This is a genomic window from Stenotrophomonas acidaminiphila (genome assembly GCF_014109845.1).
Taxonomy (GTDB): Bacteria; Pseudomonadota; Gammaproteobacteria; order Xanthomonadales; family Xanthomonadaceae; genus Stenotrophomonas; species Stenotrophomonas acidaminiphila.
The window spans coordinates 2,206,297-2,261,550 of the sequence record NZ_CP043567.1 but is presented as its reverse complement, the minus strand read 5'-3'; the positions used below and the strand labels follow the sequence as shown (position 1 = coordinate 2,261,550).

Here is a 55,254-nt window from a genome sequence, read left to right as displayed (position 1 = left end):
TCTCGCTCAGGGTGCCGATCTGGTTGACCTTGATCAGGATGGCGTTGGCGGTGCCCGACTCGATGCCTTCGGCGAAGATCTTCGGGTTGGTGACGAACAGGTCGTCGCCGACCAGCTGCACCTTGCCGCCGATGCGCTGGGTCAGCAGCTTCCAGCCGGCCCAGTCGTTCTCGGCCAGGCCGTCCTCGATGGTGATGATCGGGTACTGCGTGGTCCAGTCGGCCAGGAAATCGACGAACTGCTCGGAGGTCAGGCGCTTGTTCTCGCCGACCAGGTTGTACTTGCCGTTCTCGTAGAACTCGCTGGAGGCCACGTCCAGGCCCAGCAGGATGTCCTCGCCGGCGGTGTAGCCGGCCTTGCCGATGGCCTCCAGGATGGTGTCCAGCGCCTCGACGTTGCTGCGGAAGTCCGGCGCGAAGCCGCCTTCGTCGCCCACCGCCGTGCTCAGGCCGTGGCCCTTGAGCACCGACTTGAGCGCATGGAAGATCTCGGTGCCGGCGCGCAGCGATTCGCCGAACGAGCCGAAGCCGACCGGCAGCACCATGAATTCCTGGAAATCGACGTTGTTGTCGGCGTGCGCGCCGCCGTTGATGATGTTCATCATCGGCACCGGCAGCGACGGCGTGGCGCCGGTCTTGCCGGCCAGGTACTGCCACAGCGCCTGCTTGTTCGAAGCGGCGGCGGCGTGCGCGGCGGCCATGGAAACGCCCAGCAGCGCGTTGGCGCCCAGGCGGCCCTTGTTCTCGGTGCCGTCCAGGTCGATCAGGCGGCGGTCGAGCCCGGTCTGGTCCTGCGCATCGAAATCCTTCAGCGCCGCGGCGATCGGGCCGTTGACGTTGGCCACCGCGTCGCGCACGCCCTTGCCCAGGTAGCGGGTCTTGTCGCCATCGCGCAGTTCCACCGCTTCCTTGGTGCCGGTCGATGCGCCCGAGGGCACGGCGGCGCGACCAAACGAGCCGTCGGCCAGGGTGACTTCGGCTTCCAGCGTGGGGTTGCCACGGCTGTCGAGGATTTCACGGGCGTGGATCTTTGCGATGTTGGTCATGGTTGATTGGGGTCGGGATGGGTAAGTGAGGATTCCACGGCGGCCAGCTGGGCGGCGGCGCTGGGGGTCTTGTCCAGGCGAAAGGTACCATTCATCGGCACGATCCGGTCGCCCCGCGCCTGTGGTTTCATCGCAAACAAAACATAGTCCCCACCTTGCTGCAGCGCGACCTCGCAGCTGGTGGGGCCGTTGCGGATCAGTGCATCGACCGGAACCTCTCCCTTCAGCAGGCGGTTCACGGTGAAGCGCACGGAAGGCGCGGGCGGCACGAAGAACCCGCCATCGGCCGTGGTAAACATGCGATCCGTCTCAGCCCGCTCCCTGGCGGTCAGGCGCGCGACATGATCCACGTGGATGACGGCGACGATGTCTGCGGCGCGCGCGGCGTCGGCAGGCGCGGGCGTGGTCATCGGCGGGTCGGTGGCACATGCGCCGGCATTGCCCGCCATCGCCACAAGCACGCCGGCAACGGCAAGAGCGGCCCGTTTCACGCGGGTCGCTCCTGCGCGGACTCGCCGCTATCGGCCATCAGAGCGCGCTCTCCAGGAACCCGTTCTTCTTGGTGATCGAATCCAGCGCCAGCAGCGTTTCCAGCAGCGCTTCCATCTTGTCCAGCGGCCACGCATTGGGGCCGTCGGACAGCGCCTTGGACGGATCGGGATGGGTCTCGGCGAACAGGCCGGCCACGCCGACCGCCACCGCCGCGCGCGCCAGCACCGGCACGAACTCGCGCTGGCCGCCGGAACTGCTGCCCTGCCCGCCCGGCAACTGCACCGAATGGGTGGCATCGAACACCACCGGGCAGCCGGTGTCGCGCATCACGCTCAACGAGCGCATGTCGCTGACCAGGTTGTTGTAGCCGAAGCTGGCGCCACGCTCGCAGACCATGATGTCGTGGTTGCCGGTGGAGCGCGCCTTCTCAACGACCGGCTTCATGTCCCACGGCGACAGGAACTGGCCCTTCTTGATGTTCACCGGCCGCCCGGCACTGCACACCTTCTTGATGAAGTCGGTCTGGCGCACCAGGAACGCCGGGGTCTGCAGCACGTCGACGACCGAGGCCACCTCGTCCATCGGCGTGTATTCGTGCACGTCGGTCAGCACCGGCACGCCGATCTGCTTCTTCACTTCGGCCAGCACCTTCAGGCCCTCTTCCAGCCCCGGGCCGCGGAAGCTGGTGCCGGAGGTGCGGTTGGCCTTGTCGAAGCTGGACTTGAAGATGAAGTTCATCCCCAGCTTGCCGGTGATTTCCTTGAGCTTGCCGGCGGTATCGAGCTGCAACTGCATCGACTCGATCACGCACGGGCCGGCGATCAGGAACAGGGGGTGGTCCAGGCCGACTTCGAATCCGCAGAGCTTCATTCAACTACCTCGTGTTTGAAGCCCCTCTCCCGGCGGGAAAGGGGTTGGATGAGGGGCCGGGGCCAGGCCCTTGCGGAACCGGGAACCCAGGCCTTCGCCGGCCTCCCGTCCGCCGCTACGGTGCACCTTCCCCCGCGGGAGAAGGCGGAAACGAGCGTCAGGCCCGCGCTTCCTTCAACAGCTTGCCGCCGGCCTTCTTCTCGCGCGCGGCGCGGATGAAACCAATGAACAGCGGGTGCCCTCCGCGCGGCGTAGACAGGAACTCCGGGTGCGCCTGGCAGGCCAGGAACCACGGATGCACGTCGCGCGGCAGCTCCACCACTTCCACCAGGGTGTCGTCCATCGACTTGCCGGAAATCACCAGCCCGGCGTCCTCCAGCTGGGTGCGGTAGCGGTTGTTGAACTCGTAGCGGTGGCGATGGCGCTCGGCCACCACGTCCTTGCCGTACAGCTCGCGCGCCAGCGTGCCCGGCTTCAGCCGCTGCTCCTGCAGGCCCAGGCGCATGGTGCCGCCCAGGTCGGACTTCTCGTCGCGCTTCTCGACCTCGCCGCTGGCGGTGCGCCACTCGGTGATCAGGCCGATCACCGGGTTCGGCGTCTGGCGATCGTTCTCGGTGCTGTTGGCGCCTTCCAGCCCGGCCACGTGGCGGGCATAGTCGACCACCGCCGCCTGCATGCCGTAGCAGATGCCGAAGTACGGCAGCTTGTGCTCGCGGGCATATCTGGAAGTCAGCACCTTGCCCTCGAAGCCGCGGTCGCCGAAGCCGCCGGGCACCAGGATGCCGTCCACGCCCTCGAGCGCGGCCATGCCGCCTTCTTCCAGGTCCTGCGCTTCCAGCCACTTGAGGTTGACCCGGGTGCGCTGGCGCAGGCCGCCGTGCTTGAGCGCCTCGCCGACCGACTTGTAGGCGTCCTGGTGGTCCACGTACTTGCCGACCACGGCGATGGTCACCTCGTCCAGCGGGTGCAGGGCCGCATCCAGCACCGCCTCCCACTCGGACAGGTCGGCCGGACCGGCCTTGTCGGCGAGCTTGAGCTGGTTGACCACGATTTCGTCCAGGCCCTGCGCATGCAGGCCCATCGGTACGCGGTACAGCACGTCCACGTCCGGCACGCTGATCACCGCGCGTTCGGAGACGTTGGTGAACAGCGAGATCTTGCGCCGCTCCGAATCGGGGATGGCCTGCTCGGAGCGGCACAGCAGCACGTCGGGCTGGATGCCGATCGAACGCAGTTCCTTGACCGAATGCTGGGTCGGCTTGGTCTTCAGCTCGCCGGCGGCGCCGATGTACGGCACCAGCGTCAGGTGCATGAACAGCGCCTTCTCCGGGCCGCGCTCGGTGCGCACCTGGCGGATCGCCTCCAGGAACGGCAGCGACTCGATGTCGCCGACGGTGCCGCCGATTTCCACCAGCGCCACGTCGTAGCCCTCGGTGGCCTCGTCGATGCAGCGGCGGATCTCGTCGGTGATGTGCGGGATCACCTGCACGGTCGCGCCGAGGTAGTCGCCACGGCGCTCCTTGCGGATCACGTTCTCGTAGATGCGCCCGGTGGTCACCGAGTTCTTGCGGCTCAGCCGGGTGTGGACGAAGCGCTCGTAGTGGCCCAGGTCCAGGTCGGTCTCGGCACCGTCATCGGTGACGTAGACCTCGCCGTGCTGGAAGGGACTCATGGTGCCCGGATCGACGTTGATGTACGGATCCAGCTTCATCATCGTGACCTTCAGGCCACGCGCCTCGAGGATGGAGGCCAGCGACGCGGCGGCAATGCCCTTGCCAAGCGAGGACACCACACCGCCGGTAACGAAAATAAGGGGGGTCATGGCTCACTTGCCTCCCGGAAAGCCCTAGTTTAAAGGTTGTCGCGCGAACACCCAAGCACCGGATGCGGCGACCTCGGAAAATCCTGCCCGCGGCGCGCCGGCCCTGCGGCCCGGCCGCCACGGGGCCGTAACAAAAAAAGACGCCCCGGCCTGCGCCGGGGCGTCCACGTACACCGGGAAACCCGCATCAGCGACGCTTGCGGGCTTCCTCTTCTTCCTCTTCGCGCGGGGCCGGCTGCTCGCCCCTGGCCTTATCCTGGGCGGCGGCGGCGGCGCGGCGCTTGGCCTTCTGCTCGGCCTCGCTCTGCGCCTTGTCGGCGGCGGCATTCTGGGCGGCCTCGCCCGTCCTGGCCTTGTCCGCGCTCTGTGCCATTACCAGCGGCACCGCCACGACGGCGGCGGCGGCCACGGCCAGAACCAGCAATTTCGACGATTTCATAGTCATCCTCCGGAGTTCTCGCCGGCACATGGGGCGCCGGCTGCGCACTTTCCAGCGCCCACAGGATACCCCTGCCCGCCCCTCCCGGCACTGAACACCGGCGTGCAAATTTCCCCGGCAGACCGCAAACTTGCCCGTCGCATCAGCGCCTTATCGAGATACATGAACGCCCGCTACAACGCCGCCGACATCGAAGTCCTCTCCGGCCTGGACCCGGTCAAACGCCGCCCAGGCATGTACACCGACACCGCGCGCCCGAACCATCTGGCGCAGGAAGTCATCGACAACTCGGTGGACGAGGCGCTGGCCGGGCACGCGAAAACGGTCGAGGTCGTGCTGTTCAAGGACGGCAGCTGCGAGGTCAGCGACGACGGCCGCGGCATGCCGGTGGACATCCACCCGGAGGAGAAGATCCCCGGCGTCGAGCTGATCCTGACCCGGCTGCACGCCGGCGGCAAGTTCAGCAACCGCAACTACACCTTCTCCGGCGGCCTGCACGGCGTGGGCGTTTCCGTGGTCAACGCGCTGTCCACGCTGGTGGAGATCCACATCAAGCGCGAAGGCAGCGAGCACCGCATCAGCTTCCGCGACGGCGACCGCGCCAGCCCGCTGGAAGTGGTCGGCTCCGTCGGCCGCAGGAACACCGGCACCCGGTTGCGCTTCTGGCCGGACCCGAAGTATTTCGACACCCCCAAGTTCAACGTGCGCGCCCTGCGCCACCTGCTGCGCGCCAAGGCGGTGCTGTGCCCGGGCCTGACCGTCCGGCTGACCGACGAGGCGACCGGCGAGACCGAGACCTGGTATTACGAGGACGGCCTGCGCGATTACCTGAAGACCGAGCTGGGCGAACGCGAAATGCTGCCGGCCGACCTGTTCGTGGGCGTCCTGAAGAAGGAGACCGAGGCGGTGGACTGGGCCGTGGCCTGGCTGCCGGAAGGCGAACTGGTGCAGGAAAGCTACGTCAACCTGATTCCCACCGCCCAGCACGGTACCCATGTCAACGGCCTGCGCACCGGCCTGACCGAGGCGCTGCGCGAGTTCTGCGATTTCCGCAACCTGCTGCCGCGCGGCGTCAAGCTGGCGCCGGAAGACGTATGGGACCGGGTGTCGTTCGTGCTCTCGCTGAAGATGACCGACCCGCAGTTCAGCGGCCAGACCAAGGAACGCCTGTCCTCGCGCCAGGCCGCCGGTTTCGTCGAGGGCGCCGCCCACGATGCCTTCAGCCTGGCCCTGAACCAGAACGTGGAAGTCGGCGAGAAGATCGCGCAGATCGCCATCGAGCGCGCCAGCGCGCGCCTGAAGACCGAGAAACTGGTCGTCCGCAAGAAGGTCACCCAGGGCCCCGCCCTGCCCGGCAAGCTGGCCGACTGCATCAGCCAGGACCTGTCGCGCACCGAGCTGTTCCTGGTGGAAGGCGACTCGGCCGGCGGCAGTGCCAAGCAGGCCCGCGACAAGGATTTCCAGGCGATCCTGCCGCTGCGCGGCAAGATCCTCAACACCTGGGAAGTGGCCTCGGGCAGCGTGCTGGCCTCGGAGGAAGTGCACAACCTGGCCGTGGCCATCGGCTGCGACCCGGGCAAGGACGACCTGTCGGGCCTGCGCTACGGCAAGGTGGTCATCCTGGCCGACGCCGACTCCGACGGCCTGCACATCGCCACCCTGCTGGCTGCGCTGTTCCTGAAGCATTTCCCGGCGCTGGTCGCCGCCGGCCACGTGTTCGTGGCGATGCCACCGCTGTTCCGCGTGGACGTGGGCAAGCAGGTGTTCTACGCGCTGGACGAGGAAGAAAAGCGCTCGCTGCTGGAAAAGGTCGAGCGCGAGAAGATCCGCGGCCAGGTCAGCGTCACCCGCTTCAAGGGCCTGGGCGAGATGAACCCGCAGCAGCTGCGCGAATCCACCATCCACCCCGATACCCGTCGCCTGGTGCAGTTGACCGTGGACGACGACGAGCAGACCCACTCGCTGATGGACATGCTGCTGGCCAAGAAGCGGGCCAGCGACCGGAAGGGGTGGCTCGAGAGCAAGGGCGACCTGGCCTCGCTGGAAGTCTGATCCCGGCCCGGGTGGCGGCTGTCGTGGCGACGGCGCAGGCGCCCTGACGCGGCCGCCGTCATGCCCGGCCCAGCGCTGGAGATCGCCCGCCGGCCCCGCCTCGCGCCCGGGATTGCACCCTTGGGCCGGCCCTGCATGGCTTTGGGCACATTTGCCGCTCCCGTCACGGGCCTAGGATCGTCCGCTCCCCGATCCTGTGGTCATCCGCATGAAACACCTGCTGTACGTGGCCGCGCTCGGCGCCGGCCTGCTGTTCGCCGCGCCCGCCCCGGCCAGACCCGCCGCCGACGCCGGTGAAGACAAGGCCGCTGCGGCCGCTCCCGCGGCGCTGCCGGCCGATGCCTCGGTCCGCCAGAGCATGCGCCTGGAAGGCCGCACCCTGGACTACACCGCCACCGTCGGCTCGCTGCCGGTGCGCGATGCGCAGGGCAAGGCCATCGGCGATGTGGTGTTCACCGCCTACACCATGCCCGGCAAGGACCGCCCGGTCACCTTCGCGCTCAATGGCGGCCCCGGCGCCTCGTCGGTGTACCTGAACCTCGGCGCGGTGGGCCCGAAGGTGGTGGCCTTCGGCAGCGAGGGCGACAGCGCCTCGGCGCCGGCCACGCTGCGCGACAACCCCGGCACCTGGCTGGACTTCACCGACCTGGTGTTCATCGACCCGATCGGCACCGGTTTCAGCCGTTCGCGCATTCCCGACGAGGAGGCGAAGAAACGCTTCTTCAATCCCACCGCCGACATCGAGTACCTGTCGCGGGCGGTCTACGACTGGCTGCTCAAAAACCAGCGCATGACCTCGCGCAAGTACCTGGCCGGCGAGAGCTACGGCGGCTACCGCGGCCCGCGCATCACCCATTACCTGCAGACCCGGCTGGGCGTGGCGATGAACGGCCTGGTGCTGGTCTCGCCGTACCTGAGCCCGACCCTGGAGGACAACAGCGACGTCTCGCCGATGGCCTGGATCCAGACCCTGCCCTCGATCGCCGCCGCGCACCTGGAGCGCCAGGGCCGGCTCACCGATGCGGCGATGCGCGAGGTGGTCGAGTACACCCGCGGCGACTACGCCACCGCGCTGATGAAGGGGCGCTCAGACCCGCAGGCGACCGAGGCGATGCTGCGCCGGGTCACCGAGCTGACCGGCCTGGACCCGGCATTCGTGCGCCGCGCCGGCGGCCGCCTGGAAACCCAGGCCTACCTGCGCGAGGTGTTCCGCGACAAGGGCACGCTGGGCAGCCGCTACGACTCCAACGTCACCGCCTTCGACCCGTTCCCCACCGACCCCGGGCAGCGGGCCAACGACCCGTTGCTGGACAGCATCATCGCCCCGACCACCACCGCCATGGTGGACTTCGTCACCCGCGTGGTCGGCTGGAAGGTCGACGCCCGCTACAACGCGCTGAGCTACGAGGTGAACCGCCAGTGGGACCGCAATGGCGACCTGCGCGCCGGCGCGGTCACCCAGCTGCGCCAGGCCGTGGCCATCGACCCGCGCCTGCAGGTGCTGATCGTGCATGGCTGGAACGACCTGTCGTGCCCGTTCATGGGCTCGATCCTGACCGTGGACCAGATGCCGGCCATGGGCAGCGACCCGCAGCGGGTGCAGGTGCGCAGCTACCCGGGCGGACACATGTTCTACAGCCGCGCCGACAGCCAGGCCGCGTTCCGCCGCGACGTGCGCGCCATGTACCAGCGCAACTGAAGCCGCCGCTGGCGCACAAACGAAAGGCCCGCCGGGAAGGCGGGCCTTTGCGCATGCGTCGGCCGGCATGCCGGCAATCGCGTCGACCGCTCAGTTCCAGCCGGCCAGCTCGAACACTTTCAGGATCAGGTAGGCGCAGCCGCCGGCCGCCGGGATGGTCAGGATCCAGGCCCAGATGATGCGCTCGATCACCCCGATGCGCAGCGACTTCGGGTTCTTGGCGAAGCCAACGCCCATGATCGCGGTGGAGATGCTGTGGGTGGTCGAGACCGGCATGCCGAAGTGCGCGGCCAGGGTCAGGATGGTGGCCGAGCTGGTCTCCGCGGCGAAGCCGTGGATCGGGTGCAGCTTGACCATCTTGTGGCCCAGGGTCTTGATGATCTTCCAGCCGCCCGAAGCGGTACCGGCGGCCATCACCACCGCGCAGGTCAGCACGATCCACATGGCGATGCCGTCACCGGCATGCGCGTCCGGGTGCATGAACGCCAGCCACGACGGCAGGTCGTTCAGGGCGCCGGTGGCCTCCGCGCCGATCAGGGTCATGGCGATGATGCCCATGGTCTTCTGCGCGTCGTTGTGGCCGTGGGCGAAGCCCATGTAGGCGGCCGAGACGATCTGCGCCTTGCCGAAGAACGCATTGACCCAGCGCGGGCGCGCCAGCCGGCGCAGCACGCCACCGGCCCGCGCCATGCCGGCGATGATCGCCCACAGCAGGCACATCACCACGATGCCGAGCAGGAAGCCGGCGATCGGCGAGGTGATCATCGGCACGAACACCTTCCACAGCAGGCCCTTGTTCTGCGCCCAGTTGCCGAGGTTCTGCGACCAGATCAGCGCGTCCCAGTTGTTGTGCGCGGCGGCCAGGCCGGCACCGCACAGGCCGCCGATCAGCGCGTGCGAGGACGAGGACGGCAGCCCTTTCCACCAGGTGATCAGGTTCCAGACGATGCCGCCGAGCAGCGCGCACAGGATCACCTGCGGGGTGACCTCGACCACGCTGGTGTTGAGCAGGCCGTTGGCGATGGTCAGTGCCACCGCGGTGCCGGTCAGCGCGCCGATCAGGTTCATGCCCGCAGCCAGCATCACCGCCCAGCCGGGCGAGAGCACCTTGGTCGCCACCACGGTGGCAATGGAGTTGGCGGTGTCGTGGAAGCCGTTGATGAACTCGAAGACGAGCGCCGCCAGGATCACTACGAGGACAAGGGTCAGCATCGCAGCTGCCCCCTTGGGTCAAGCGAGCAGTCCTGCCGCGCCGCGGCGGGACGGGGAACGTGGAAGCGCGGCTCGCGGGCATCGGCACGGCCGATGCCCCCGCTTCCGAAGCCGGAAATGCACGGGATCCGCATCATGGCAATCACGAGTTCTTCAACACGATCTGGTAGACCACCACCCCCGCCTCGCGGCAGCGGTCGATGGCCTTCTCCAGGATCTCGAAGAATTCCTTGAGCAGGAACATCTGCAGGTTGTCCAGGCGCCCGGAATAGATTTCCCGGTACAGCTCGAGCATCAGCCGGTCGGCCTCGTTCTCCAGCGCGCGCAGCTTCTCGTTCATCGCCGTCATGCGGTCGATGTTCATATGGCGCAGGTCCTTGACCATGTCCACCACAACGCCGGCGGCCTGCTCCAGCATCGCCGCGCGCGGGGCGAAGTCGATGTGCGCAAGGTGCTGGGTGGCCAGCGCATAGCGGTCGGCGAACTTCTCGATCTGCTTGGGAATCTTGTACAGCGCCGAGCCCAGCGCCTCGATGTCCTCGCGCTCGATCGGGGTCATGAAGCTGTCGACCAGCGCCTGGCTGATCTTGTCCGAGGCCGCGCGCTCGCGCAGGCGCGCCAGCTTGAATGCATCCAGGGCGGGCTCGCGGTCGGCTTCGCGCATCATCGCGTGCAGCGCCTTGGCGCTGTCGGCGGCGGCCTGGGCGGCCTCGTCGAGATAGGTGTAGAACTGCTTGCCGGAGCCGAAAATGGTCTGCAATGAAAACATTGGAAATGCCTGTCCGCCGTCGCGGAAGGGACGGCACCGGGGCGAATTATGACGGCTGGATGACTTCTCGGGTATTCCCGGCCCATTCCCGCCCGCGAAAATGAACAGGCGGTTGCAGCTACCGCATGCCGGTTTGCTAAGATGCGCCGGCGCCCTCCGCGGGCGCACCCTATGGACGACGACCCTTACCCCCCGCCGCAGCGCCCGGGCACGCCCCTGAGCCCCTGCCGCCACCGCAAGCACCCTCCCTCCCTGCCAACAACCCGGGGGAGCGACCCGTGTTTGAACTGATCCTCATCGTTTTCGCCCTGATCCTGCTCAACGGCTTCTTCGCCATGTCCGAGATGTCGGTCATGACCTCGCGCAAGAGCCGGCTCAAGCAGATGTCCGCCACCAGCAAGCGCGCCGAGCGCGCCCTGGCACTGGCCGAGAAGCCCGAGAACTTCCTGTCCACCGTGCAGATCGGCATCACCGTGATCGGCGTGCTGACCGGCTTCCTCGGCGGTGAAGCGCTGGGCGAAGCCATCGCCGCCTGGATCCAGGGCCTGATGCCGGGCTTCGCCTATGCCGGCGCGGTCGGCAAGGCGCTGGCGGTGACCCTGATCACCTTCGTCACGCTGATCTTCGGCGAACTGGTGCCCAAGCGGCTGGCACTGACCCGTTCGGAGGACATCGCCGGGCTGGTCGCGGTGCCGATGGGCTGGCTGGCCACGCTGGCTTTCCCGTTCGTGTGGCTGCTGTCGCGGACCACCCGGCTGGTGCTGCGCCTGCTGGGGCTGGGCAACACCGACTCGGCATCGGTGACCGAAGAGGAAATCCGCATGCTGGTGGCCGAAAGCCACGAGGCCGGGGTGATCGACATCCACGAGCGCGACATGATGAACCGGGTCATGCGCCTGGGCGACCGCACCGCCGACAGCCTGATGACCCCGCGCAACCGCATCGCCTGGCTGGATACCAACGCCGACCTCGAGAAGAACCTGGAGACCATGCACGAGCATGCGTTCTCGCGTTACCCGGTATACCGCGGCAACGACCAGGACATCGCCGGCATCCTCGAGGTCAAGTCGCTGGTCACGCGCCGCCTGCAGGGCGACACCCATGCGCTGTTCGAGAACCTGCGCGAGACGTTGTATGTCTCCGAGTCCACCCATGCGATGAAGCTGCTGGAGATCTTCCGCGAGGAACACCAGTCGATGGCGCTGGTGGTGGACGAGTACGGCGAGATCCAGGGCCTGGTGACCATCAGCGACCTGATGGGCGCGGTGGTCGGCCGCCTGCAGGCGCCGGAGAACACCGACGAGGACGCGCTGGTGGTCACCCGCGAGGACGGTTCGCTGCTGGTGGACGGCTCGCTGCCGGTGGACGACCTGCGCGAACTGATGGGCGGGGTCGAGCTGCCCGATGCCGAGGAAGGCGACTACTACACGCTGGCTGGCATGTGCATGCACTTCTTCGGCCGCATCCCGCACGCCAGCGAGTACTTCGACTGGGCGGGCTGGCGCATCGAGATCGTCGACCTGGACGGTGCCCGCATCGACAAGCTGCTGCTGCGCCGGCTGCCGGAAGAAGACGAAGATGACACCACCGGCTGAGCCGCAGGACGGCGGTCCGGAAGGCGGCTGCGGCCCGGCGCCGGGCGCCTACCGCAACGAGGGCATCCGCACCCTGCTGTCGATGTTCGAGCACGGCGACCCGGAGGAACAGCAGCCGCTGGGCAGGATCCTGCAGGGGCTCCAGGAAAGCGCGTTCGGCGTATTCCTGTTCATCGCCATCCTGCCGGCGTTCATTCCCGTGCCCGGCATCGGCGGCGCGGTCAGCGGCCCGCTGGTGCTGCTGATCGGCCTGCAGATGATGGCCGGCCTGTCGCGGCCCTGGGTACCGGGGTTCATCGCCCGGCGCGGGCCCAGGCGCGGCACCATGCACCGCTTCCTCGGCCGGATCGACCGGCCGCTGCGGCGCCTGGACCGGATGCTCAAGCCGCGCCTGTCGGCCCTGGTATGGCCACTGCCGGCGCGGGTGTTCACGGGGCTGCTGCTGGTCATGACCGGGGTCCTGCTGTCGCTGCCGATTCCGCTGACCAACTATCTGTTCGGCTTCCAGCTGCTGCTGTTCGCGCTGGCGTTGATCGAGCGCGATGGCGCGCTGATGCTGTTCAACTGGATCGCGGCACTCGCCGCCTGCCTGTTCTTCGGGCTCGGCTCCGGGCAACTGGTCAGCCACAGCATCGACCTGTTCCAGCACTGGACCAGCTGAGCCGCGGCCATCAGGCGGCCGCCCCCGCTGCCCGCGATCGCCACGGCCGGCCCTGCGTGCCGGCGCCGCCACGCTCCGGGCGCAGGGCGCAGGGCGCAGGGCTCAGTACCGTGCCTGCCAGGCCTGCATCGCCAGTTCGAACGAGCGCAGCCGCGCGGCATGGTCGAAGATGTTGGCGGTGAGCATCATTTCGTCCGGCCGGTGGCGCGCGGCAAAGGCCGCCAGCCCCTCGCCCACCTGCTCCGGGTCGCCCAGCACGGTGCAGGCCAGCACCCGCTCCACCCCGGCCTTCTCGTGCGGTTCCCAGAACGCCTCGATGTCGTCGACCGGCGGCGGAATCCGCCCCGGGCGGCCACGCCGCAGGTTGACGAAGGCCTGCTGCTGGGTGGTGAACAGGCGTCGCGACTGCGCCTCCGACTCGCTGGCCACCACGTTCAGCGCCAGGATCGCCCACGGCGTGCGCAACCGTGCCGACGGCCTGAAATCGCGGCGGTAGAGCGCCAGGGCCTCGTCCATCGCGTCCGGGGCGAAATGCGAGGCGAACGCGAATGGCAGGCCCATCGCCGCCGACAGCCGTGCGCTGAACAGGCTGGAGCCCAGCAGCCACACCGGCACCTCGATGCCGGCGCCCGGCACCGCCTGCACCGCCTGGCCCGGCTGCACCGGTTCGAAGTAGCGCAGCAGCTCGCTCACGTCCTGCGGGAACTGGTCGGCGCTGTCGAAGTAGCGGCGCAGCGCGCGGGCGGTGGCGTGGTCGGTACCCGGCGCGCGGCCCAGTCCCAGGTCGATGCGTCCCGGATACAGCGACGCCAGCGTGCCGAACTGCTCAGCCACCTGCAGCGGCGAGTGGTTGGGCAGCATGATGCCGCCGGCGCCGACGCGGATGCGCGAGGTACCGCCGGCGACATGGCCGATCAGCACCGAGGTGGCCGCGCTGGCGATGCCCGGCATGTTGTGGTGCTCGGCCAGCCAGTAGCGGTGGTAGCCCCAGCGCTCGGCATGGCGCGCGAGATCGAGCATGTCGGCGAACGCCTGGCCGGGCGTCGCGCCTTCGCAGACGGGGGCCAGGTCGAGAACGGAAAGGGGAATCATGCGGCGGCTTCCGGCAGGGGATGGGCAGGACATGGGGCGGGCAGCGCGGTTTCCCATCCCCGCGTGTGGCCCCGGCGGCCGAACACTGTTTTCCAGCGTCCCTGCTGCGGGGGCTCAGGCCGCCGCGTCGTCCACCAGCGGCTGCAACTGCGGGTCCAGGGCCACGCGCTCGTCGAATACGAAGCAGCGGCCATCGTAGCCCTCGCCGCCGACCTCCTCGAAGTAACCGAGGATGCCGCCCTCCAGCTGCAGCACGTTGTCCATGCCGTCGTTGCGCATCCACAGCGCGGCCTTCTCGCAGCGGATGCCGCCGGTGCAGAAACTCACCACGGTGGCGTCGGCCAGCGCGGCGCGGTGCGGCTCCAGTGCCGCCGGCAGGTCGGTGAAGCGGGCGATGGGCAGGGTCAGGGCGCCAGCGAAGGTGCCATGGGCGAACTCCTGCGCGTTGCGGGTGTCCAGCATCACCACGCGCCTGCCATCGTCGTCATGGCCCTGCCGCAACCAGCGCGCCAGCGTGGCCGGCTCCACCGAGGGCGCGCGCGGGTAGTCCAGCGGCTGGCCGTCGTCGCGGCGGAAGCTGATGATCTCCTGCTTCACCTTGGCCTTGAGCCGGGCGAACGGCTGCATGCGGCTGTAGCTGTATTTGACGCGCATGGCGGCAAAGCGCGCATCGGCCTTCAGTTCGGCGTAGAAACCATCGATGCCGTCGCGGCTGCCGGCCAGGAACAGGTTGATGCCCTCGTCCGCCACCAGCACGGTGCCGCGCAGCGCGTGCGCCTGCGCCCGCTCCAGCAGACGGGTGGCCAGCGCGTCGGCATCGGTGACGGGGACGAAGTGGTAAGCGGCGGTGTTGACGATCATGGGTATATTTTACGGCGCGCGCAGGCGTCAGCCACGCAGCAGCATGAACGGCAGCAGCACCAGCGCCGCCGCGGCCAGCATGCCCAGCAGCACCGCGATCACGTACAGCGGCCGCCGCCGCAGCAGCGCGCCGAACGTCTCGGCGGTGCCGTCGCGCAGCGCGGCCTCGCGTTCGGCGCGCACGCGCTGCCCGCGCTCGGCCTGGTAGCCATCCATCAGGGCCCGCGCGCGCGCATGGTCCTGGCGATCACGCAGCCACAGGCCGCCACTGGAAATGCCCCAGGGGCTGGGCTCGGTGCGGTACCAGGCGATGCCGTGACGGTCGAGCAGTTCGCAGACCTCGCGGCTTTCGTCTTCACCGACATTACGCAGATTGAGCAGCAGTTTCGCCATCGCGCCATGATACCCGCTGGCGATGCGCTACCCTTGCGCGCCGTGGCCGTGACTCCCCCAAGCAGTACGCGCCTGCGCGTGCGCGGGGGCCGGCTCGCCGCCCCTCCCCTGGCCTGCCCCGCATCCCGCGCGGCCGCCTTCAACCTGGAGCCCATCATGCGTCGCCTGTTCGTGCCGTTGCTGTTGTCCCTGCTTGCCGCCGGCTGCACCCCGCCCGGTCCGCCCCCGGGGGGCAGCATCGCCGCCTTCGAGCGCATCGACACGGTGCCGGGCAGCGGCGCCGAAGCGGTACCCGGCACCCGGGTCACCGTGCACTACACCGGCTGGATCTACGACGAGCGACGCGCCGACAAGCATGGCGAGAAGTTCGACAGCTCGCTCGATCGTGGCGAGCCGTTCACCTTCGATCTCGGCGAGAAGCAGGTCATCCGCGGCTGGGACGAAGGCGTGGCCGGGATGAAGGTCGGTGGCAAGTGCACGTTGATGATCCCGGCCGACTACGGCTACGGCAACCGCCGCGCCGGCCCGATCGCGCCGGGTTCCTCGCTGGTGTTCGACGTCGAACTGCTCGATGTCCAGCCCCGCTGAACCCGGGCGCGCCGGCACGCGCGTGGCGGTGGTCGGCGGCGGCCCGGCCGGGCTGTTCGCCGCCGAGCGCCTGCGCGCGTCGGGCATGTCGGTCGACCTGTACGAGGCCAAGGGCTCGCCCGGGCGCAAGTTCCTGATCGCCGGCAAGGGCGGGCTCAACCTCACCCATTCCGAACCACGCCCGCAATTCGACCAGCGCTACTGCGAACGCGAGGCCGAAGTCGCCGGCTGGCTGGATGGCTTCGACGCCGATGCCCTGCGCGACTGGGCGCGCGGCCTGGGCGTGGACACCTATGTCGGCAGTTCCGGTCGGGTGTTCCCGCTGGACCGCAAGGCCGCGCCGCTGCTGCGTGGCTGGGTGCGGCGACTGAAGGAACAGGGCGTGCGCTTCCACGTCCAGCATCGCTGGCTGGGCTGGAACGACGACGGCTCGCTGCGCATGCAGCGCAGCGAGGGCGAAATCGCCGTGACCGCCGACGCCACCCTACTGGCGCTGGGCGGCGGCAGCTGGCCTGAGCTCGGCTCGGACGGCGCCTGGGTGCAGGCGCTGCACGCGCGCGGCGTGGACATTGCGCCGCTGCAGCCGGCCAACTGCGGCTTCGACCTCGACTGGAGCGGGCATTTCCGCCAGCGCCATGCCGGCAGCCCGCTGAAGCCGGTCGTCGCGCACTGGCGCGACCTGCATGGCCAGCCGCAGCAGCTACAGGGCGAATGCGTGGCCAGCGAGTACGGCATCGAAGGCAGCCTGGTCTACGCCATCGCCGCCGACCTGCGCGAAACCATCAATCGCGACGGCCATGCGCTGCTGGAACTGGACCTGGTGCCCGGCCGCGACGCGGCACGCCTGCGTGCCGACCTGTCGCGCCCGCGCAAGGGACGCAGCTTCGGCGAGCACCTGCGGCGCGCTGCGGGCATCGACGCGGTCAAGGCCGCGCTGGTGTTCGAACGGCTGGGCAAGGATGCCGGCCACGACCCCGATGCCGTGGCGCGCACGCTCAAGCGCCTGCCGCTGCGCCTGCTGCGACCGCGACCGATGGCCGAGACCATCAGCACCGCCGGCGGCGTGCGCCTGGAGGCGATGAATGCGGGGTTGATGCTGCAGGCCCTGCCCGGCGTGTTCTGCGCGGGCGAGATGCTGGATTGGGAAGCGCCGACCGGGGGCTACCTGCTCACCGCCTGCTATGCCAGTGCGCTGCGCGCGGCCGAGGGCGTGGTCGACTGGCTGCGCTGAGCGTACCGTGGCGGCCGTGCCGCCACGGCGGGGTGCCGTACTTCCAACAGTCGCCCAGCCTGCCACGCCCTCCCGCCGCCCCGGGATGGCCCCGGCTTCAGTGCAGCTTGGTACCACGCAGCGCCGCGATGCGTGCCGGCGGCTGGAACGAATCGCTGCGCGCGTCCGCCCAGTACTCGCGGAACACCGCGTGGCCCGGCACCCGGTCGAGCAGTTCGCCCGGCGCCAGGTAGCGGTACAACGTCGCCATCGAGCGGATCTCGATCGGCGACACCCGCCGCAGGATGTGCTCCGGGCCCAGTTCCGACGGATCGTTCAGGCCGGCCGCGCCCAGCAGGTCGCGCAGCGCGCGCAGGGTGTTCTCATGGAAATTGCGTACCCGCTCGGCCTTGTCGGTCGGGTCGAGGTGGCGCCAGCGGCTGGGGTCCTGGGTAGCGATGCCGGTCGGGCACTTGTCGTTGTGGCAGCTCAATGACTGGATGCAGCCCAGCGCGAACATGAAGCCACGCCCGGCGTTGCACCAGTCCGCCCCCAGCGCGATGGTCCGCGCGATGTCGAAGGCGCTGGTCACCTTGCCGGCGGCGCCGATGCGGATCCGCTCGCGCAGGTTCAGCCCCACCAGCGTGTTGTGCACCAGGATCAGGGCTTCGTTCATCGGCACGCCGACGTGGTCGATGAACTCGGCCGGCGATGCGCCGGTGCCGCCCTCGGCGCCATCGACCACGATGAAGTCGGGCAACAGCCCGGTCTCGTGCATGGCCTTGGCGATGCCGAACCATTCCCACGGATGGCCGATGGCCAGCTTGAAGCCGGTTGGCTTGCCGCCGGACAGCTCGCGCAGGCGCGCGACGAACTGCAGCAGTTCCACCGGCGTGGAGAACGCCGAGTGGCGCGACGGCGACACGCAGTCCACGCCCATCGGCACCCCACGGGTGACCGAAATCTCCGCGCTGACCTTGGCCGCGGGCAACACCCCGCCATGGCCGGGCTTGGCGCCCTGCGACAGCTTGATCTCGATCATCTTGACCTGGTCGTGGTTGGCGTTCTCGACGAAGCGCTCCTCGCTGAAACGCCCCTGCTCGTCACGGCAACCGAAGTAGCCCGAACCGATCTCCCACACCAGGTCGCCGCCGTTCTCGCGGTGGTAGGGCGAAATCGAGCCTTCGCCGGTGTCATGGTAGAAGCCGCCCATCTTCGCGCCCTTGTTCAGCGCGCGGATGGCGTTGGCCGACAGCGAACCGAAGCTCATCGCCGAAATGTTGAACACACTGGCCGAATAGGGCCGTGCGCAGCCGGCGCCGATGACCACGCGGAAATCGTGGTGCGGGATGCTGGTCGGCGCCATCGAATGGTTGATCCACTCGTAGTCCACCGCGTAGGTACTGCGCAGCGTGCCGAACGGCACCACGTCCATCACGTTGCGCGCACGCTGGTAGACCAGTTGGCGCTGCTGGCGCGAGAACGGCACGTCCTCCAGGTCGCTCTGCACGAAGTACTGGCGGATTTCCGGACCGATGGATTCGAAGCCGTAGCGGAAGTGCGCCAGCACCGGATAATTGCGCCGCAGCACGCTGCGCCGCTGCAGCATGTCCCAGGTACCGATCAACGCCATCGCGGCGAACAGGCCGACGCCCCAGTACCAGGCGGGCCAGCGCACCGCCAGCGCAAGCGATACCGGCAACAGGACCAGTGCCAGTACATAGACCAGATAACGATGCATTGCCGTCCTCGTGACCGGGGATGGCGGATTCTACAACCGGTCGTCCACCGCGTGCCGCGGCCACACCGATTTGACGTCGTAGACCACCATGTCCGGCACACCCAGCGCGCGTATGCGCTCGGCGTCGAGCTCGCGGAACTGGCGGTGCGCGACCGCCAGCACCACCGCGTCGTAGTGTCCCTGCGCGGGCGCATCGACCAGGCGCATGCCCGATTCGCGCTCGGCCTCGGCCGCATCCGCCCATGGATCGAAGGCATCCACCTGCGCGCCCTGCCCGGCCAGCAGGCGCGCCAGGTCCAGCGCACGGCTGTTGCGCAGGTCCGGGCAGTCCTCCTTGAAGGTCACGCCCAGCACCAGCACCCGGGCACCGCGCAGCGGCTTGCCCTTGCCGGCCAGCAGTGCGTCCACCCGCGCCACCACGTGCGCGACCACCCGGTTGTTGACCTGGCGCGCGGTGTGGATCAGGTCGGGGTGGTAGCCCACGCTCTCGGACTTGTGCAACAGGTAGTACGGATCCACGCCGATACAGTGGCCGCCGACCATGCCCGGGCGGAACGGCAGGAAGTTCCACTTGGTGCCGGCCGCCTCGAGCACGTCCAGGGTATCGATGCCGAGCCGGTCGAAGATCAGCGCCAGTTCGTTGACCAGGGCGATGTTGACGTCGCGCTGGATGTTCTCCACCACCTTGGCCGCTTCGGCCACGCGCAGCGACGGTGCGCGCCAGGTACCGGCGGCGATGATCCGGCGGTACAACGCGTCCACCACTTCGGCCGCTTCCGGCGTGGATCCGGAAGTGATCTTGCGGATGTCCGGCAGGCGCCGCTGGCGGTCGCCGGGATTGATCCGCTCGGGGCTGTAGCCGCACCAGAAATCCTGGTTGAAGCGCAGGCCCGAGCCCTGCTCCAGCAGCGGCACGCAGACTTCCTCGGTGGTACCGGGATAGACGGTGGATTCGTAGATCACCAGGTCACCGCGCTTGAGCACCCCGGCGATCAGCTGGCTGGCCGCGCGCAAAGGCTCCAGGTCCGGCTGCTCCCAGGCATCGATCGGCGTGGGCACGGTGACGACGAACACGTTGCACCGGGCCAGTTCCGCCACGTCGGCGCAATAGCGCAGGCAGGTGGCCGCCGCCAGTTCGGCGGCCTCCAGCTCCAGCGTGCGGTCGTGGCCCTGGCGCAGCTCGGCCACGCGCGTGGCATCGATGTCGTAGCCGAGCGTGTCCAGCGTCCGCCCGAACTCGACCGCCAGCGGCAGGCCCACATAGCCCAGGCCGACGACGGCGATGCGCGGCGCGCTGGCTGCGGAAATGTCGGCGCTCATCCCATCCCTCGAGGTTGCATGCTGGTGCCCGGAGCCGGAATCGAACCGGCATGGGGTTGCCCCCGGCGGATTTTAAGTCCGATGCGTCTACCAGTTTCGCCATCCGGGCATCGCGATAGCCTGCCTGATCGGCACGCGCTTGTGAATCCGACGATGCCGCGCGGGCGCGCCCCGCCATCGCGGCAGGGGTTCCGGGGCCGATCCCGTGGCGGGCGTGGCCGTCGCACGCCAGCCACGCGCCGCGGCGGCGTTCAGATCGCCCGCGAGTAGCGCGCCGGCTGCTGCGGGGCCTGCAGGTAACGGTCGAAGCACATGGCGATCAGGCGCAGCAGCGGCCGCCCCTGCCGGGTCGCGGCGACGACGCCGTCGTGGTACCGGGCCAGCCCGTCGTCGGCCAGGCGCTGCAGCGCCGCCAGTTCGACGGCGAAGTACTGCTCGAAATCGATGCCGTGGCGCGCCGCCAGGGCGTGGCCGTCCACGCGGCCGTGGCACATCAGCTGCTGGATCAGCTCGGCGCGCAGCACGTCGTCGGCATCCAGCTCCAGCCCGCGCCATACCGGCAGGCCGCCGGCGTCGATCCGCGCCTCCCAGTCCTTCAGGTCGCGCGGGTTCTGGCTGTAGCTGTTGTCGATCCGGCTGATGGCGCTTACGCCCAGCCCCAGCAGGTCGCTGTCGGCATGGGTGGTGTAGCCCATGAAGTTGCGGTGCAGGCTGCCGGCGCGCTGCGCACGCGACAGGTCTTCTTCCGGCAACGCGAAATGATCCATGCCGATGTACTGGTACCCCGCCGCCGACAGCCGCTCCACCGCCAGCCCGAGCAGCGCCAGCTTGCGTTCGGCATCAGGCAGCTCCGCATCGACGATCTGCCGCTGCGCCTTGAACAGGTGCGGCATGTGCGCGTAGCCGTAGATCGCAAGCCGGTCCGGACGCACCGCCAGCACGGTTTCCAGCGTGCGTGCGAAGCCTTCCAGGGTCTGCCTGGGCAGGCCGTAGATCAGGTCGACATTGACCGAGCGCAGGCCATGGCGGCGGCAGGCGTCGATGATCGCCAGCGTCTCGTCCACGCCCTGCACGCGGTTGATCGCCTGCTGCACCGCAGGGTCGAAATCCTGCACACCGAGGCTGGCGCGGTTGAAGCCCAGCTGCGCCAGCACGGCGATATCGTCCGGACTGACCGAGCGCGGGTCCAGTTCGATGGAGAAATCGCGGCCGGTATCGCCGCTGAAGCAGAAACGCTGGCGCAGTCCCTCGACCAGGCGCGACAACTGTTCCGGCTCTAGGAAGTTGGGCGTGCCGCCGCCGAAGTGCAGCTGGGTGACCTCGCGCCCGGGTGCGAACAGCGGCGCCACCCGGTCCGCTTCGGCAAGCACGCGGTCCACGTACGGCGCCCCCTTGTCACGGTCGCGGCTGATGACCCGGTTGCAGCCGCAGTAGAAGCAGGGACTGGTGCAGTACGGCACGTGCACGTACAGCGACAGTGGCCGCGCCGATGCATTGCTGCGCGCGATGGCCTCGCGGAACTGCCCGGCGCCGTAGCCATCGTGGAAATGCGGCGCGGTGGGGTAGGACGTGTAGCGCGGTCCCGGCCGGTCATGGCGGCGCAGGATATCCGGATCGAAGGTCCAGCCCAGGGGATCGGGAAATGCAAGGGGAGTGTCCATGCGCGCAGACTGCCCGATGCCGCGCACGGCCGCCTTGAGCCAGATCAATGGAGCCGCGGCATGCCCCGGCCCGGACCGTGGCCGGCCCTAGGGGCCCAGCACCGGCAGCGTGGGCCAGCGCGACATCTGGAACCGGCGCCAGAAATTGCCGGCGATGCGCTCGGCGGCATCATCGGCCAGCCGCTGCATCGGCACGTTGCCCAGTTCGGCCGTGGTCTGCCGGAACAGCTGCAGCCAGCGCTCGAACAGCTCCTCGCGCAGTTCGTCGATCACCATGTGCTTCTGCATCGGCGCGCCCTGGAACCGGCGGGTGCCGCGCAGCAGCGCCGACCAGAAATCGACCAGGTGCCGCATGTGCGCCTCCCAGTCGTCGACATGCGCCTCGAATACCGGCCCCAGCAGTTCGTCCGTGCGCACGCGCCCATAGAAGCGCCGCACCAGACGGTCGATCTCCTCCTCGCTGCACAGGTCCGCCGCCGGTTGCGGCAGGCGTTCATCGTTCATCGCTGCAAAGCTCCTCGCCTGGCGGCCATTGTGCTGAACGGCTTCCGGGCATGGCTTGATCCAGATCAAGGCTGCCCGGCCCGGGGCTGCCTAGGCTGAAGGCAAGTCCGCCCTTGCCTTCACCGCCGCTTCGGCGAAGCGGCAAGCTCCGATTGTACGCCCGCCAGGCCCCGCGTCCGATGTCACCATGATCGACCCCGACACCTCGTCCCCCACGCCCCCCTCCCCGGTACAGAAGCTGGGCGCGGTGCTGTGGCCGAGCTTCTTCGTCGCGGTGGTCGCGTCGGTACTGTTCTTCGCCTTCTTCGACCCGCTGGACCTGCAGCGCATCGGCTTCCCGCAACACGCGATCAGCCGCGGCCTCGGCTATACCGCCGGCTTCTTCCTGGCGTGGCTGGGCACGTTCTGCGCCTGCAGCGTGACCGCCCTGCTGCTGCGCGCGCCCGGTGGCGACGAAGAGCCGCCGCTGGAATGAGCAGCATCCAGCGCCCCGGCTATTCCGCGACCGCGCACCCGGCCGCACCCGCGCACCGGGCACCGGTGCAGCGGCGCCATGTCGTGCAATGGCTGGTGCTGGCGCTGATGCTGGGCCTGTTCTACGGCATGCCATGGCTGCGCTGGCATGATGCCCCCTTGCTGTTGTTCGACATCGAGGCACGCCGCATCCACTTCTTCGGCCTTGGCCTGCGCACCGATGCGATCGTGCCATTGCTGTGGCTGGCGCTGGCAGGACTGGCCGCGCTGTGCCTGGTCACCAGCCTGTACGGCCGGCTGTGGTGCGCCTATGCCTGCCCGCAGACCGTACTGACCCGCCTGCACCGCGCAGTGCGTCCCCTCACCACGCTCAACGGGCGGGCCGGCGGGCGCACCGAGCCGGTCCTGCGGCACGCGCTGTGGGCCGCGGTATCGCTGTGGACCGGCATCACCTTCGTGGGTTATTTCTCACCGATCGGCGGCCTGGTCGGCGGCTTGCCCGCCTTCGAGCTCGGGGGCTGGAAAGTATTCTGGATCGCCTTCTATGCCCTGGCCACCTGGGCCAACGTGCTGTTCCTGCACGAGCAGGTCTGCACCTACCTGTGCCCGTACGGCCGCGTGCAGCCATGGCTGACCGACGCCTTCACCCCGTCCATCCACTATGACGCGCGGCGCGGCGAGCCACGCGGCGCACGCGCGGCCGGCGGCGGCAGCGTGATGCAGCGTGCGCGCGGCCTGCTGGATCCGGTGACCGCGCGCGACTATGTGTTCCGTGCCGCGCATCCGGCCAGCGCCGGCCCGCGCCCGACCTTCAGTGACGCCCATCTTGGCGACTGCACCGATTGCGACGCCTGCGTCCGCGCCTGCCCGATCGGCCTGGACATCCGCAACGGCCGCAACGACTCGTGCATCGAATGCAATGCCTGCACGGATGCCTGCGACGACACCATGGCCCGCAACGGCTTCCCTGCGGGGCTCATCCTGCGCACCAGCATCGCCCGCATCGAGCAGCGGCCCGCCGCCAGCTTCCGCGCCCGGCCGCTGCTGTTCGGCGCGCTGACCGTGCTGTTCCTGGCCCTGGCGATCACAGGGCTGCTGGCGGCCAGCTGACGCCGCGCCGGTTCAGGGCGCTTCCACCGCATAGCCACGCGCCTGCAGCCGGGCCAGATAGCCATCGGCAGCCAGCAGGCCGTCGACCGGCAACATCGCGAACGTCTCGCGGTTCCGGCCCAGCGCCTCCTCGGCGATCGTCATCCAGTGCCGGTAGCCGCGCTCGCGCAGGTCGCCATAGCCGCGGTTGCGTGCAAAGCCGGAATCGGCAACGGCACGCAGGCAGGCCCCGTCGGCGTCTTCCAGGCGCAACTGGCGCAATGCCTCGACGTCACCGACGGCCCAGGCATTGGCACGCTCCACCAGCCGCGGCAGGTCGCGCTCGACCGACGCCAGCTTGTGCTCGAAGCAGGCCACGTCATCGAAGCCGCCGGCACGGAACTCGCGGATCGCCGCCTTCGGGTCGTCGATCTCGAACTTCAGCGTCGTCGAGGTCGGCTTGATCCCGGCAGCCTTGGCCGCCTTCTGCACCACCGGCCAGACCACCGGCTTCTGCCCCAGCCCGGCCGACTTGATCGCCGCCGCGTACAGTTCGCTGGCGGCGATCATCGGCCGCTTGCGCTCGACCCCACCGTCGCGCCCCAGGTACTGGCGCTTCTGCGCCTGCCAGCGCGCATACAGCGCCGGTGGCAGCACATCCTCCAGCTTCGCGCCATCCTCGTTGCGCATCGCTTTCCACGCAGCCGGCGCCAACGCCAGCATGCCGAAGAAGCCGACGTCGGCATTGAACGACAAGGACGGCGGCAGCAGTACCTGCTGCGAGCGTGCGACGATCGCTTCCACCTCGCCCGACTGCCACTGGATCCGATCGGGCAGCGGCGACGCCGTCCCCAGGATCCACAACACGTGGTCGTCCTTGCTGACCTTCCACAACCCCGGGCCGGGCTGCACGCCATGCACCACCAGGGTTTCCAGATTGCGGATCGGCGCCGGGTCCGGCGTGCTCGCGGGTTCGGCCGGCGGCGCAGCCGCATGCAACTGCGAGAGCGAAACCAACCACAACCCTACCAGCACACTCCATCGGGCAACGCGCATGTCCGTTCCTGACATCCGGGAAAGGCGCGAATCTAGCCGGTTCCACGCCCCTGCGCGTTAAGGTGGCGGGGTTTGCCGACGACGCCCGCCCTCAGCAGTGGCAGCGCGCACGGCGCAACGAAAAACGGCCTGCACCATGAAGTGCAAGCCGTTGATCAGCAAACAGTAATTGGTCGGGACGGCCGGATTCGAACCGACGACCCTCTGCCCCCCAGGCAGATGCGCTACCAGGCTGCGCTACGCCCCGATCGTTACTGCATGCCGCCACCGTGGTGGCGAGCCGGCGATTATACGCGTATTGCCGTGGAAGCGGTCAACGCCGCAGCAACTGCAGCACTTCCTCCAGCTCCATGCGCACCTGCCTGATGATCTGGTTGCTCAGCGCCGACTCCTGCCGCGCGCCCTCGCCTTCAAGACGCAGGCGGGCACCGCCGATGGTGTAGCCCTGTTCGTACAGCAGGCCACGGATCTGCCGCACCATCAGCACGTCGTGGCGCTGGTAGTAGCGGCGGTTGCCGCGGCGCTTGGCCGGCTCCAGGCTGGGAAACTCGGTTTCCCAGTAACGCAGCACGTGCGGCTTGACGTCGCACAGCTCGCTGACCTCACCGATGGTGAAGTAACGCTTGGCCGGAATCGGCGGAAGTTCGCGGTTACTGCCCGGATCCAGCATATGCCTCCACCCGCTCCTTGAGCTTCTGGCCCGGACGGAAGGTGACCACCGTGCGGGCGGAAATCGGAATCTCCTCCCCGGTCTTGGGATTGCGGCCCGGGCGCTGGTTCTTGCGCCGCAGGTCGAAATTGCCGAAGCCGGACAGCTTCACCTGACGTCCCTGTTCCAATGCATCGCGCAGCACGTCGAAGAACGCATCGACGAACTCCTTGGCCTCGCGCTTGTTCAAGCCGACCTCGTCGAACAACCGGTCGGCCATCTCCGCCTTGGTCAATGCCATGCCTGTTCCCTGTTACCTGCGCTTCAACCCCGGATCCTGGCGCCGTGTTCATGCTCGACGGCGGCCACCACGGAGGCGACCACGGCGTCCACGTCGCGGTCCGTCAGAGTGCGCGAGGTGTCCTGCAAAATCAAGCCCATAGCCAGACTCTTGAATCCGGGTTCGACGCCCTGGCCGACGTAGCGGTCGAACAGTACGACCTCGCGCAGCAGGCTGCCCGCGGCCTGGCGGATGGTCGCCGACAGCGCCGCCCACTCGACCGCCTCGGCCGCCACCACGGCCAGGTCGCGGCGCACCGCCGGGAACCGCGACAGCTCGCCGGCGCGTGGCAGCGCACGCGCGGCCAGCGGCTCCAGGTCCAGCTCGAACGCCAGCACTTCCACGTCGATCTCCATCGCCGCGGCCAGGCGCGGGTGCAGCTGGCCGATCCAGCCGATGCGCTGGCCGTCGCGCCAGACGTCGGCCGACCGTGCCGGGTGCGCGAACGGGTGCTGCGCGACACGGAACTCCAGCTGCGCCCCGGCGGCGGCGGCCAGCGACTGCAGGTCGCCCTTGAGGTCATGGAAATCGACCTTGCGCGCCTTCTCGCCCCATTGCAGCGCAGCGGCATCGCCACAGACCGCCGCGGCGACGCGCACGGTTTCACGCGGCGCCTGCCCGGCTTCGCCAGCCTGCTGCGCGAACACGCGCCCCAGTTCGAACAGGCGTACGCGGCCGGCCTGGCGCGCGACATTGCGGCCCAGCGTGGCCACCAGGCCCGGCAGCAGCATCGGCCGCATCACCGCCAGCTCCGCCGACAGCGGATTGGCCAGCGCCACGCGACCGTCCAGCAGCGACCAGTTGTCCAGCAGCTGCGCATCGACGAAGGCGTAGTTGATGGTTTCCAGCATGTCGCGCGCCACCAGCTGGCGGCGCACGCTCAGCTCGTCCAGGCGGGTTTCGCTGGGCATGGCGATGCGTGCCGCACCCGCGGGCAGCGTGGTCGGGATCTGCTCGTAGCCGTGGATGCGCGCGAGCTCCTCGATCAGGTCCTCTTCGATGGCGATATCGAAGCGCCGGCTCGGCGCGGTGACATTCCAGCCTTCGGCCGCCGGCGCCACCTCCATGCCCAGCGCGCGCAGGATGCGCTCGACCTCGGCATCGTCGATGGCGATGCCGAGCACGCGCGCGATGCGTGCGCGGCGCAGCAGGATCGTGGCCGCCACGGGCAGGTCGGCCTCGCGCACGGCCTCCGTGACCGGCGCCGGCACGCCGCCGGCCAGGTCCAGCACTAGGCGGGTGGCGTATTCGATCGCGGTGCGCGGCAACTGCGGATCGACGCCGCGCTCGAAACGGTGGCCGGCATCGGTGTGCAGGCCCAGCTTGCGGCCGCGGCCCATGATCGCGGCCGGCGCGAAATGCGCCGCCTCGAGGAACACGTTGCTGGTGGCGTCGGTGACCCGGGTATCGAAGCCCCCCATCATCCCGGCCAGGCCGACCGGGCGGTCGGCATCGGTGATCACCAGGAAGCTGTCGTCCAGGGTCGCATCACGGCCATCGAGCAGCTTCAGGGTTTCGCCGGCGCGCGAGCGGCGCACACCGATACCGCCCTTGAGCGCGTCCAGGTCGTAGGCATGCATCGGCTGGCCCAGCTCCAGCATCACGTACTGGGTGATGTCCACCAGCAGCGACACCGGGCGCACGCCACTGCGGCGCAGGCGCTCGGCCATCCACGAAGGCGTGGCCGCACGCGCATCGACGCCTTCGATCACGCGGCCCAGGTAGCGCGGCGCCTCGGCGCCGGCCTGCAGCGTGATGGCCAGCTCGCGCGCCCCCTGCGCCGGGACCGCATCGGCGGCGAACGGCTTGACCTGGCTGCGGGTGGCGGCGGCGACGTCGAAGGCGATGCCGCGCACGCTGAAGCAGTCGGCGCGGTTCGGGGTGAGCTTGATCTCGATGCTGGCGTCGGGCAGGCCGAGGTACTCGACCAGCGCCGTGCCCACCGGCGCGTCATCCGGCAGCTCCAGCAGGCCGGAGGCGTCGCTGTCCAGGCCCAGTTCCCTGGCCGAGCACAGCATGCCGTTGGATTCCACGCCACGCAGCCTGGCCGGCTTGATCTTGAGCTCGCCGATCTGCGCGCCGACCAGGGCCAGCGGCGCCACCAGGCCCGGGCGCGCGTTCGGCGCACCGCAGACGATCTGCAGCAGTTCGCCGCGGCCCGCATCGACCTTGCACACCTGCAGGCGGTCGGCCTCGGGATGGCGCACGGCCTCGACGATGCGCGCCACCACCACGTGGTCCAGGCCCTGGCCCAACGCCGTCACGTCCTCGACCTCCAGGCCGATGGCGGTCAGCACCGCGCTCAGCGCGTCGCGCGAGGCGTCGGTGGGGACATGGCTGCGCAGCCAGTTTTCGGAGAATTTCATCGTTGCTCGATCCGTTGTGCGGGCCATCGCCCGCCGTGTATGCCTGTGGGAACCTGCTGCCGCGCCTCAGGCGAACTGGCGCAGGAAACGCACGTCGTTGTCGAAGAACGCGCGCAGGTCGTTCACGCCATAGCGCAGCATCGCGAAGCGCTCCACGCCCAGCCCGAAGGCGAAGCCGGTGTAGCGCTCCGGATCGATGCCGCAGTTGCGCAGCACGTTCGGGTGCACCATGCCGCAGCCCAGCACCTCCAGCCAGCGGGTGCTGCCGTCGGGCTGCTGCCAGGCGATGTCCACCTCCGCACCCGGCTCCACGAACGGGAAATAGCTCGGGCGGAAGCGCATCTCGAAATCGCGCTCGAAGAAGGCGCGCACGAACTCGCTCAGCGTGCCCTTGAGATCGGCGAAGGTGGAGTGCTCGTCCACCAGCAGGCCCTCGACCTGGTGGAACATCGGCGAGTGGGTCTGGTCGCTGTCGCTGCGGTAGACCTTGCCGGCGGCGATCATGCGCAGCGGCGGGCGGTGGTCGCCCATGTAGCGCACCTGCACCCCGGAGGTATGCGTGCGCAGCAGGCGGCCATCGCCGAAGTAGAAGGTGTCGTGCATGGCGCGCGCCGGGTGGTGCGGCGGGAAGTTCAGCGCCTCGAAGTTGTGCCAGTCGTCCTCGATCTCCGGGCCTTCGGAGAGTTCGTAGCCGAGCCGGCCGAAGATCTCGGTGATGCGCTCCAGGGTGCGCGTGACCGGGTGCAGGCCGCCGCGCCCGCCATCGCGCCCCGGCAAGGTGACATCGATGCGCTCGGATGCCAGGCGCGCGTCCAGGGCCGCGTTCTCCAGCAGCGCCTTGCGCTCGCCCAGCGCCGCGGACACCGCGTCGCGCGCACGGTTGATGGCCTCGCCCGCCGCCTTGCGTTCGTCGGCCGGCAATGCGCCCAGCTGCTTGAGCTGCGCGGTGATGCTGCCGCTCTTGCCCAGCAGGGCCACGCGCAGGTTTTCCAGCGTTTCCGGATTCTGCGCCGCGGCCACGTCGGCCAGCGCCTGGGCGGTCAGGGATTGGATGTCACTCATGGATCGACGGATCTCGGATGGGTCGCCTCACACGTTCCGCGCCGGGCGATATCCCGGAGCTCCCAGTCCCCTTCCGGCGGAAGAAGATCGGGGTGAGGGCACGAGCGAATCCTAGCGTAGTCGGATTGCGCGGACGCCGATGCACTGATTGTTTTCCAATCCGGTGCGTGGCGACGCGTTCAACCCCGCTACTGCCGCGGGCTCCTGCGGCGCGCCCTCATCCGCCCCCTCGGGGCGCCTCCTCCCGAGGGAGGAGGGAACGGCCAAGCTGGAAAAAGAAATGGGGAAGGACTTGCGCCCTTCCCCATGCATTGTCTCATTCACCACCGTCGCGGGTGAACCGCGCCGGCAGGAGAAGGACTTATGCCGCCAGCGCGCTCTTGGCCTTCTCGGCCAGCGCGGCAAAACCCGCCGCGTCGTGCACGGCAATGTCCGCCAGCACCTTGCGGTCCAGGGTGATGCCAGCCTTGAGCAGGCCGTTCATGAAACGGCTGTAGCTCATGCCGTTGATGCGGGCAGCCGCATTGATGCGGGTGATCCACAGCGAACGGAAATTGCGCTTCTTCTGCTTGCGGCCGATATAGGCGTACTGCTGCGCCTTGATGACCGCCTGCTTGGCGACGCGGAAAACCTTGCGGCGGGCATTGTAGTAGCCCTTCGCCTGGCTGATGATCTTCTTGTGGCGGCGGCGCGCCTGCACACCACGCTTAACTCGTGCCATGGTTCAGTTCCTCAGAGGTAGGGCAGCATGCGGTCCAGACGGCCTGCGTCTTCTGCGCGGACGTGGTTCGTCTGACGCAGGTTACGCTTCCGCTTGGTCGCCTTCTTGGTGAGGATGTGGCTACGGTTGGCGTGGCCAGCCTTGTACTTGCCGGAAGCGGTCTTGCGGAAACGCTTGGCCGCCGCCCGGTTGGTCTTGATCTTGGGCATTGCTATGTCCTTGATGGTCTCTTTTTACTGGCCGGGCGGTGGCTCGCGCCACGCTTTCCATCCTTGCCCTTGCCTGCTTGAAGCCCGCACTCCCGATGGAGGCAGGCAGGTCCTGTTGGATGTTGCAAACAGCAAACCCGGCGAACCGGGCCGCCCATTATGCCCGGGCCCCGGCGCACTTGCAAACGCAGGCGGCAGCGGGGCCAGGCACATGAATACGGGACGGGAAGCCGGCGCCAGGCCCCTCCCCGTCCGCGGGTACGGCTGCGGCCCGGGCCGCGGCGCCGTTACTTCTTCTTCGGCGCGATCATCATGACCATCTGCCGGCCTTCCAGGCGCGGGCGCGATTCGATCACGATGTCCTCGCCCAGGTCCGCCTCGATGCGACCGGCCATCTCGCGACCCAGCTCCTGGTGGCTCATCTCACGGCCACGGAAGCGGATGTTGACCTTGACCTTGTCGCCCTCTTCGAGGAAACCACGCATCTTGCGCAGCTTGATCTGGTAGTCGCCCTCGTCCGTGACCGGACGGAACTTGACTTCCTTGATCTCGACCTGACGGCTCTTCTTCTTGGCCTCGTTGGCCTTCTTCTGCTGTTCGAACTTGAACTTGCCGAAGTCCATGATCTTGCAGACCGGCGGATCGGCCTGCGGCTGGATCTCGACCAGGTCCAGGCCCTCATCCTCGGCCATCGACAGCGCTTCGTCGCGCGTCAACACGCCGATCATTTCACCGTCGCTGCCGATCACGCGCACGCGCGGCACGCGGATTTCATGATTGCGACGATTCTGCTTGTTGTCAGGGGTACTGATATTGCAATCTCCGGATGGAATCGAACCGGCCCCGGCGGAGCGTCCGCGGGGACCGGGGCTGGATGCTTACTGCCTGTGTTCCGCCTGCAGGCGTTCGATGAAGGCCTGGAGCGACATGCTGCCCAGATCCTCACCCGAACGGGTGCGTACCGCCACCGCGCCGTTCTCCTTCTCGCGGTCTCCGATGACCAGCAGATACGGCACACGCTGCAGCGTATGCTCGCGAATCTTATAGCCGATCTTCTCGTTCCGCAAATCGGCGGTGACCCGGAACCCTTGCTCCGCAAGGGTTTTGCGAACCTGCTGAACGTATTCAGCCTGGGCATCGGTGATATTGGCCACCACCACCTGTACCGGCGCCAGCCAGGTGGGGAACGCGCCGGCATGGTGCTCGATGAGGATGCCGATGAAGCGCTCCATCGAGCCCACGATGGCCCGGTGCAGCATCACCGGGTGCCGTTTCTGGCTGTTTTCGTCGACGTACTCGGCGCCGAGGCGGCCCGGCATCATGAAGTCCACCTGCATGGTGCCCAGCTGCCAGGTCCGGCCGATGGCGTCCTTCAGGTGATACTCGATCTTCGGGCCATAGAAGGCACCCTCGCCCGGCAGTTCCTGCCATTCCACGCCACAGCTGGACAGCGCCGAACGCAGGGCGTCTTCGGCCTTGTCCCAGGTGGCGTCGTCACCCAGGCGCGATTCCGGGCGCAGCGCGATCTTGATCTGGATGTCCTCGAAGCCGAAATCGGCATAGACCTTCAGCGCCTGGGCGTGGAACGCGCGGACCTCGGACTCCACCTGCTCCTCGGTGCAGAACACGTGGCCGTCGTCCTGGGTGAAACCGCGCACGCGCAGGATGCCGTGCAGCGCGCCGGACGGCTCGTTGCGGTGGCAGGCGCCGAACTCGCCATAGCGGATCGGCAGGTCGCGGTAGCTGTGCAGGCCCTGGTTGAACACCTGGATATGGCCCGGGCAGTTCATCGGCTTGACCGCGTAGGTGCGCTTCTCCGACTCGGTGAAGAACATGTTGTCCTGGTAGTTGTCCCAGTGGCCGGACTTCTTCCACAGGCTCACGTCCAGGATCTGCGGGCAGCGCACCTCGCCGTAGCCGCTGCTGCGATAGACGCGGCGCACGTACTGCTCGACCACCTGCCACAGCGCCCAGCCCTTGGGGTGCCAGAACACCAGGCCCGGCGCCTCTTCCTGCAGGTGGAACAGCTCCTGCTGCTTGCCGATGCGGCGGTGGTCGCGCATCTCGGCTTCCTCGATGCGCTTGATGTAGGCCTCGAGCTGCTTCTTGTCGGCCCATGCGGTGCCGTAGATGCGCTGCAGCTGCTCGTTCTTGGCATCGCCGCGCCAATAGGCGCCGGAAATACGGGTCAGCTTGAAGGCCTTGAGGAAACGGGTATTCGGCACGTGCGGGCCACGGCACATGTCCACGTATTCCTGGTGGTAGTACATGCCCATGGCCTGGATGTCATCGGACATGTCCTCGATCAGGCGCAGCTTGTAGTCCTCGCCGCGGGCCCTGAAGATCTCGACCACCTCGGCGCGCGGCGTCATCTTCTTGATGACGTCGTAGTCCTGCGCGATGAGCTCGCCCATGCGCTTCTCGATCGCGGCCATGTCATCCGGCGTGAACGGGCGCTCGGAGTAGATGTCGTAGTAGAAGCCCTCGGCGATGACCGGGCCGATCACCATCTTCACGTCCGGGTACAACTGCTTGACCGCATGGCCGACCAGGTGGGCGCACGAGTGGCGGATGATCTCCACGCCCTCCTCGTCCTTGGCGGTGATGATGCGCAGCGTGGCGTCGTGGTCGATGACGTCGCCGGCATCGACCAGCACGCCATCGACCGCGCCGGCGATGGTGGCCTTGGCCAGGCCGGCGCCGATGGACTGGGCCACGTCCATGACGCTGACCGGGTTTTCGAACTGACGGACACTGCCGTCGGGGAGAGTGATGTTGATCATGGCTTCACCTGGGGGATGGCCCGCCGGTCGCGGCGGATCGCGGAACACGCGATGCGGGAATGCGCCTGCGGAAAATCGGGGCAATAAAAAAGCGCCACGAAGGCGCCTGCTGCAGGGCCGTGGCGGAATCTGGCGTCAGGAGTGGGTAGTGCTCATGTCGCACGCTCGGCCGGCGTTTCCGCGGGCCACCTTTTCCGGAAGGAGGTCGGGCACGATGGTAAACCAATCGCGGCCATTCCGCCTCCATCGCGCGTGCGCCGGCCTTGCCCGCCCGGCCGGCAACCGCACCGCGCGCCAGCGCGACGGGCCACGGGAAACCGGGGCAAAGCAGGCCTGGACGACACATTCCGGCGGGGCGCGCGGCCCGGATCGACGGCCACAAAAAACCCGGCATCTGCCGGGTCATTGATCCACTCCTCACCGGAGTGGTGGGCGGTACAGGGTTCGAACCTGTGACCCCTACCATGTCAAGGTAGTGCTCTACCGCTGAGCTAACCGCCCTTTTCGCCGCAACAAATTGCTTGCTGCGAGGGCGCGTATCTTATGCCAGCGATCCGGCAAGAGCAACAGGTTTCCGGAAAAATTTTCACATCGCCCTTCATGCGCCCCGCCCCACCCGCGGGCAAGGCACCGGCAAGCCGCGCGAGTCAGCCCAGGCTTGCTTCCTTCATGCGGCGGATCTGGTCGCGCACCCGCGCCGCGTCCTCGAACTCCAGGTCGCGCGCATGCTGGTACATCCGCTGTTCCAGCTCCTTGATGCGGGCCGCCAGCCTGGCCGGCTCCAGCGACAGATAGTCGGCCTCGGGCTCTGCCACCCGCCGCCCCTTGCCCTTGGCGCCGGATTTGGCCGATCCCTCCTCGTGCGCACCCTCGAGGATGTCGATGATCGGCCGCGCCACCGACTTGGGCACGATGCCGTGCGCCTCGTTGTGCTCCACCTGCTTCTGGCGGCGGCGGTCGGTCTCGTCGATGGCCGCCTGCATCGAGCGGGTGATCCTGTCGGCATAGAGGATCGCCTTGCCGCGCAGGTTGCGGGCGGCGCGGCCGATGGTCTGGATCAGCGAGCCGGTCGAACGCAGGAAGCCCTCCTTGTCCGCGTCCAGGATCGCCACCAGCGAGACTTCCGGCATGTCCAGGCCTTCGCGCAGCAGGTTGATGCCGACCAGAACGTCGAACTTGCCCAGGCGCAGGTCGCGGATGATCTCCACGCGCTCGACCGTATCCACGTCCGAATGCAGGTAGCGCACGCGGATGCCATGCTCGCCGAGGTACTCGGTGAGGTTCTCGGCCATGCGCTTGGTCAGGGTGGTGACCAGCACGCGGTCGCCCATGCTGATGCGCGCATGGCACTCGGACATCAGGTCGTCGACCTGGGTGGCCACCGGCCGGATCTCGACCTGCGGGTCGACCAGCCCGGTCGGGCGCACCACCAGCTCGGTGATCTCGTCGCCCGACTCGCGCAGCTCATAGGGCCCGGGGGTGGCCGATACGTAGATGCTGCGCGGCGAGCGCGCCTCCCATTCCTCGAAACGCAGCGGGCGGTTGTCCAGCGCCGATGGCAGGCGGAAGCCGAACTCCACCAGCGTCTCCTTGCGCGAGCGGTCGCCCTTGTACATCGCGCCGATCTGCGGGATGGTCACGTGCGATTCGTCGATCACCAGCAACGCATCCGGCGGCAGGTAGTCGAACAGGGTCGGCGGCGGCTCGCCGGCGGCCTTGCCGGTCAGGTGCCGCGAGTAATTCTCGATGCCACTGCAGTAGCCGACCTCGGCCATCATCTCCAGGTCGAACTGGGTACGCTGGGCCAGGCGCTGCGCCTCGACCAGCTTGTTCTGCGCGTACAGCTGCTCCAGGCGCTCCTTGAGCTCGACCTTGATGGTCTCGATCGCCGCCAGCACCCGTTCGCGGGTGGTGGCGTAGTGGGTCTTGGGGTAGATCGTGTAGCGCTGCATCCTGCGCAGGCTCTCGCCGGTGAGCGGGTCGAACATGCCCAGCTGCTCGACTTCGCCATCGAACAGCTCGATGCGCACCGCCTCGCTGTCCGATTCGGCGGGAAACACGTCGATGACCTCGCCGCGCACGCGGAAGGTGCCGCGCTGCAGTTCGTACTCGTTGCGGGTGTACTGCAACTGGGTCAGATGGTTGATCAGGTCGCGCTGGTCGATGCGCTCGCCCTTGGACAGGATCAGCCGCAGCGACAGGTAGTCCTCGGGCGCGCCGAGGCCGTAGATCGCCGAGACCGTCGCCACCACCAGCGCATCGGGCCGCGACAGCAGGGTCTTGGTCGCGGCGAGCCGCATCTGCTCGATATGCTCGTTGATCGAGCTGTCCTTCTCGATGAAGGTGTCCGAGGCCGGCACATAGGCCTCGGGCTGGTAGTAATCGTAATAACTGACGAAGTACTCGACCGCGTTGTGCGGGAAGAACGACTTGAACTCGCCATACAACTGCGCCGCCAGCGTCTTGTTCGGCGCCATCACCAGGGTCGGCCGCTGGACCTGCTGCACCACGTTGGCGATGGTGTAGGTCTTGCCCGAGCCGGTCACGCCCAGCAGGGTCTGCTTGGCGATGCCCGCCTCGAAGTTGGCGACGAGCCTGGCGATCGCGGCCGGCTGGTCGCCTGCCGGCGAATAGGGCGATACGAGCTGGAAACGGTCGGACATGGTGGCGCCGGCGGTATGGACCGGCAAGTATAGCCACCGCACGGATGACGGCCGGCTGAGGACATTTCCCATGCCGGGCCGCCCCCTGCGGCCGATTCCCGCCACCATCGCATCGGCCCAGTCTGGCTGCAGGCGCGCTGCGCGCCGCTCCGCGGGAAAGCCCGACATGACCTGGACACCCCCTGCATCACCTCCTCTCTCACCGCGCCCACGCGGCATGAGCCTGGTGGAAATGCTGGTCGGCGCCTTCATCCTGGCGACCCTCGCCATCATCGCCCTGCCATCCATGGATCGCCTGCTCGAACGGCAACGCACCCGCGCCGCGACCTACGCGCTGCTCAACAACCTCGCCCTGGCCCGCCTCACCGCGGTCAGCAGGCGCAGCATCGCCGCGCTCTGCCCCTCCACGGATGGCGCCACCTGCGCACGCTCGAGCGACTGGAGCGATGGCTGGCTGCTGTTCCTCGACCGCGATGGCAACCGCCGCCCCGACACACCGGACGACATCGTGCGGCAGGACATACCCCCGGCGTCGCGCCACATCCGGGTCGTCAGTTCCGCCGGACGACGACAGGTCCGCTACCTGCCCGATGGCCGCAGCGCCGGCAGCAACCTGACCATCTCGCTCTGCAACCCCAAGGGGCGCCTGTTGGCACGGGTGATCGTCAACAACGCGGGCCGCGCACGCACTGCCCGCCCCAGGACGCCGACGGCATGCCCACGCTAGAACGCTCTCGCTCTCGCTCTCGCTCTCGCTCTCGCCCTCGCTTTTGCCCTTGCCTGCGCCCGCGGCGCCCGGGCGGGGACTTGCACGCCCCGGCGTCGCTGCGTAGAATGCGCCTCCCCGCCCGAATAGCTCAGCCGGTTAGAGCACTTGACTGTTAATCAGGGGGTCGTTGGTTCGAGTCCAACTTCGGGCGCCAGATAAAAAAGCCTGCGAGCGATCGCAGGCTTTTTTATTTGTCTGGCCGCCCCCCCCTGTCGGCTCACGCCCCTCGTGTCGTGCTGCCGGATTACCAGCAGCCAGGGCTGCTCGGGGATTTCACGCCCAGCTGGTTGATGCTCAACGTTCCGCACGAATCACCCGACTGCTTCCCCTGCGGCGCAGCGGAGACCGTGTATGTCCGTGCCTGGACCTGCCTGTTCAGACTGTAATAACTCAACGCATCACTGTCGCATGAAGCGGTCAACGTGGCGATGTTCGGTGCGGCCGCATAACTCAGGTCGGTCGTGTACACACGCTCGAGCCTCTGCGCCACCGCCGCCACACATGCCGCGCCGGCGGCCCGGCGCGCTTTGCGCATGTGATCGTTGTAGCTGGGCAGTGCGATGCTGGCCACTATCGCCAGTATCGCCAGCACCACCATCAGCTCGATCAGGCTGAAGCCTGATTCCCGAGTGCGTCGTCCACTCTTCATTTTCTCAATCTCCCTTCAGATCGCGCCAGGAAACCCGTTCCCAACGGGGCGGAATCGTCGGCACGGCCACGATTTCACCATTACTGCCCGCGACCAACATGACGCCGCGCATCAGGTTTGGCAATGTGGGCATGCCCACCCCCGCGTCCACCGACCCGACCGGGAGGTTGTTGACCGTATCGTTGGTCGAGGAATTCTTGTCAAGATCGAAGTACGAGCTGCCCGCACTCGTCCCGGTAAACGCATCCAGCGCATTGATGTAGCCGCGGCCATCCGCATCACAGGCATTGCCGGTCGGTATCATGCTGGCGGTGAGCAGGAAGCTGGAAACCACCTGCGCGTCCTGCACGATCCGCTCACCTGCCTCGGGCAGGTCGATATACCAGCCCTTGGATCCGGCAGGCAGGCTGGCCTTGCCCTGGAAGGCCCGTACCGGGTACCCGCTCGAGGTGCCCGACGTCACCTGGACGGTGCGCTGGGTCAGCTCGGAACGGCTGACCGCCGTTCCCGAGTCGATGAAGCCGTACATGCTCTGCACGTTGACGTTGCTGGAATCGGCATCTTCCGTCGTGAGATAGCGACCGGTACCGAAGAACACCCAGCGCTTGTTGTTCCACGGGTGAGTCGCCACGGTGACGCCAGCACTGATCGGCTGCGCCTTGCCGGCCGCGTCCTGGGCAGTGAACAGCCGGGTGGCGGTCCATGCGGCCGCCGAGGCATTGGTCAGGTCGAACTTCCAGACGTTGCCAAGCATGTCCCCGGCATACACATAGGCCAGGGTCTTGCCATCGGGACCGTAGACGCCGGTCGGCGCGGAAAGGCCGTTGGGGGCGGAGGATGAACCCGCGCCGGTGTCGATCTCGCGGATGACGGCACCGGTCTCGGCATTCAGCACGACGAGCACCGCCCTGTCGTGACTGCTGTTGACGCCGTTGCCGAAAACGACGGCGGCATTGCTCGCGCCCTGCACATTGGCCAGGATGGGCCGGCCCAGCACCTGCCCCATGTTGCCAGCGGTGGTTTCCGAACGCTCCCACAGGGAAACGCCACTGGCGGTGGCCGACGCCGGTGCGGTCACGTTCAACGCATACAGGCCCTTGCCGCCCCTGCCCAGGCTGCCCACCAGAATGTTCTTGTTCGGCGTCAACGCGCGGTTGGTCACGACCACCGGACCATCGACGAAGAACTTGTGCGAATAGTCGCCCCGGCTCAGTGTGGCGAGCTGGGTGAAATTGATGATGTTGGGCACGTAGGCGAACAGTTCCTGGCCGGTAGTGCCGTTGAAGGCATGCAGCATGCCGTCGTTGGCGCCGACGTACAGGGTATCCGTCTCCTTCACGTAGAAAGGAGAGGAACCAACGATGTCGCCCAGCACGGTGTTGGGCCGGTTGCGCAGCAGGCCGCCATTACGCTCCTCGTTGCTGCTGTCACCCTTGATGTATGCGGCGTTGTCCGCGCCCGATACCGCGTAGTCCGCCGGCCCGCCGACGCGCGCCAGGGCCGCATGCTGGGTCGTCGTGGGGAAGGTCGCACCATAGGTGAACACCTTGCGGGTCGCCAGCGACGGAATGCTGGACGTCCAGCCACTGCCCACGCCATCGCGGGTTACCGTCTGGCCCTTCACCGTGCCGGTCCAGGTGCCGGATACGTAGCTGGCGCTGAACACCTTGGAACCGGCATTGAGCGACGCGGAGTTGGTGGCCACGTTGGAGAACGATCCGGTGCGCTGCGCGATTGCCGCAAGCGCCTTGCCCAGGCCTGCGGTGAACTCGGAAGGACTGGACGCGGCCACGAACTGGCCATGGCCATTGACCGCGGCGTGCAGCAGATCGTCGATGCGCCGCGCATTGTCCGTACCCGGGTTGGCGGTATCCGGGTCGGGCCAGGCCGGGTTGGCCGGCACGCTGTCGACGCTCGACCAGCCCATGGTGGTCTTCAGGCCGATCGAGATGCCGAACGTGACCATGTGCTGCCAGAACGCCGGGTCGGCGTCCGTCGTCGGCACATTGTTGTTGTCCGGCTTGGTCGAATTCCCCATGTAGTCTTCGGTACGGAGATCCGTCTTCCAGTACTTCATCGCCACGTCGGCCAGCGTCCTGGAATAGCTGTCGCTGTAGGGCGCCGCTGCCGTATACGTATAGGTCTTGTTCTTGGCACCCTTGATGGCACTGCCATCGGTGCCGTCGGCGTTGCCGCTGTTGACCGTCGAGGTATTCCAGTAGCCGTCGGTGGTCAGGATCGAGAAATTCTGGCGGCAGGACAGCTGGTCGCTGCCCGATTCCGGGCCGTATGGGCCGCTCGAATCCGAACGGCTGAAATAACTGCCGGCATCGTCCAGCGCCTGCTGCAGCGGCGTGCCATTGCTGGCCCCGGCGGCGAACAGCCGGTTGTACCAGGTCGAGCGCGACGTGGTGTTGGTGCTGCCGGCCACCGAGGGATCGGCCACGTTGTTGACGAAGCGTCCGTCGTTGCCGTCGGCGACCGGGATGTCGAACGTATTGCGCCCCCAGATGGTGCGGAACCCGACACGCACCTTGCTGTTCAACGGACTGAACGCCTCGGCGGCACCGGCCTTGGCCGCCTTGGTGCGCGTGCGGTGGTAGGAATACCACGTGGCGAAGTTGGCCTTCTCGTCCGCCACCGTATTGGTGGAACCCGTACGCGGTGCGGGCAGCGCCGACGTACAGTCGATCCAGCCATAACCGCTGTTCTGTCCATCACAGCTATTGGTGGTGTAGCGCTGCGCGGAAATCTGGTACCCGGTGCTGTTGTTGGTGGTGCGCTGCACCCTGACCGTGTACTGGCCAGCGACGGTCTCAGGCACCTGGCAGAATCCGGAACTGTTGGGCTTGGAAACGCCGGAGCAGACGGTATTGCCGGAGGGGTCGTACACCCAGTAATTGATGGTCCGGGAATTGTTGGAGCTGGTGTTGCCGATGGTGATCTCGAGCACCGCGCCGGCAGATACGGAGGCCAGCCGGTTGTCGACGGCTGTATTGTTGGACAGGGTGCCTGTGGCCGTATTGCTGCCCCCCACCTGCACCGTCTGCTTGGCGGTGGTCACCACCGTGCCGTAGACGCCGCGCAGGATTCCCCCGTTGCCGGGCAGGATCTGGTAGCGGTAGTAATTGGACACGCTGGAGAGATAGGACGCGCTGGTATTGGCGGTGTTCTGCGGCACGTAGAACGTCTGGATGTTGGCCGACAGATCCTTCGAACCACCATTGGTCCCGGCGCCGGAATGCGTCACCACGAGGGCACTGCTGTAGACCCCCGTATAGTTCATGCCGCCCGTCAGCCGATTGCCATCGGCATCCATCCATGGCTTGTAGGTCACCGCCGGGTTGTAATACAGCGTGTTGGTCGCATAGCTCTGCATGTACAACATGGAGTTGTCCAGGGTCTCGCTGGTGACGCCGGTACCCGTGGACACACCGTTGGCATCGGGCCGGCTGCTGAACGAGCCAGGGCCGGTGATCTGGGTGACATCCTGGTTGTTCATGTTGCGCCAGGCCATCGACCCCGAGTCATCCAGGATGAACAGGATGTTGGGGGCGACGCGCGCCGCCGTGGTCAGCGGATCGTCGGGGATCACGATGCCCGCGTTGACTGGCAAGGCCAGCATGCTGACCAGGAACGCGGCAGGACCGGCCCACCACTGGCGCCCGGTCGACTGGGATGTCCCATGCTTGGAATGCTTGCGCTTCATGATCATTGTCCCGGTGATGGGGTACGACTGGCCACATTGGCCTGCAGCACGACATCCGCCCGACCTGCGGACCGGCTGCGTGCGGTGATGCGGAAAAGCGGGCTCTCGCAGTCCGGCGAAGGCGGCAGGCTGTCGCAGTTGCCCTTGTAACCGGGCCCGACGCCCAGGTACTCGATCCAATACTGGGGCGCCGCCCCCAACCGCGTGTCATAAGTGCCTGCTGGCAGGTTCGCCCAGACCGCAGCCGACCCGGTCGGACAGACACTTGTGCTTGTGCAATCGGCAGCCGCCGGGACGGTTCCCGCTTCCCAGGCCGAATTCCCGGCCAATACCACGTCCTGCGCATAACGCAGGGCGGTTTCGGCGCCCTGGAAGGCCAGGCTGCGGTCGCGCATGTTGGCGCTCATGCGCTCCTGCATGGCCGAACTGCGGAGAATCGCGATACCCAGTACCGAAAGTATCAGCAGCAATACCAACACCACCAGCAGGGTGATGCCGCGCTGTGCCCGGCTTGTCGCCGGGCGGGGACCGCCGGTGCCGACGGAAAGGCTCATAGCGTACGACTCCGGAGACTGAAGACATTGGACGAATTGCGGGTCAACGCCTTGCCATCCACATCCCGCCCGGTGAGCACCATGTTGGCACGCACGCTGATGACGCTGGACCAGTCAGCAGGGGTAGCCGTATAGCTCGTGCCTCCCTGCTGCAGATAGGAGAAGGCGATCGACTGGACACCGTCGGTGACCTCCTCGCCCGCTCCGCCAAAGCGCGAGACATAGAGCGAATTGCCGCCACGACCGTTGGCGGCGACATACCAGCGCGCGCTGCGCAACCGCCCCACCACCACGGAGGACGGCGGCGCATGCTGGTCGGCGCCGGGGTTGTAACCGCCCGGCAGCGCCCCGAATCCGATGGCACTGCTGCTTACGCTGGTGGCCTGCACCACGAAGCTCTTGCGCGCGTTGCACAGCAGCAGCCAGTCGCCCACCTTGAACTTGTCCGTGGCGTTCGACACCTGCGCCGAATCCAGGGTGATCGAAGTGGCGGTCGACGCCGTGACCCGGTAGGCCGCGTCTTCCCCGGAAACCACCGTCAACTGGCTGGCATTGCCGGTGATCGGGTTGTCACGGAACGCATCAGACTGGGCACCGGTGGTTTCCACGACGGAGGCCGTGGAGCACGCGGACCCACCGGCCGAGCGGATGTCCTGCGACATCACCTCGAATGCGACCCGCGCACTTTCCTGGATACGGTTCAGCCCTTCGTTGGCACGAAACGAGTTCTGGTTGGACTGGAACACGACGAACGCCGCACCCAGTACCAGCAACCCCAGCACCAGCGCGATCATCAGCTCGATCAGGCTGAAGCCGCCCGAGCGACGGGGACCTGCACGATAAGCAAAGCCATTCATATGCGCACCTCGGTGGCCACCTGCCGGGCGCTGCTGCCGCCGGCACGCTGGTCGTCCCACTGCACCGTGATCCGGAAACGACTGTTGCCCAGCGCCTCGATCCGGCCACAGGTACTGGTGTCGCCCGCCGTGCCCATCGTGCTCTTGAGTGCATTGACCCAGGCAGCCAGGTCGTTCTGCGCCAGGCTGCCGCCCGAACCCGCGGTACAGGTCATGGCCATCGCATAATTGCCGGCATTGAGCCGGTTGGCGCGCATCGCCTCGACGATGGACGTCGTCTGCATGACCGCCTGGCTGCTTTCCAGCGAGCCCTGCCCACCGCGCAGGGCCAGTGCCTGCATCGCGGCGATGCCGAGCAGGCCGACCCCCAGAATCAGCACCGAAATCATGACTTCCAGCATGCTGACGCCCCGCTGGTTACGGGCCAGACGCCGCACAGACGAGCGGCGGGGAACACGGACCAGAGCTGTCGCGGTGCGGTTCATGGACATGCTCCACCTCCATTGTGCTTGCTGGTGGAAACCCCGCCGCCAACCATCATGGTCACGACGCGCTGGTTGTCGCCCACGGTACTTACAGGCAGGCAGACCGTCATGCTGGTCTGCGCATCGAGCAGGCCCGTCGAACGGAAACGGATACCCGCCGCCGGCCCGGCGACCTGCATGTTGCCCGACACGGCCGAATCGCGGATCACCTCGGTGCTGCCAGTGGCGTTGTCACGCCCGGTCACGATCCAGCGGCTCCAGTCGGTCGTGTTGGCACAACTCGCGCCATCGGCGCTGCCGCAGACCGTAACCGGCGCGTTGCGGCGGATGGCCTCCGAACGTGCCACCTGCAAGGCGGTGACCAGCTCCGTGGATGCGCCGCTGAGGCGGTTGGCGGCGATCAACCCCTGCATGGCAGGCACGGCGATCGCGGCGATGATCGCCAGCACGGCCAGCGCCACCATCAGTTCAATCAAGGTAAACCCCGCCTCTGCCGATGGCCGCGGAGTTCCAGCATCCCGTCGCGACATGACACTCCCCATGATTTTCCAGCCCGACGTTACCCGTGCCGAGCGGGCCATTTCCATACAATTGCGACGAGCGGGCCGATCCCGGGAACCAGCGGTCGCCCGCGGTGGCTATGATCCCGGTTCCCTGCCCAGGTTGGCGCCGTGCCGCATCCGCATCCCCATCGCCCGATCGACATCCTGCTCAGCCCGGCGACCCTGATCGCGGTGGTCCTCGCCGGTGAGGCGCTGGCCGCGCTGCTTGCCCTGTCTCCCGCACCAGTGGAAGACCGGCTGGTGCTGTTCGGGCTGGCATCGCTGGGCATCCAGTGGGCAACCCTGGGCACGCTGGCCTTGGTCCACCTGCTTCGCCCGGCCCTTGGGCGGCTGAAGCCACAGCCGCTGGCATGGGCCTGCCTGGGCCTGTTGCTGGTCACCACCGTGCTGATGGCCCTGGCGTCATGGAGGCTGATGAGCTTTCGCCACATGCCGGGCGACCATGAAGGCACCCTGTTCGTACTGCGTGCGATGGCGCTGGCGCTGGTCGCCGGCCTGCTGGTACTGCTCGCGTTCCAGAACCACTGGCGTGCCAGGCAACTGGCGCTGCGCGCCAAACAGGCGGAGCTGGATGCCCTGCAGGCACGCATCCACCCGCACTTCCTGTTCAATACGCTCAACACCGGGGCCGCGCTCGTGCATCAGCAGCCGCAGAAGGCCGAGCAGTTGCTGCTGGACCTGGCCGACCTGTTCCGCGCAGCCCTGACCGATTCGCGGCAGGTCCCGCTGCACGAGGAAGTGGAACTTGCGCGTCGCTATATCGACATCGAGCACCTGCGCTTCGGCGCGCGGATGCAGGTGGAATGGGCGCTGCCGGACACGCTGCCGGCCCAGGACGTGCCGATCCTGTCGATCCAGCCGCTGCTGGAGAACGCCATCCACCATGGTGTGGAACCCTCCACCGGGCCGTGCAGGCTGCAGGTCGCCATCGTTGCGGAGGACGGCGGGGTCCGGATCACGGTCAGCAATGACCTGCCCGCGTCCATGGCCAGCAGCATCCACCGTGGCCACAGCGTGGGCCTGCAGGCCCTGCGCGCGCGGGTGCAGATGATGGGCGGCGATGTCCATACGCAGGTGGCCGATGGGCGCTACCTGGCCTCGCTGAGGGTGCCGGCGGCCTGAGCACGGCGGCGCAGCGGCGCCCGCGGACGAAACCCGATGCCGCGCGCCGCACGGCACCGGGCACGCGCCACCGTGCTGGCGCGGCGGGTCAGGTCACGACCTGGTAGCAGGGGTGATACTCGCCGGAAATCTTCATGCGCCGCTGTTCGACGAAGGCCCGCAGCAGCGCATCCAGCGCCTGCATCATGTCCGGGTCGCCGTGGATCCTGAACGGACCGAAGCGCTCGATCCGCTGCATGCTGTCTTCCTTGACGTTGCCCGCGACGATGCCCGAGAACGCGCGCCGCAGGTCCGCCGCCAGCTCCGGTGCGGGACGGCCGTGGTGCAGGTCCAGCGCGGCCATCGCCTCATGCGTGGGCACGAACGGCTGCTGGTACTCGTGCGGAATCTCCACCGACCAGTTGAAGAAGAACGAATCCTTGTGCGCCAGGCGGTACTCGCGCACCCGCTTGATGCCCTGGGTCATGCGCCGCGACACCGCGACCGGGTCGCCGACGATGATCTCGTAGCGGCTGGCCGCCTCCTCGCCCAGGGTCATGCGTATGAACCGGTCGATCTGCTCGAAGTACGGCGCGGCGATGGTCGGGCCGCTGAGGATCAGCGGGAATGGCAGCGCCTTGTTCTCCTCGCGCAGCAGGATGCCCAGCAGGTAGAGGATTTCCTCGGCGGTGCCGACGCCGCCCGGGAACACGATGATGCCGTGGCCCATGCGCACGAACGCCTCCAGGCGTTTCTCGATGTCCGGCATGATCACCAGGTGGTTGACGATCGGGTTCGGCGACTCGGCGGCGATGATGCCCGGCTCGGTGATGCCGATATAGCGGGTATTGGCCCTGCGCTGCTTGGCATGGGCGATCGTCGCGCCCTTCATCGGCCCCTTCATCGCACCCGGGCCGCAGCCGGTGCAGATGTCCAGGCCACGCAGCCCCAGCTCGTAGCCGACCTGCTTGGTGTACAGGTATTCGTCCCGGGAAATCGAGTGCCCCCCCCAGCACACGACCAGGTTCGGCTCGCTCGGCTGCAGGATGCGGGCGTTGCGCAGCACGCCGAACACCGCGTTGGTGATGCCCTCGGATGTCTCCAGGTCCGAGGCATACTCGGGCCCCAGCTCGATGGCCATGTACGCCAGGTCGCGCACCACCGAGAACAGCAGCTCGGCGATGCCGCGGATGATCTCGCCGTCGACGAACGCCATCGCCGGCGCATTGGTGAGGTCGATGCGGACCCCGCGGTCCTGCTGCGCCACCTGGATGTCGAAATCGGGGTACAGGTCGCGCGCCGCGCGCGGGTCGTCCGATGCGCTGCCGCTGGTGAGCACAGCCAGCGCGCAGCGCCGCAGCAGCTCGTGCATGCCGCCGCTGGATGCATCGCGCAGGCGCGCGACCTCCGCCCGCGACAACACGTCCAGACCGCCGCGCGGGTAGATCCGCGCGTCCTGCACCGGCAGCGCCCGCGCCACCGCCTCTTTCGTCGTCATTTCCATCCTCGGTTCCGTCTTCACAGTTGGTCGAATGTAGCGCTGCCCCCATGAAAAGGAAAACGGCCGGGTTGCCCCGGCCGTTTCCGTGTGCAGCACTGATCCGTCAGGGCATCAGAACTTGTACTTCAGGCTCAGCATCATCGACCAGCGCGACACCGCGGTGTTGCCCTTGTCGTTGTTGTTTTCCTGGATCGACGAGTTGTCGGTGGTACCGGTGAACGAGTACACGTACTTGCCGGTCGCCGGATCGATACCGCCGTAGTTGGCCACGCGACGGGTCGAGTAGAAGCCGTAGTCGTCGATCAGGCCCCACTTCTTGTTGAGCAGGTTGCCCACGTTCATGATGTCCAGCGACAGCTCGGTCTTGTGGCCCTTGAACAGGCCCGGCAGCTCCTGGCTCAGGCGCACGTCGAAGCTGTTGACCCACTTGGCGCGGTGCGAGTTGGCCGGCACCACCTGGCCCTTGTAGCCGGCCAGTTCCGGGGTGTTCTCCAGCCAGTCGAAGAACGCCTTCTCCATGGCCGCGTCCTGCTGGAACTTGCCACCCACGACCTTGCCGAACAGCACGTCGCCATAACCCTTCGGCACGTAGAACAGATCGTTGGTGGTGGCACCGTCGCCGTTCACGTCGTTGTAGAAGATGTAGCTGTACGGACGGCCGGTGCGGCCTTCGTAGAACAGGCCGGCACGGGTGGCGTAGTCACCGAAGAAGGCGTGCTTCCACTCCAGCGTCGCGGTCAGGCGGTCCTTGATGGCATACCGCGAGTTGTAGTCCACGTTCTCGTTGGAGTTGAAGATCAGCGTGTTGTTCCAGTTCGAGGTGTTCTGCGAGCTGGTCAGCGAGCTGACTTCCTTGGCGGCGGTGTAGGTGTAACCCAGCGACCAGCCCCAGTTCTCGGTCATCGGCTTGCTCAGGGCGAACGTCGCCTGCGAGCTGCCGCCCTTGTCGGTATTGCGCAGCAGCATCACGTCGCCGATGTCCGACGGACGATTGGCACGGGTCAGGGCGCCATTGGTACCGTCGGTCATGCCGAAGTTGTTGCTGCCGCTCATGCGCGACTTGCTCGGGTCGAGGCCGGCGGCGTTCCAGTAGATCGCACGCCCGTCCTGGCCGTAGGCGGTCGGGGTCATGACGTCCAGACGCTCGAAGTACAGCGCGTCCTTGACCTTGGTGACCAGCAGCTCGGCCGACGCGGTGATGCCGTACCACGGCAGTTCGTGATCGAACGCCAGGTTGGCCTTCCACACCGACGGCATGCGGGTGCCCGGCTCGATGATGTCCACGTTCATGCGACCCGAGCCCGGGGTCAGGCCGGCGGTCGACGGCGGCAGCGCCGGGTTGAACGCCGGGGCCTGGTTGCCGCGCAGGTCGTACTCGACATAGTTCAGGCCGGTGTTCTGGTAGGCACCCGCCAGCCACACGTTCGGCGCCGCACCGCCGAACAGGCCCACGCCGCCGCGCAGCTGGGTCGGGCGATCCGAGTCGAAGGTGTAGTTGAAGCCGACGCGCGGCTGCACCAGGCTGCTGTCAGGCAGCACGGTGTTGTTGTAGCCGTACAGCTGCTCGATGCGCGGGTTGTACAGCTTCTGGTTGCTGAAGTCCGGCAGGTCGACGCGCACGCCGTACATCAGGTTCAGGTTGTAGTTGATCGCCCAGGTGTCCTGCACGAACAGGCCGGTGTTCTTCAGGGTGAAGCTCGCCGGGATATCGCTGAGGCTGCCGCCGTTCGGGCGCGGCGCACGCAGCTGGTAACGATTGACCTTGCCGGCCAGGAAGTCGGTCAGGCTGTTGAATTCGTACACGCCGTTGAGGTTGCGGCCGTAGAAGTTCATCAGCTCGTTCTTCGAGTAGTCGAAGCCGAACTTGACGGTGTGGTCGCCGATGTACCAGTTCGCCGAACCGAAGGCGCTCAGCTCCTTCGACTCGACGATGTTGACGTGGGTGTTCTGCTCGGTGCCCAGCAGCAGCGCCGAGTTGTTGGAACCGAAGCCGTTGATGCGGATCTGCGGCAGGTTCACGGTCGGCACGCGGGTGGCGTTGTAGTCCTTGTACGAGACCTTGAACTCGGTGGAGAAGTTGTCGCTCCAGTCGGAGAACAGCTCGCCCATCCAGGTTTCATAGGTCTTCGGCTGCGCGTACCAGTAGCTGCTCAGCGAGACGGTGCCCGAGGCCATGCCCGGGAAGCGCATGACGTTCTGCTCCATCTTGTTGTAGCGCAGCGCGGCACGGTGGTTCTCGTTGATGTTCCAGTCCAGCTTGACCGCGTATTCCTCGATCTCGGTCTTGCTGTCCGGCGCCGACAGGCTGCCGACGTCGTAGCCCTTGCCGGTCATGAAGTCCTGCACGGTCTTGATGTCGGCGTCGTTGATGCTGCCCTTGCCGTACGGGGTATCGCCCAGCGCCACGCCCGGGGCCGAACGCTCGTACTTCTCGTAGTTGGCGAAGAAGAACAGCTTGTCCTTGACGATCGGGCCGCCGAAGGTCATGCCGTAGGTCTTTTCGTCGTTGAAGCCGTTGAAGTCGCCCTTGTCGGTATCGAGGCGGCGGCGGACCATGTCGTCCCTGTTGCGGTACGAACCGTAGACCGTGCCGTGGAACTCGTTGGTGCCCGACTTGGTCACGGCGTTGATCACCGCGCCGGTGCCACCGTAGATGGTGGTGTCGTAGTTGGCCAGGTCGATGTTGATTTCCTGGATGGCGTCCATCGACACCGGCTGACGCTCGGTCGGCAGGTTGTTGGACTCCAGGCCGAACGGGTCGCCAGCGCCGATGCCGTCGATGCGGATGGCGTTGTAGCGGGTGTTCTGGCCACCGGCCGAGATCGCGCCGTCAGCCTTGCTGACCTGCGAGATGCGCGGATCCAGGCGGATGTAGTCCTGGATGTTGCGGCTGGCCGACGGCAGCGCATCCATCTGTTCGCGGGTCACGTTCGAGCCGGTGCCCATCTTGTTGGCGCTGAACAGGTCGGAACCGACCATCGCGGCCACCACTTCCACGCCCTGCAGGGTCGTCACGTCACCGGCCAGCGCCGCATTGACGGTGTTCACCTGGTTCAGGTTGAGATACACGCCCTCTTCCGTCTTGGTGCCCTCACCCGGCTTGGTCACGGTGATGGTGTACGGACCACCCACGCGCAGGCCGCGCGCGTTGTAACGACCCGACGTATCGGTCGTGGCGCGGCTGACCGTGCCCGACTCGACGTGGGTGATGGTGACTTCGGCACCGGCCACCGGCGTACCGCCGTTGTTGGTGACCAGGCCGCCGACGCCGGCGGAGGTGCTCTGTGCGAAAGCCGGCGCGGCCGCGAGAGCGGCAACGAGACCAAGGGCAAGCTTGGACATCCGGATGCGAGGGTGGTTCATTATGGGTAGCCTCGATACGAGTTGGCGATTGGGAAAAAACGCGATCCATCAGCCCCGGGGCCACCGGGCGCCTGATCGGCTTGAATCTGGGGGTACCTTCCGCGGCGGTTACATGCGCAACGGTTAAGATAAGGTTAACACGGTAAGCATCAAATATGACCGCAGCAAGACAGCCATCTTGCACTGCAGCAAAGGCCGTACTGGCGAATCAACGACTTACGGAATCGACGCCAGGTAGACAGCGACACCATCAAGCAACATTTGCACGGAAATCGCGACCAGCAGCATGCCCATCAGGCGCTCCAGCGCGGTCAGCGCCCTCGCCCCGAGCAGCTTGTAGAGCAGCGTGGCCGACATCAGGATCGCCGCCGTGGCCCCCCAGGCCAGCAGCAGCGCCAGGCTCCACTCCCCCAGCCGGTCGGGCTCGTTGCTGCCCATCAGCATGACCGCCGCCATGCCCGACGGACCGGCCACCAGCGGAATCGCCATCGGCACGATGAACGGCTCGCCATCGGGCACCGCGCCCATCAGCCCTTCCGGCCGCGGGAAGATCATGCGGATGCCGATCAGGAACAGCACGATGCCGCCGGCAATCGACACCGACTCCTGGCGCAGGTGCATCAGCTCCAGCGCGTACTTGCCGCCCCACAGAAAGGCCATCAGCACCGCCAGCGCGATCAGCAGCTCGCGCACCAGGACCACGCGCTGGCGGCGGGGCGCCAGCGGCTTGAGCAGGCTGAGGAACACCGGGATGTTGCCCAGCGGATCCAGGATCAGGAACAGCAGCAGCGCGGCGGAGAGGATCGTCACCCGCGCAGTTCCAGCACCTTGCCGCGCCAGGCCGCGCCATCGGCGGCCAGCAGCTGCACGCAGGCATCGGCGCAGACCGCGGGATCGACCGGCTCATAGTCGGTTTCGTGGGTGAATGCGCGCGCCCGCAGCGGCGTGCGCATCGGCCGCGGCTGCAGCCCGCTGACCCGCACCGGACTGTTGCGCAGCTCGTGGTGCAGGGTATCGAGCAGGCCACGCAGGCCATACTGGGCCACGCCATAGCCGCCCCAGTAAGCCTGGCCGACCCGCTGTGGGTCGTCCAGGGCGAACACCAGCGCTGCATCCTCGCGCTGGCGCAGCAGCGGCAGGCAGGCCTGGGTGAGCCAGGCGCGGGCGGTGAGATTGACGTGGATGGCGCGGGCGAATGCCGCCGGATCCCCGAGCACGAAGGGCGTAAGCCCGGCGAAATCGGCCGCACAGTGCAGCAGGCCATCGAGCCGGCCGACCTCCGACTCCAGCCGCGTGGCCAGCTCGGCGTAGTCGTCCGGCGAGGCGCCCTCCATGTCCAGCGGATACAGCAGCGGCTCGGGACCGAGCTGCGCGGCACTGTCGTAGACCCGGTTGAGCTTGGCGACCTTGCGCCCCAGCAGCACCACGGTGGCGCCGGCAGCGGCGCAGGCCCGCGACGCCGCCGCACCGAGGCCGCCGGCGGCGCCGGCGACCAGCACGACACGCCCGTCCAGGCGGGAACCGGGGGCCGGCGCGTTGCCGGCGTCGATCGATTGCGCGCTCACGCCTGACCCGCCTCGGCGACGATGCGCTTGAGTTCGCCCGACTCCAGCAGTTCCAGGATGATGTCGCAGCCGCCGATCAGTTCGCCATGCATGAAGAACTGCGGAAACGTCGGCCAGTTGGAATAGCGCGGCAGGTTGGCGCGCACTTCGGGCAACTCGAGCACGTTGACGGTGCGCAGGTTGACCGCTCCCGCCGCCAGCAGCGCCTGCACGGCCCGGCTGGAGAACCCGCACATCGGATACTGCGGCGTCCCCTTCATGAACAGGACGAGGGGATGCTGCTCCACCTCCGCCTGGATTTGCTCCATCACCGCCATTGCAATCTCCCAGCTGCTGCGAAAGAACGGTCCGTCCGGTCGGATAGACTCTTCCTCCGTGGCTGCCGATTGTAAGCCGAGCCAGCCGGCTCCCGGCGCCCCAGACCGAAAAGAAACGGACCATGCCCGTCGAACTGCCCGACCTGCCCTATCCCCGCGACGCCCTGCAGCCGCATCTCACGGCGGCGACACTGGACCTGCACCACGGCCACCACCAGCGTGCCGATGTCGATGCGCTCAACGCCCGCATTGCCGGCACCGAACTGGAGGACCTGGCGCTGGAGGAGATCGTCCGTGCCAGCCAGGGCGGCCTGTTCGAAGCCGCCGCGCAGGCCTGGAACCACGCTTTCTACTGGCAGTGCCTGCACCCACGGGCCGGTGGCGAGCCGCACGGCGCGCTGGCCGACCGCATCGCGCGCCAGTTCGGCGACACCCAGAAGCTGCGCGAGGAGTTCAACCGGGCCGCCCTGGCCCTGTCCGGCTCGGGCTGGGCGTGGCTGGTGCAGCACCCGGACGGCCGCCTGGCCATCGTCACCACCCGCAACGCCAACACGCCGCTGACCGGCGACAGCACGCCGCTGCTGGCCTGCGACCTGTGGGAACACGCCTATTACACCGACTTCCAGGACGACCGCGGGCGCTACCTGCAGGCGTTCTGGAAACTGGTGAACTGGGATTTCGTCGGCGCCCGGCTGCGCTGAGGACGCGGACCGGGCCGGCAAGCGCGGCCCCTCCCGGCTGGCGCACGCGCGGTGCCACCTTGGTCCCGGCCGCCATGGCCCTTGCCGCGGGCTCAGCCGTGGGCGTCCACCGCATCCAGCACCCGCGCCGAGAACACCAGCGCCGCACCGGCATTGAGCGCGACCGCCACGCCCAGTGCCTCGGCGATCTCCTCGCGACTCGCCCCCTGCTTCAGCGCCGCGTCGACATGGGTGGTGATGCAGCCGTCGCAGCGGGTCGTCACCGCTACCGCCAGCGCGATCAGCTCGCGGGTCCTGGCGTCCAGGCGCGCGGTCTGCGCGCCGGCACCGCTCAGCGTCATGTAACCCTTGAGCGTATCGGGCGAAAGCCTGCCCAGCTCACCGATACGCCCCTTCAGTTCACGGCGGTATTCGTTCCAGTCCAGCATGGCGGCAACTCCGATGGAAGGAGCCGCCACGCTACCACCACGCCCGTCGTGCCGGTGCGCACGGGAACGCACCGCTGCGCCGCCCCTTCCCGGGGCTGGCGCGATCAGCGGCCGCGCAGTGCGCGCACCACCGGTTCCACCTGCGTCTGACGGGCGAGCGCCTGCCCCACCCGCTCCAGCGCGTCGGCCAATGCCGCGGCATCGTCGTCGCGCAGATTGGCATGGCCCACCTTGCGGCCCTCGCGCGGCTGCTTGCCGTAGTCGTGCCAGTGGCCCGCGGGCTCGGCGAGCACCGCACGCGCATCGGGCATCTGGCCGAGCCAGTTGAGCATGCAGGCGTGCCCGAGCACGCGGGTATCGCCCAGTGGCAGGCCCAGCACCGCGCGCAGATGGTTCTCGAACTGCGAGGTTTCGGCGCCGTCGCTGGTCCAGTGACCGGAGTTGTGTACGCGCGGGGCCATTTCGTTGGCCAGCAGCTCGTCGCCGCGGCAGAACAGCTCCAGCGCGAACACGCCCACGTAATCGAGCCGCTCGGCCACGCGGCGCGCGTAACCGATGGCGGCCTCGTGCTGCGCCACGGTCGCCGGCACCGGCGCCAGGCTCGCCGACAGCACGCCATCGACATGCCAGTTGCCGGTCAGCGGCCAGGCGCGGAACTCGCCATCGCGGCCACGCACGGCCACCACGCTGACCTCGCGGTCGAAGGCGACGAAGCCTTCCAGGATCAGACCGGTGGCGTCGACCTGGGCGCCCAGCGCCTGCCAGGCAGCGTCGATGTCGGCCTCGCCGCGGATGCGGAACTGGCCCTTGCCGTCGTATCCAAGCCGGCGCGTCTTCAGGATGCAGGGCATGCCGAACTCGGCCGCCTTCGCCGCCAGTTCGTCGCGGCTGCGGATATCGGCGAACGGCGGCAGCGGGATGCCCAGCTCCTGGAACAGCGTCTTCTCGCTGAGCCGGTCCTGCGCCACCGCCAGCGCGGCCGGGTTGGGAAATACCGGCCTGCGCTCGGCCAGCCAGCGTGCGCTGGTGGCCGGCACGTTCTCGAAATCGAAGGTGACCACGTCCACCCGCGCGGCGAATTCGGCCAGCGCGGCGGTATCGTCGAACGCGCCCACCTGCAGCGGCGCCAGTTGCCCCGCGCAGGCGTCGGCCGCGGGATCGAACACCACGAAGCGCAGGCCCAGCGGGGCGCCGGCCAATACCATCATGCGGGCCAGCTGCCCGCCACCGAGGATGCCGACCGTGGTCATTGGCGCGGGTCGTCGGCAGCCATCACATCGGCGGTCTGGCGCGCGCGGAACGCCTCCAGCGCCTGGCCGATGGCAGGGTGCGCCGGCGCCAGCATCGCCGCCGCGAACAGCGCCGCATTCGACGCGCCGGCATTCCCGATGGCGAAGGTTGCCACCGGTATTCCCGCCGGCATCTGCACGATCGACAGCAGCGAATCCATGCCATTCAGCGCCTTGGACTGCACCGGCACGCCCAGCACCGGCACCGCGGTCTTGGCCGCGATCATGCCCGGCAGGTGGGCGGCGCCGCCGGCGCCGGCGATGATCGCGCGCAGCCCGCGCGGGCCGGCCTGTTCGGCATAGGAGAACAGCACGTCCGGCGTGCGGTGTGCGGAAACCACCTTCACTTCATGGGGCACGCCCAGCGCGTCGAGCTTCTGGGCCGCGTGCTGCATGGTCTCCCAGTCGGAACGGGAACCCATCACGATGCCGACGAGCGGCGCGGAGGAATTGGGGGTCATTGGCCGTCACCTGCTGCAAAGACGTATTCTAGCCGTCTTCCACGCAAGACCACGACCCGATGGACCGCAAACTGCTCGACCTGCTCGTCTCGCCTGATACCCGCCAACCGCTGGCCCTGCTGGACAGCGCCGGGCTGGAAGCGCTGAACCGCGCCATCGCCGCCGGTGGCGTCGCCCGTGCCGACGGCAGCGCGCAGGCCGAACCGCTGCGCGAGGCGCTGGTCACCCGCGACCGCAAGCAGGTGTTCCGGGTCGAGGACGGCATTCCGGTGCTGCTGGCCGAGGAGGCCATCGTCACCGCGCAGATCGACGGCTTCCCGGGCAAGTGATGGTGCCGCAGCCGCCGGCCGCCCCGCCCCGGGAGCAGATCGAGGCCGACGTCGCCCGCGCCCTGGCAGAGGACATCGGCAGCGGCGATGTCACCGCCGCACTGCTGCCCGACACCGCCGACAGCGCCTATCTGCTGTGCAAGCAGGACGCGGTGGTCGCCGGCCGCCCCTGGTTCGACGCCACCCACCGCGCGCTCGACCCGCAGGTCAGGATCGACTGGCAGGTGCGGGAGGGCGAGCACGTCGCCGCCGGTACCATACTGGCCACCCTGCAGGGCCGCAGCCGCGCCCTGGTCAGCGCCGAGCGCACCTCGCTGAACTTCATGCAGACGCTGTCGGCCACCGCCACCACCACCGCGCGGTACGTCGCGGCCGTGGCCGGTACCGGGGCGCGCATCCTCGATACCCGCAAGACCCTGCCCGGCCTGCGCCTGGCGCAGAAGTACGCGGTGCGCTGCGGCGGCGGCGAGAACCACCGCCTCGGCCTGTACGACATGGTCATGCTCAAGGAAAACCACATCCGCGCCGCCGGCTCGCTGAGCGCGGCGGTACGCGCCGCGCGCACGTGCCAGCCGGCGCTGCCGCTGGTGGTCGAGGTCGAGGACCTGGCGCAGCTGGAAGAAGCCCTGGCCGCCGGCTGCGACCGCATCCTGATCGACGACTTCACCCCGGCGATGCGTCGCGACGCGGTCCGCATCGCCGCCCGCCAGGCGCACGGCAGGCGCATTCCGCTGGAAGTCTCCGGCAGCGTCGGCCTGGACGGGCTGCGCGCGATCGCCGAGGACGGGGTGGACTGCATTTCCATCGGCGGGCTGACCAAGCACGTGCAGGCGATCGACCTGTCGCTGAAGCTGGGTCCGCCGCCCCGCTGATTTCACGGCACGGCCACGGCCGGCTCTGCGAGGCTCGCATGCACGCCCGAAGGGAACCTGCCGTGGTCCATCGCTTCCTGCTCTGCTGTGCGCTGTCGCTGCCGGCCTTGCCGGCCATGGCCGTGGAGGTCTGCGACATCCCCCCGCGCTATGGCGTGGGCGAGACCGCCAAGGCCATCATCCGCGCCGCGTGCGGCGAACACCGCCTCTGGTATCGGCCCTTCATCGACCGCGATGGCCGCATCGCCAGCCTCGCCGTCACCGAGGCCGAGAGCAGCAGCCTGGCCGATGATGGCCTGATCG

Annotated in this window: 52 protein-coding genes and 4 tRNA genes (2 of these 56 cut by a window edge); 15 read left to right on the top strand and 41 right to left on the bottom strand. The window is 67.9% G+C overall.

The features are described from left to right. The 5 genes from eno to F0P95_RS10245 all read right to left on the bottom strand — a co-directional run. A protein-coding gene (eno, locus tag F0P95_RS10265; RefSeq protein ID WP_182334144.1) for a phosphopyruvate hydratase crosses the window boundary here: on the bottom strand, nucleotides 1-1,045 show its 5' portion. 248 nt of this gene lie to the left of the window's left edge; the window shows 1,045 of its 1,293 coding nt (coding positions 1-1,045); it begins with the start codon at nucleotides 1,043-1,045; its stop codon lies off the left edge, out of view. Continuing rightward, nucleotides 1,042-1,536: a hypothetical protein gene (locus F0P95_RS10260; RefSeq protein ID WP_182334142.1), complete on the bottom strand. Its 495-nt coding sequence runs from the start codon at nucleotides 1,534-1,536 to the stop codon at nucleotides 1,042-1,044. Before F0P95_RS10260 ends, eno begins: the two co-directional genes overlap by 4 nt. Nucleotides 1,537-1,573: 37 nt before the next feature. Further along, entirely contained in the window at nucleotides 1,574-2,407 is an 834-nt protein-coding gene (gene kdsA / locus F0P95_RS10255; RefSeq protein WP_182334140.1) for a 3-deoxy-8-phosphooctulonate synthase, read from the bottom strand. Nucleotides 2,408-2,564: 157 nt separating this feature from the next. Next, nucleotides 2,565-4,229 (bottom strand): CTP synthase, encoded by a 1,665-nt coding sequence (gene pyrG, locus F0P95_RS10250; RefSeq protein ID WP_182334138.1) that lies wholly within the window; start codon nucleotides 4,227-4,229, stop codon nucleotides 2,565-2,567. Nucleotides 4,230-4,416: 187 nt separating this feature from the next. Then, complete coding sequence (locus F0P95_RS10245) at nucleotides 4,417-4,668, bottom strand: hypothetical protein (RefSeq protein ID WP_182334136.1); 252 nt, start codon at nucleotides 4,666-4,668, stop codon at nucleotides 4,417-4,419. A gap of 162 nt (nucleotides 4,669-4,830) precedes the next feature. Between F0P95_RS10245 and parE the strand changes: the two genes are divergently transcribed. Together parE and F0P95_RS10235 are read left to right on the top strand one after the other, a co-directional pair. Further along, complete coding sequence (parE, locus tag F0P95_RS10240; RefSeq protein WP_182334134.1) at nucleotides 4,831-6,720, top strand: DNA topoisomerase IV subunit B; 1,890 nt, start codon at nucleotides 4,831-4,833, stop codon at nucleotides 6,718-6,720. A gap of 208 nt (nucleotides 6,721-6,928) precedes the next feature. Beyond that, nucleotides 6,929-8,419, top strand: a complete 1,491-nt coding sequence (locus F0P95_RS10235) for a S10 family peptidase (protein WP_182334132.1) — start codon at nucleotides 6,929-6,931, stop codon at nucleotides 8,417-8,419. 90 nt (nucleotides 8,420-8,509) lie between these two features. Here F0P95_RS10235 and F0P95_RS10230 read toward each other — a convergent pair whose 3' ends face one another. Beyond that, a complete protein-coding gene (locus F0P95_RS10230; RefSeq protein ID WP_182334130.1) occupies nucleotides 8,510-9,631 on the bottom strand; it encodes an inorganic phosphate transporter in 1,122 nt (373 codons plus the stop codon). Nucleotides 9,632-9,773: 142 nt separating this feature from the next. Beyond that, nucleotides 9,774-10,400 (bottom strand): DUF47 domain-containing protein, encoded by a 627-nt coding sequence (locus tag F0P95_RS10225; protein WP_054664724.1) that lies wholly within the window; start codon nucleotides 10,398-10,400, stop codon nucleotides 9,774-9,776. A gap of 278 nt (nucleotides 10,401-10,678) precedes the next feature. Between F0P95_RS10225 and F0P95_RS10220 the strand changes: the two genes are divergently transcribed. Further along, complete coding sequence (locus F0P95_RS10220) at nucleotides 10,679-11,995, top strand: hemolysin family protein (protein ID WP_182334128.1); 1,317 nt, start codon at nucleotides 10,679-10,681, stop codon at nucleotides 11,993-11,995. Beyond that, the gene (locus F0P95_RS10215; protein WP_182334126.1) at nucleotides 11,979-12,656 is read left to right on the top strand and encodes an exopolysaccharide biosynthesis protein; all 678 of its coding nucleotides are present in this window, start codon (nucleotides 11,979-11,981) and stop codon (nucleotides 12,654-12,656) included. The genes F0P95_RS10220 and F0P95_RS10215 overlap by 17 nt, the downstream gene beginning before the upstream one ends. Before the next feature lie 102 nt (nucleotides 12,657-12,758). On the opposite strand, the gene F0P95_RS10210 is transcribed toward F0P95_RS10215, so the two are convergent. From F0P95_RS10210 to F0P95_RS10200, 3 genes are all read right to left on the bottom strand, one after another. Beyond that, nucleotides 12,759-13,748: an LLM class flavin-dependent oxidoreductase gene (locus tag F0P95_RS10210; RefSeq protein WP_182334124.1), complete on the bottom strand. Its 990-nt coding sequence runs from the start codon at nucleotides 13,746-13,748 to the stop codon at nucleotides 12,759-12,761. 114 nt (nucleotides 13,749-13,862) lie between these two features. Further along, on the bottom strand, nucleotides 13,863-14,609 hold the full coding sequence (locus F0P95_RS10205; RefSeq protein WP_182334122.1) for a sulfurtransferase: 747 nt from the start codon (nucleotides 14,607-14,609) through the stop codon (nucleotides 13,863-13,865). A gap of 27 nt (nucleotides 14,610-14,636) precedes the next feature. Continuing rightward, entirely contained in the window at nucleotides 14,637-15,002 is a 366-nt protein-coding gene (locus F0P95_RS10200; protein ID WP_182334120.1) for a DUF6164 family protein, read from the bottom strand. 156 nt (nucleotides 15,003-15,158) lie between these two features. On the opposite strand from F0P95_RS10200, the gene F0P95_RS10195 reads away from it, so the two are divergent. Both F0P95_RS10195 and F0P95_RS10190 read left to right on the top strand, forming a co-directional pair. Next, nucleotides 15,159-15,590, top strand: a complete 432-nt coding sequence (locus F0P95_RS10195; RefSeq protein WP_182334118.1) for an FKBP-type peptidyl-prolyl cis-trans isomerase — start codon at nucleotides 15,159-15,161, stop codon at nucleotides 15,588-15,590. Then, complete coding sequence (locus F0P95_RS10190; RefSeq protein ID WP_182334116.1) at nucleotides 15,574-16,821, top strand: TIGR03862 family flavoprotein; 1,248 nt, start codon at nucleotides 15,574-15,576, stop codon at nucleotides 16,819-16,821. Before F0P95_RS10195 ends, F0P95_RS10190 begins: the two co-directional genes overlap by 17 nt. Before the next feature lie 97 nt (nucleotides 16,822-16,918). Here F0P95_RS10190 and F0P95_RS10185 read toward each other — a convergent pair whose 3' ends face one another. The 5 genes from F0P95_RS10185 to F0P95_RS10165 form a co-directional block, all read right to left on the bottom strand. Beyond that, nucleotides 16,919-18,541: an FMN-binding glutamate synthase family protein gene (locus F0P95_RS10185; protein ID WP_182334114.1), complete on the bottom strand. Its 1,623-nt coding sequence runs from the start codon at nucleotides 18,539-18,541 to the stop codon at nucleotides 16,919-16,921. 30 nt (nucleotides 18,542-18,571) lie between these two features. Further along, on the bottom strand, nucleotides 18,572-19,861 hold the full coding sequence (locus F0P95_RS10180; protein ID WP_182334113.1) for a nucleotide sugar dehydrogenase: 1,290 nt from the start codon (nucleotides 19,859-19,861) through the stop codon (nucleotides 18,572-18,574). Between the two features lie 22 nt (nucleotides 19,862-19,883). Further along, nucleotides 19,884-19,970 (bottom strand) — tRNA-Leu (locus tag F0P95_RS10175). A gap of 142 nt (nucleotides 19,971-20,112) precedes the next feature. Beyond that, nucleotides 20,113-21,522, bottom strand: a complete 1,410-nt coding sequence (gene hemN, locus F0P95_RS10170) for an oxygen-independent coproporphyrinogen III oxidase (protein WP_182334111.1) — start codon at nucleotides 21,520-21,522, stop codon at nucleotides 20,113-20,115. 87 nt (nucleotides 21,523-21,609) lie between these two features. Beyond that, entirely contained in the window at nucleotides 21,610-22,026 is a 417-nt protein-coding gene (locus tag F0P95_RS10165) for a group III truncated hemoglobin (protein ID WP_182334109.1), read from the bottom strand. A 187-nt stretch (nucleotides 22,027-22,213) separates the two neighbouring features. On the opposite strand from F0P95_RS10165, the gene F0P95_RS10160 reads away from it, so the two are divergent. Together F0P95_RS10160 and F0P95_RS10155 are read left to right on the top strand one after the other, a co-directional pair. Continuing rightward, on the top strand, nucleotides 22,214-22,501 hold the full coding sequence (locus F0P95_RS10160) for a hypothetical protein (protein WP_182334107.1): 288 nt from the start codon (nucleotides 22,214-22,216) through the stop codon (nucleotides 22,499-22,501). Then, nucleotides 22,498-23,610, top strand: coding sequence for a 4Fe-4S dicluster domain-containing protein (locus tag F0P95_RS10155; RefSeq protein WP_232528673.1), 1,113 nt, complete (start codon nucleotides 22,498-22,500; stop codon nucleotides 23,608-23,610). Before F0P95_RS10160 ends, F0P95_RS10155 begins: the two co-directional genes overlap by 4 nt. A 12-nt stretch (nucleotides 23,611-23,622) precedes the next feature. On the opposite strand, the gene F0P95_RS10150 is transcribed toward F0P95_RS10155, so the two are convergent. From F0P95_RS10150 to uvrB, 12 genes are all read right to left on the bottom strand, one after another. Continuing rightward, entirely contained in the window at nucleotides 23,623-24,645 is a 1,023-nt protein-coding gene (locus F0P95_RS10150; protein WP_182334105.1) for a TraB/GumN family protein, read from the bottom strand. Nucleotides 24,646-24,815: 170 nt separating this feature from the next. Next, nucleotides 24,816-24,892 (bottom strand) — tRNA-Pro (locus tag F0P95_RS10145). A 66-nt stretch (nucleotides 24,893-24,958) separates the two neighbouring features. Then, the gene (locus tag F0P95_RS10140; RefSeq protein WP_054664690.1) at nucleotides 24,959-25,315 is read right to left on the bottom strand and encodes a MerR family transcriptional regulator; all 357 of its coding nucleotides are present in this window, start codon (nucleotides 25,313-25,315) and stop codon (nucleotides 24,959-24,961) included. Continuing rightward, nucleotides 25,296-25,595, bottom strand: a complete 300-nt coding sequence (locus tag F0P95_RS10135; protein WP_054657702.1) for an integration host factor subunit alpha — start codon at nucleotides 25,593-25,595, stop codon at nucleotides 25,296-25,298. Before F0P95_RS10135 ends, F0P95_RS10140 begins: the two co-directional genes overlap by 20 nt. 23 nt (nucleotides 25,596-25,618) lie before the next feature. After that, complete coding sequence (gene pheT, locus F0P95_RS10130) at nucleotides 25,619-28,000, bottom strand: phenylalanine--tRNA ligase subunit beta (RefSeq protein ID WP_182334103.1); 2,382 nt, start codon at nucleotides 27,998-28,000, stop codon at nucleotides 25,619-25,621. Between the two features lie 66 nt (nucleotides 28,001-28,066). Continuing rightward, entirely contained in the window at nucleotides 28,067-29,062 is a 996-nt protein-coding gene (locus F0P95_RS10125) for a phenylalanine--tRNA ligase subunit alpha (protein ID WP_182334101.1), read from the bottom strand. Nucleotides 29,063-29,423: 361 nt separating this feature from the next. Next, nucleotides 29,424-29,783 (bottom strand): 50S ribosomal protein L20, encoded by a 360-nt coding sequence (gene rplT, locus F0P95_RS10120; RefSeq protein WP_054664681.1) that lies wholly within the window; start codon nucleotides 29,781-29,783, stop codon nucleotides 29,424-29,426. Between the two features lie 11 nt (nucleotides 29,784-29,794). After that, nucleotides 29,795-29,992, bottom strand: coding sequence for a 50S ribosomal protein L35 (gene rpmI / locus F0P95_RS10115; protein WP_010342861.1), 198 nt, complete (start codon nucleotides 29,990-29,992; stop codon nucleotides 29,795-29,797). A 287-nt stretch (nucleotides 29,993-30,279) separates the two neighbouring features. After that, nucleotides 30,280-30,804 (bottom strand): translation initiation factor IF-3, encoded by a 525-nt coding sequence (gene infC, locus F0P95_RS10110; RefSeq protein ID WP_225546736.1) that lies wholly within the window; start codon nucleotides 30,802-30,804, stop codon nucleotides 30,280-30,282. 66 nt (nucleotides 30,805-30,870) lie between these two features. Next, nucleotides 30,871-32,775 (bottom strand): threonine--tRNA ligase, encoded by a 1,905-nt coding sequence (thrS, locus tag F0P95_RS10105; RefSeq protein ID WP_182334099.1) that lies wholly within the window; start codon nucleotides 32,773-32,775, stop codon nucleotides 30,871-30,873. A 426-nt stretch (nucleotides 32,776-33,201) separates the two neighbouring features. Next, nucleotides 33,202-33,276 (bottom strand) — tRNA-Val (locus tag F0P95_RS10100). 146 nt (nucleotides 33,277-33,422) lie between these two features. After that, nucleotides 33,423-35,438, bottom strand: coding sequence for an excinuclease ABC subunit UvrB (gene uvrB, locus F0P95_RS10095; RefSeq protein ID WP_182334097.1), 2,016 nt, complete (start codon nucleotides 35,436-35,438; stop codon nucleotides 33,423-33,425). A gap of 217 nt (nucleotides 35,439-35,655) precedes the next feature. On the opposite strand from uvrB, the gene F0P95_RS10090 reads away from it, so the two are divergent. Continuing rightward, nucleotides 35,656-36,165 (top strand): GspH/FimT family pseudopilin, encoded by a 510-nt coding sequence (locus F0P95_RS10090; protein WP_182334095.1) that lies wholly within the window; start codon nucleotides 35,656-35,658, stop codon nucleotides 36,163-36,165. A gap of 119 nt (nucleotides 36,166-36,284) precedes the next feature. Then, a tRNA-Asn gene (locus F0P95_RS10085) sits at nucleotides 36,285-36,361 on the top strand. A 90-nt stretch (nucleotides 36,362-36,451) separates the two neighbouring features. Here the strand turns inward: F0P95_RS10085 and F0P95_RS10080 are convergent. The 6 genes from F0P95_RS10080 to F0P95_RS10055 are packed head-to-tail and all read right to left on the bottom strand — an operon-like array spanning nucleotide 36,452 to nucleotide 42,991. Further along, nucleotides 36,452-36,856, bottom strand: coding sequence for a type IV pilin protein (locus tag F0P95_RS10080; protein ID WP_182334093.1), 405 nt, complete (start codon nucleotides 36,854-36,856; stop codon nucleotides 36,452-36,454). Between the two features lie 4 nt (nucleotides 36,857-36,860). Further along, complete coding sequence (locus tag F0P95_RS17510; RefSeq protein WP_182334091.1) at nucleotides 36,861-40,565, bottom strand: pilus assembly protein; 3,705 nt, start codon at nucleotides 40,563-40,565, stop codon at nucleotides 36,861-36,863. Between the two features lie 2 nt (nucleotides 40,566-40,567). Further along, nucleotides 40,568-41,119, bottom strand: coding sequence for a pilus assembly PilX family protein (locus F0P95_RS10070; RefSeq protein ID WP_182334089.1), 552 nt, complete (start codon nucleotides 41,117-41,119; stop codon nucleotides 40,568-40,570). After that, nucleotides 41,116-41,976 (bottom strand): PilW family protein, encoded by an 861-nt coding sequence (locus F0P95_RS10065; protein ID WP_182334088.1) that lies wholly within the window; start codon nucleotides 41,974-41,976, stop codon nucleotides 41,116-41,118. The genes F0P95_RS10070 and F0P95_RS10065 overlap by 4 nt, the downstream gene beginning before the upstream one ends. Then, on the bottom strand, nucleotides 41,973-42,467 hold the full coding sequence (locus tag F0P95_RS10060) for a type IV pilus modification PilV family protein (protein ID WP_232528672.1): 495 nt from the start codon (nucleotides 42,465-42,467) through the stop codon (nucleotides 41,973-41,975). The genes F0P95_RS10065 and F0P95_RS10060 overlap by 4 nt, the downstream gene beginning before the upstream one ends. Next, a complete protein-coding gene (locus F0P95_RS10055) occupies nucleotides 42,458-42,991 on the bottom strand; it encodes a GspH/FimT family pseudopilin (protein WP_269150866.1) in 534 nt (177 codons plus the stop codon). Before F0P95_RS10055 ends, F0P95_RS10060 begins: the two co-directional genes overlap by 10 nt. 141 nt (nucleotides 42,992-43,132) lie before the next feature. On the opposite strand from F0P95_RS10055, the gene F0P95_RS10050 reads away from it, so the two are divergent. After that, the gene (locus tag F0P95_RS10050; protein ID WP_232528671.1) at nucleotides 43,133-44,146 is read left to right on the top strand and encodes a sensor histidine kinase; all 1,014 of its coding nucleotides are present in this window, start codon (nucleotides 43,133-43,135) and stop codon (nucleotides 44,144-44,146) included. An 88-nt stretch (nucleotides 44,147-44,234) separates the two neighbouring features. Here the strand turns inward: F0P95_RS10050 and ppnN are convergent, their stop codons facing one another. From ppnN to grxD, 5 genes are all read right to left on the bottom strand, one after another. Next, the gene (gene ppnN, locus F0P95_RS10045) at nucleotides 44,235-45,623 is read right to left on the bottom strand and encodes a nucleotide 5'-monophosphate nucleosidase PpnN (RefSeq protein WP_182334086.1); all 1,389 of its coding nucleotides are present in this window, start codon (nucleotides 45,621-45,623) and stop codon (nucleotides 44,235-44,237) included. 114 nt (nucleotides 45,624-45,737) lie between these two features. Next, nucleotides 45,738-48,989, bottom strand: coding sequence for a TonB-dependent receptor (locus F0P95_RS10040; protein ID WP_182334084.1), 3,252 nt, complete (start codon nucleotides 48,987-48,989; stop codon nucleotides 45,738-45,740). 216 nt (nucleotides 48,990-49,205) lie between these two features. Beyond that, a complete protein-coding gene (locus tag F0P95_RS10035) occupies nucleotides 49,206-49,799 on the bottom strand; it encodes a YhgN family NAAT transporter (RefSeq protein WP_182334083.1) in 594 nt (197 codons plus the stop codon). Further along, nucleotides 49,796-50,539, bottom strand: coding sequence for an SDR family NAD(P)-dependent oxidoreductase (locus F0P95_RS10030; protein WP_182336931.1), 744 nt, complete (start codon nucleotides 50,537-50,539; stop codon nucleotides 49,796-49,798). The genes F0P95_RS10035 and F0P95_RS10030 overlap by 4 nt, the downstream gene beginning before the upstream one ends. 11 nt (nucleotides 50,540-50,550) lie before the next feature. Then, nucleotides 50,551-50,871 (bottom strand): Grx4 family monothiol glutaredoxin, encoded by a 321-nt coding sequence (grxD, locus tag F0P95_RS10025; protein ID WP_104938499.1) that lies wholly within the window; start codon nucleotides 50,869-50,871, stop codon nucleotides 50,551-50,553. Between the two features lie 122 nt (nucleotides 50,872-50,993). Between grxD and F0P95_RS10020 the strand changes: the two genes are divergently transcribed. After that, nucleotides 50,994-51,572 (top strand): superoxide dismutase, encoded by a 579-nt coding sequence (locus F0P95_RS10020; protein ID WP_182334081.1) that lies wholly within the window; start codon nucleotides 50,994-50,996, stop codon nucleotides 51,570-51,572. Between the two features lie 92 nt (nucleotides 51,573-51,664). Here the strand turns inward: F0P95_RS10020 and F0P95_RS10015 are convergent, their stop codons facing one another. The 3 genes from F0P95_RS10015 to purE form a co-directional block, all read right to left on the bottom strand. Continuing rightward, nucleotides 51,665-52,000: a carboxymuconolactone decarboxylase family protein gene (locus tag F0P95_RS10015; RefSeq protein ID WP_182334079.1), complete on the bottom strand. Its 336-nt coding sequence runs from the start codon at nucleotides 51,998-52,000 to the stop codon at nucleotides 51,665-51,667. Nucleotides 52,001-52,104: 104 nt separating this feature from the next. Then, nucleotides 52,105-53,250: a 5-(carboxyamino)imidazole ribonucleotide synthase gene (locus F0P95_RS10010; protein ID WP_182334077.1), complete on the bottom strand. Its 1,146-nt coding sequence runs from the start codon at nucleotides 53,248-53,250 to the stop codon at nucleotides 52,105-52,107. Continuing rightward, nucleotides 53,247-53,750 carry a 5-(carboxyamino)imidazole ribonucleotide mutase gene (gene purE, locus F0P95_RS10005; protein WP_182334075.1) on the bottom strand — a complete coding sequence of 168 codons (504 nt, stop codon included), beginning with the start codon at nucleotides 53,748-53,750 and terminating at the stop codon, nucleotides 53,247-53,249. The genes F0P95_RS10010 and purE overlap by 4 nt, the downstream gene beginning before the upstream one ends. A 59-nt stretch (nucleotides 53,751-53,809) precedes the next feature. Between purE and F0P95_RS10000 the strand changes: the two genes are divergently transcribed. The 3 genes from F0P95_RS10000 to F0P95_RS09990 form a co-directional block, all read left to right on the top strand. Beyond that, on the top strand, nucleotides 53,810-54,079 hold the full coding sequence (locus F0P95_RS10000) for a Trm112 family protein (protein ID WP_182334073.1): 270 nt from the start codon (nucleotides 53,810-53,812) through the stop codon (nucleotides 54,077-54,079). Continuing rightward, nucleotides 54,079-54,951 (top strand): carboxylating nicotinate-nucleotide diphosphorylase, encoded by an 873-nt coding sequence (gene nadC / locus F0P95_RS09995; RefSeq protein ID WP_182334070.1) that lies wholly within the window; start codon nucleotides 54,079-54,081, stop codon nucleotides 54,949-54,951. Before F0P95_RS10000 ends, nadC begins: the two co-directional genes overlap by 1 nt. A 116-nt stretch (nucleotides 54,952-55,067) precedes the next feature. Next, nucleotides 55,068-55,254 carry the 5' end (the start) of a DUF2272 domain-containing protein gene (locus F0P95_RS09990; RefSeq protein ID WP_182336929.1) on the top strand. It continues 689 nt past the right edge of the window, so 187 of the gene's 876 nt are visible here — the first part of the coding sequence; the start codon lies at nucleotides 55,068-55,070; the stop codon falls past the right edge of the window.

What these genes read in the sequence shown, in the direction of transcription:
- kdsA (WP_182334140.1), bottom strand. Translation starts at nt 2,407, where the DNA reads ATGAAGCTCTGCGGATTCGAAGTCGGCCTGGACCACCCCCTGTTCCTG.
- pyrG (WP_182334138.1), bottom strand. Translation starts at nt 4,229, where the DNA reads ATGACCCCCCTTATTTTCGTTACCGGCGGTGTGGTGTCCTCGCTTGGC.
- F0P95_RS10245 (WP_182334136.1), bottom strand. Translation starts at nt 4,668, where the DNA reads ATGAAATCGTCGAAATTGCTGGTTCTGGCCGTGGCCGCCGCCGCCGTC.
- parE (WP_182334134.1), top strand. Translation starts at nt 4,831, where the DNA reads ATGAACGCCCGCTACAACGCCGCCGACATCGAAGTCCTCTCCGGCCTG.
- F0P95_RS10235 (WP_182334132.1), top strand. Translation starts at nt 6,929, where the DNA reads ATGAAACACCTGCTGTACGTGGCCGCGCTCGGCGCCGGCCTGCTGTTC.
- F0P95_RS10230 (WP_182334130.1), bottom strand. Translation starts at nt 9,631, where the DNA reads ATGCTGACCCTTGTCCTCGTAGTGATCCTGGCGGCGCTCGTCTTCGAG.
- F0P95_RS10225 (WP_054664724.1), bottom strand. Translation starts at nt 10,400, where the DNA reads ATGTTTTCATTGCAGACCATTTTCGGCTCCGGCAAGCAGTTCTACACC.
- F0P95_RS10215 (WP_182334126.1), top strand. Translation starts at nt 11,979, where the DNA reads ATGACACCACCGGCTGAGCCGCAGGACGGCGGTCCGGAAGGCGGCTGC.
- F0P95_RS10210 (WP_182334124.1), bottom strand. Translation starts at nt 13,748, where the DNA reads ATGATTCCCCTTTCCGTTCTCGACCTGGCCCCCGTCTGCGAAGGCGCG.
- F0P95_RS10205 (WP_182334122.1), bottom strand. Translation starts at nt 14,609, where the DNA reads ATGATCGTCAACACCGCCGCTTACCACTTCGTCCCCGTCACCGATGCC.
- F0P95_RS10200 (WP_182334120.1), bottom strand. Translation starts at nt 15,002, where the DNA reads ATGGCGAAACTGCTGCTCAATCTGCGTAATGTCGGTGAAGACGAAAGC.
- F0P95_RS10195 (WP_182334118.1), top strand. Translation starts at nt 15,159, where the DNA reads ATGCGTCGCCTGTTCGTGCCGTTGCTGTTGTCCCTGCTTGCCGCCGGC.
- F0P95_RS10190 (WP_182334116.1), top strand. Translation starts at nt 15,574, where the DNA reads ATGTCCAGCCCCGCTGAACCCGGGCGCGCCGGCACGCGCGTGGCGGTG.
- F0P95_RS10185 (WP_182334114.1), bottom strand. Translation starts at nt 18,541, where the DNA reads ATGCATCGTTATCTGGTCTATGTACTGGCACTGGTCCTGTTGCCGGTA.
- F0P95_RS10180 (WP_182334113.1), bottom strand. Translation starts at nt 19,861, where the DNA reads ATGAGCGCCGACATTTCCGCAGCCAGCGCGCCGCGCATCGCCGTCGTC.
- hemN (WP_182334111.1), bottom strand. Translation starts at nt 21,522, where the DNA reads ATGGACACTCCCCTTGCATTTCCCGATCCCCTGGGCTGGACCTTCGAT.
- F0P95_RS10165 (WP_182334109.1), bottom strand. Translation starts at nt 22,026, where the DNA reads ATGAACGATGAACGCCTGCCGCAACCGGCGGCGGACCTGTGCAGCGAG.
- F0P95_RS10160 (WP_182334107.1), top strand. Translation starts at nt 22,214, where the DNA reads ATGATCGACCCCGACACCTCGTCCCCCACGCCCCCCTCCCCGGTACAG.
- F0P95_RS10155 (WP_232528673.1), top strand. Translation starts at nt 22,498, where the DNA reads ATGAGCAGCATCCAGCGCCCCGGCTATTCCGCGACCGCGCACCCGGCC.
- F0P95_RS10150 (WP_182334105.1), bottom strand. Translation starts at nt 24,645, where the DNA reads ATGCGCGTTGCCCGATGGAGTGTGCTGGTAGGGTTGTGGTTGGTTTCG.
- F0P95_RS10140 (WP_054664690.1), bottom strand. Translation starts at nt 25,315, where the DNA reads ATGCTGGATCCGGGCAGTAACCGCGAACTTCCGCCGATTCCGGCCAAG.
- F0P95_RS10135 (WP_054657702.1), bottom strand. Translation starts at nt 25,595, where the DNA reads ATGGCATTGACCAAGGCGGAGATGGCCGACCGGTTGTTCGACGAGGTC.
- pheT (WP_182334103.1), bottom strand. Translation starts at nt 28,000, where the DNA reads ATGAAATTCTCCGAAAACTGGCTGCGCAGCCATGTCCCCACCGACGCC.
- F0P95_RS10125 (WP_182334101.1), bottom strand. Translation starts at nt 29,062, where the DNA reads ATGAGTGACATCCAATCCCTGACCGCCCAGGCGCTGGCCGACGTGGCC.
- rplT (WP_054664681.1), bottom strand. Translation starts at nt 29,783, where the DNA reads ATGGCACGAGTTAAGCGTGGTGTGCAGGCGCGCCGCCGCCACAAGAAG.
- rpmI (WP_010342861.1), bottom strand. Translation starts at nt 29,992, where the DNA reads ATGCCCAAGATCAAGACCAACCGGGCGGCGGCCAAGCGTTTCCGCAAG.
- thrS (WP_182334099.1), bottom strand. Translation starts at nt 32,775, where the DNA reads ATGATCAACATCACTCTCCCCGACGGCAGTGTCCGTCAGTTCGAAAAC.
- uvrB (WP_182334097.1), bottom strand. Translation starts at nt 35,438, where the DNA reads ATGTCCGACCGTTTCCAGCTCGTATCGCCCTATTCGCCGGCAGGCGAC.
- F0P95_RS10090 (WP_182334095.1), top strand. Translation starts at nt 35,656, where the DNA reads ATGAGCCTGGTGGAAATGCTGGTCGGCGCCTTCATCCTGGCGACCCTC.
- F0P95_RS10080 (WP_182334093.1), bottom strand. Translation starts at nt 36,856, where the DNA reads ATGAAGAGTGGACGACGCACTCGGGAATCAGGCTTCAGCCTGATCGAG.
- F0P95_RS17510 (WP_182334091.1), bottom strand. Translation starts at nt 40,565, where the DNA reads ATGAAGCGCAAGCATTCCAAGCATGGGACATCCCAGTCGACCGGGCGC.
- F0P95_RS10070 (WP_182334089.1), bottom strand. Translation starts at nt 41,119, where the DNA reads ATGAGCCTTTCCGTCGGCACCGGCGGTCCCCGCCCGGCGACAAGCCGG.
- F0P95_RS10065 (WP_182334088.1), bottom strand. Translation starts at nt 41,976, where the DNA reads ATGAATGGCTTTGCTTATCGTGCAGGTCCCCGTCGCTCGGGCGGCTTC.
- F0P95_RS10060 (WP_232528672.1), bottom strand. Translation starts at nt 42,467, where the DNA reads ATGTCCATGAACCGCACCGCGACAGCTCTGGTCCGTGTTCCCCGCCGC.
- F0P95_RS10055 (WP_269150866.1), bottom strand. Translation starts at nt 42,991, where the DNA reads ATGTCGCGACGGGATGCTGGAACTCCGCGGCCATCGGCAGAGGCGGGG.
- ppnN (WP_182334086.1), bottom strand. Translation starts at nt 45,623, where the DNA reads ATGACGACGAAAGAGGCGGTGGCGCGGGCGCTGCCGGTGCAGGACGCG.
- F0P95_RS10040 (WP_182334084.1), bottom strand. Translation starts at nt 48,989, where the DNA reads ATGAACCACCCTCGCATCCGGATGTCCAAGCTTGCCCTTGGTCTCGTT.
- grxD (WP_104938499.1), bottom strand. Translation starts at nt 50,871, where the DNA reads ATGGCGGTGATGGAGCAAATCCAGGCGGAGGTGGAGCAGCATCCCCTC.
- F0P95_RS10020 (WP_182334081.1), top strand. Translation starts at nt 50,994, where the DNA reads ATGCCCGTCGAACTGCCCGACCTGCCCTATCCCCGCGACGCCCTGCAG.
- F0P95_RS10015 (WP_182334079.1), bottom strand. Translation starts at nt 52,000, where the DNA reads ATGCTGGACTGGAACGAATACCGCCGTGAACTGAAGGGGCGTATCGGT.
- F0P95_RS10010 (WP_182334077.1), bottom strand. Translation starts at nt 53,250, where the DNA reads ATGACCACGGTCGGCATCCTCGGTGGCGGGCAGCTGGCCCGCATGATG.
- purE (WP_182334075.1), bottom strand. Translation starts at nt 53,750, where the DNA reads ATGACCCCCAATTCCTCCGCGCCGCTCGTCGGCATCGTGATGGGTTCC.
- F0P95_RS10000 (WP_182334073.1), top strand. Translation starts at nt 53,810, where the DNA reads ATGGACCGCAAACTGCTCGACCTGCTCGTCTCGCCTGATACCCGCCAA.
- nadC (WP_182334070.1), top strand. Translation starts at nt 54,079, where the DNA reads ATGGTGCCGCAGCCGCCGGCCGCCCCGCCCCGGGAGCAGATCGAGGCC.